Here is a 55,991-nt window from a genome sequence, read left to right on the forward strand (position 1 = left end):
AGCAGCGGCAACCAACCGATGTCGGACAGGTTCATCCCGGGCAGGTCGAGGACCGCGGACACCGTCACGTGCGCTCGCGGAGCGCTCACCCACGGCCGCGCGTGCCGGCCCCGGCCACCGGTCTGGGACTCGGCGATCAGGACGCTGCGCGCGTACTCCTGGTCCTGCGGCCTGGCGAGCAGGTCGGCGTTGGTGGAGCCGGTCTCCGCCACCACGTCGAGGCGGGACCAGAAGGCATCGGGATCACCGCCCGCGTCACGAACCAGCGCGCGGCGGAGCGCGGCGACATCGAGCGGGGGGCGGTTGAGATCGGTCCACATTCGTCCAGCCTAGGATGCGGTTGGAAAGTGACTCGCGAGTAGCTTAGGTTGAATAATTCAGCGCAAGCCGACCTCGCTCGACGCACCCCCGGGAGACCTGGTTAAGCTCACTTCCCATGACCAGTGTGCAGGAGCCAGCCGCGGCGGAGGCGGCGAATACCCCGGATATCCACACGACGGCGGGAAAGCTCGCTGACCTGCGGAACCGCCAGGCGCAGGCAATGCAGCCGATGGGCGAAGCGGCCATCGAGAAGGTCCACGCCAAGGGCAAGCTGACCGCCCGCGAGCGCATCCACGCGCTCCTGGACGAGGGCTCGTTCGTCGAGCTCGACGCCCTGGCCCGGCACCGCAGCACCAACTTCGGCCTCGCCGACAACCGCCCCGTCGGCGACGGCGTCGTCACCGGCTACGGCACGATCGACGGCCGCGACGTGTGCGTCTTCTCGCAGGACGCCACCGTGTTCGGCGGCAGCCTCGGCGAGATCTACGGCGAGAAGATCGTCAAGGTCATGGACCTGGCGCTCAAGACCGGCCGCCCGCTGATCGGCATCAACGAGGGCGCCGGCGCCCGTATCCAGGAGGGCGTCGTCTCGCTCGGCCTGTACGGCGAGATCTTCCACCGCAACGTCCAGGCCTCGGGTGTCATCCCGCAGATCTCCCTGATCATGGGCCCGGCCGCCGGCGGCCACGTCTACTCCCCCGCGCTGACCGACTTCGTGGTCATGGTCGACGAGGCCAGCCAGATGTTCGTCACCGGCCCCGACGTCATCAAGACCGTCACCGGTGAGGACGTCACCATGGAGGATCTGGGCGGCGCCCGGACCCACATGGCCAAGTCGGGTGTCGCGCACTACGTCGCCTCCGGCGAGCAGGACGCGCTCGACTACGTCAAGGACCTGCTGTCCTACCTGCCGAGCAACAACCAGGCCGCGGCTCCGCGCCTGGCTCCGTCCGATCCGATCTTCGGCTCGATCGAGGACTCGCTCACCGACGAGGACCGCGAGCTCGACACGCTGATCCCGGACTCGGCCAACCAGCCGTACGACATGCACGAGGTCATCCGTCGCATCCTCGACGACGACGAGTTCCTCGAGGTGCAGGCCGGCCGCGCCATGAATGTCATCGTCGGCTTCGGTCGCGTCGACGGCCGCAGCGTCGGCATCGTCGCGAACCAGCCCACGCAGTTCGCCGGCTGCCTCGACATCGACGCGTCCGAGAAGGCCGCTCGCTTCGTCCGCACCTGCGACGCGTTCAACGTCCCGATCATCACGCTGGTCGACGTCCCGGGCTTCCTCCCGGGCACCGAGCAGGAGTACAACGGCATCATCCGTCGCGGTGCGAAGCTGCTGTACGCGTACGGCGAGGCCACGGTCGGCAAGATCACCGTCATCACCCGCAAGGCGTACGGCGGCGCGTACGACGTCATGGGCTCCAAGCACATGGGCGCGGACGTCAACCTGGCGTGGCCGACCGCGCAGATCGCGGTCATGGGTGCCTCCGGCGCCGTCGGCTTCGTGTACCGCAAGCAGCTGCTCGAGGCCGCCAAGAACGGTGAAGACGTCGACGCGCTGCGTCTGCAGCTGCAGCAGGAGTACGAGGACACCCTGGTGAACCCGTACGTTGCGGCCGAGCGTGGTTACATCGACGCCGTCATCCCTCCGTCGCACACCCGCGGACAGATCGTCTCCGCTCTGCGTCTGCTCGAGCGCAAGATGGTTTCGCTTCCGCCCAAGAAGCATGGGAACATCCCCCTATGACAGCCACAACCCGGGAAGATCTGCTCACCGACGCGGAACTGCTGGATGCGTCGGTCGACGGCGCGGCACTTGAGGGTGCCGAGCTGGCAGAAGCTGTCGCCAGTCTGGAGTCGCCCGACGCCCCCGCGGCTTCGGGCCCCCAGGCACCGGTGATCTCGATCGTCAAGGGCAACCCGTCGGACGAGGAGATCGCGGCGCTCGTCACGGTCCTGTCGGCCGCGGCGGCCGGTGGCTCCGAGGAGGTGGGTGACACTCGCCCGCCCGAGACGTGGGGCGCACCCACCCGCATGCACCGCGGGCACGCGCCGTTCTCGCCGTACTCGTTCAGCAACCCGGTCGCGGCGCGCCCGTTCTGATCGAACGGTTCGCGCAATGCTGATCGCGTGGTTCCCACAGTGACCCGAATGGTTCTCGCCTCGGCGTCCCCGGCACGGCTGGCCGTGCTGCGGGGCGCCGGGGTCGAACCCACCGTCCGGGTCTCCGGCGTCGACGAGGACGCCGTCATCGACCGTCTGGGCCCGTCCGCGGACCCCGAAGTGGTCGTCACCGCGCTCGCGGAGGCCAAGGCCCGCGACGTGGTCCCCTCGCTCGTCGCCGAGGGATTCAGCGACGCCGTGGTGATCGGCTGCGACTCGATGCTGCTGATCGACGGCGAATTGCAGGGCAAGCCGCACACCGTCGATGTCGCGCGCCGCCGCTGGCAGTCGATGGCCGGCCGCAGCGCCACCCTTCTCACCGGTCACAGCGTGCTGCGGATCGAGGACGGCACCGTCGTGGCCACCGTGTCCGACCACAGCGGCACCGTCGTGCACTTCGGCACCCCGTCTGCGGAGGACCTCGAGGCGTATCTCGCGACGGGCGAACCGCTGAAGGTCGCCGGCGCCTTCACCCTCGACAGTCTCGGTGGCTGGTTCGTCGAACGACTCGAGGGCAACCCGTCCAGTGTCATCGGCATCGGCCTGCCGCTGGTGCGGCGTCTACTCGGCCAGGTCGGTGTCTCGGTAGCGCAGTTGTGGGCCGCCAACGCGCTCGTGCGCTAGTTCCTCGCGCGGTGGTTCTCGACGCCGTCCCAGGACCGTTCCAGCGCCTCCGCCATCGCCCGGGCCTTCGTTTTGGCGCGTTCGGCGTCCGGGCCCGCGAAGTGTTCGTCCACCGTCTCGCACCACAGGTGCAGCCATCGCGCGAGTTTCTCGCCCGCGAGCCCGTGCTGTCGGTTCAGCGCCCGGTGCACCAGCGTGAATTCGCCCTGGTAGCGCGCGGTGCGGAACAGGATCTGCTCCCAGAAGTCGCCGACGACGGGCAGGTGCTGTTCCAGCCCGACCACCGCGAGTATCTCGAACGCGGGCGCCAGCACCGGGTCGGCGAGGGCCCGTTCGTAGAACGTCCGCACCGTCCGATCGATGTCGGCGCGGCCGGTGAGGTCGCTGCGGCGGTCGGCGGGGCTCGTCACGGTGCCCGACGGTACTCGCCGGACTACCCATCGGTAGATGCCGGCGATCTCGGCGACTCTGCCGGTTCGACGACCACATAGAATCGGAGGTGGACAACCCTCCGCCCTCACCTGCCTCAGGAGCCCACCCGTGCCCGTCGCACCCGACCCCAATCCCGCGTTCGCTGCCTACACCCATCCGGAGCGACTCGTCTCGACCGAATGGCTGTCAGTCAACCTGGGCGCCCCCGGTGTGAAGGTGGTGGAGTCGGACGAGGACGTGCTGCTCTACGACATCGGCCACATCCCCGGCGCGGTGAAGATCGACTGGCACCTGGATCTCAACGACTCGGTCAACCGGGACTACATCGACGGCAAGGCCTTCGCGGACCTGATGAGCCGCAAGGGCATCGAGCGCGACGACACCGTCGTGATCTACGGCGACAAGAGCAACTGGTGGGCCGCGTACGCCCTGTGGGTGTTCACGCTGTTCGGTCACCAGGACGTCCGCCTGCTCGACGGCGGCCGCGACGCATGGCTGTCGGAGAACCGCGACACCACGCTCGACGTGCCCTCGCCGGCGCCGACGCAGTACCCGGTGGTGGTGCGCGACGACAGCACGATCCGCGCGTTCCGGGACGACGTGCTGACGCATCTCGGCAACGGACCACTGGTCGATGTGCGGTCGCCGCAGGAGTACACCGGTGAGCGCACCCACATGCCCGACTATCCGGAGGAGGGCGCGCTGCGCGGCGGCCACATCCCGACCGCGGTGTCGATCCCGTGGGCGCGGGCCGCTGCCCCGGACGGCCGGTTCCGCAGCCTTCCCGAGCTCGAGGAGATCTACTCCGACTTTTCGCGGGACGACGACGTGATCGCGTACTGCCGGATCGGTGAGCGGTCGAGCCACACGTGGTTCGTACTGACCCACCTGCTCGGCTACCCGAACGTCCGCAATTACGACGGATCGTGGACGGAGTGGGGCAACGTCGTGCGGGTGCCGATCGTCAAGGGCGATCAGCCGGGAACCGTGCCCGGTTCTACCGAGGAAGCGGCGTCGTGAGCCTGCCGGAGAGCCTCGCCGAGATCGTCGACGACTTCGCCGCCGTCGACGGTCAGGACAAGTTGCAGCTGCTACTCGAGTTCAGCCGCGAGCTGGCGCCGCTGCCCCCTGAGCTCGAGCAGGGTGCGATGGAGCCGGTCCCCGAGTGCCAGTCGCCGCTGTTCCTGTCCGTCGACAGCAGCGACCGGGACAAGGTGCGCCTGCATTTCAGTGCACCCGCCGAGGCGCCGACGACCCGGGGCTTCGCGTCGATCCTCCATCAGGGGCTCGACGGGCACAGTGCCGCAACGATTCTCGAGGTTCCCGACGACTTCTATTCGGCTCTGGGGCTCGCCGACTCGGTCAGCCCGCTGCGGCTGCGCGGTATGAGCGCGATGCTCGCACGCATCAAGCGGCACCTCCGCTGAGCGTGCACCTCCCGAACCGGGACTGATCCGGGGAGCGACCCTCCCCGGCACCTTCACTGTGACAATGTTCACCGCTGCCACCGCGGCGGGACAAGAGACTGGATTCTCCACGATGGAATTCACCGAGCTCGCGGATTACGCGATCTCCCCCGGCATGCTCACCGAGTGGTTACCCGAAGCCACATCAGGCTGGGTCGACGACGGCCGACCGGCGTCGTACATCCACGAGGCGCACCTGCGCCGGACCGCCGACGGCACCCACGACGACGGCCGCGAATCGTGGCTGGGTGCGGCCTTCCGGCTGCCGGGCCAGCTCGACCACGACGCGTTCCGGGCTGCGATCGGCATGTGGATCGAACGCCACGAGTCGCTGCGGAGCCACGCCGCGCTCGGGCACGACGGACGCATCACCCGCCGCACCATCGACCCGTCGGGGATCGAACTCGACGAGGTTCGGCACGAGTACGAGTTCGACGCAGACACCGTGTACGAGCGGGTGCACGATCTGTTCGACGAGCTCACGTCGCCGCACCGCTGGCCGGCGTATCTGTTCGTGACGCTCGAGCACTCCGATCCCGAACCGGAGTGCACCGTCTTCTTCGCGGCCGACCACTCGATCATCGACGGCCTGTCGGTGGTGCTGGTCGCGCACGAGATCACCAGCCTGTACACCGAGGCGATGTCCGGTCCGCCGGCGTTCCTGGTCCCCGCGGGCAGCTACATCGACTTCGGGGCCGAGGAGCGCGCCGCGGCGGCGGTCGTCGATCACCGGCATCCCGCGGTCGAATGCTGGCGCTCGGCCTTCGTTCGCAGCAAGGGCCGGCTGTCCGATTTCCCGCTCGACCTCGGGCCGCGTCCGGTGGAACGGGTGGCGCAGGGCGCCTTCTCCGAGTGGGTGCTCGACGCCGCCGAAGCCGCTGCCTTCAACACCGTGTGTCACCGTGCCGGCCAGAACTTCTTCGCCGGTGTGCTGGCGTGCCTGGCGCAGGCGAGCGCGGAGCTGACGGGCAACACGGTGTTCCGGACGGTGACGCCGGTCCACACGCGCAACGATCCGCACTGGGCGACGTCACTGGGGTGGTTCGTCGGCCTGTCCCCCATCGAGTTCGACATCGCGGGGGCAGCCGACTTCGCGGAGTCCGCGGCCCGCGCGGCCGAGGCGGTGGCGTCGACGAAGTCGGCGGCGAAGGTGCCCTTCGCCCGGGTCGAGGAGGTGCTGGCAACCCCGATCCGGCCCCGGTTCGTCGTGTCGTTCATGGACGTCCGGTTCGTGCCGATGGCGCAGCAGTGGCCCGAGATCCAGGCCCGCGCCCTCCGCAGCCGCCACTACACGCACGACGTCTACATCTGGGTGAACCGAACGCCGCACGGCGTCAACATCTCCGCGCGGTTTCCGGGGACCCCGACCGCGACGGAGAACGTCCTGCGCTTCCTGGCGAGCACCCGGCGGGCACTGTCCGACATCGTTCCGGTCACAGCGGCCGTCGGTGCCTGAGCATCGGCCGCGTCGTCACCGTTCGTCCGCACCTCTACTGGTCAGTAGGGTTGCGGCGCCGAATCGAGCACTTAATGTGTAAGCGCTATCCGGTTACATCGTCTATCGGATTGATGCATACACTCCGATGAGATGCCAACAGATACCCGCCGGTGACCCCACAGGCGAACCACGGGGACAGACCATGCGAAACACAGGAGGCTCAGTGCCCACTCATGCCAGCGCGCAGATCACGAAGGTGCTCGTCGCCAACCGCGGCGAGATCGCTGTGCGGGTCATCCGAGCCGCGAAGGACGCCGGCTACGGCAGCGTCGCTGTCTACGCCGAGCCGGATGCGGATGCACAGTTCGTGAAGCTGGCGGACGAGGCGTTCGCCCTCGGCGGCCAGACCTCGGCCGAGTCCTACCTGGTGTTCGACAAGATCCTCGACGCCGCCAAGAAGTCCGGCGCCGACGCGATCCACCCCGGCTACGGCTTCCTGTCCGAGAACGCCGACTTCGCGCAGGCCGTCATCGACGCGGGCCTGATCTGGATCGGCCCCTCGCCGCAGTCCATCCGCGACCTGGGCGACAAGGTCACCGCCCGCCACATCGCCGAGCGCGCGAACGCTCCGATGGCCGCCGGCACCAAGGACCCGGTCAAGAACGCCGACGAGGTCGTCGAGTTCGCCAAGCAGTACGGCGTCCCGGTCGCGATCAAGGCGGCCTTCGGTGGTGGCGGTCGCGGCATGAAGGTCGCGCAGACCATCGAGGAGATCCCCGAACTGTTCGAGTCGGCCACCCGTGAGGCCATCGCCGCCTTCGGTCGCGGCGAGTGCTTCGTCGAGCAGTACCTCGACAAGGCCCGCCACGTCGAGGCCCAGGTCATCGCCGACCAGCACGGCAACGTCGTCGTCGCCGGCACCCGCGACTGCTCGCTGCAGCGCCGCTTCCAGAAGCTCGTCGAGGAGGCCCCCGCGCCGTTCCTGACCGACGACCAGCGGGCCCGCATCCACGCGTCGGCGAAGGCCATCTGCAAGGAGGCCGGCTACTACGGCGCCGGCACGGTCGAGTACCTGGTCCAGGGCGACACGGTCTCGTTCCTCGAGGTCAACACCCGCCTGCAGGTCGAGCACCCGGTCACCGAGGAGACCGCCGGCATCGACCTGGTGCGCCAGCAGTTCCTCATCGCCAACGGCGAAGAGCTCAGCATCAAGGAAGACCCGACCCCGCGCGGCCACTCCTTCGAGTTCCGCATCAACGGCGAGGACGCCGGCCGTGGCTTCATGCCCGCCCCCGGCCCCATCAGCGTCTACAAGGAGCCGACGGGCCCCGGTGTGCGCGTCGACTCGGGTGTCGTCCAGGGCGACGTCATCGGCGGCCAGTTCGACTCGATGCTCGCCAAGCTGATCGTCACCGGCGAGAACCGTGAGCAGGCCCTGCAGCGTGCCGCGCGTGCGCTCGCCGAGTTCGAGGTCGACGGCCTCGCCACGGTCATCCCGTTCCACCGCCACATCGTCGAGAACCCGGCGTTCATCGGCAACGGCGAGGGCTTCGACGTCTACACCAAGTGGATCGAGACCGAGTGGGACAACACCATCGAGCCGTTCACCGGTTCGGGTGCTGCCGCGGACGACGAGGAGAACCTGCCCCGTCAGTCGGTCGTCGTCGAGGTCGGTGGCCGTCGCGTCGAGGTCTCGCTGCCCGGTTCGTTCTCGGTCGGCACGAGCGGCGCTCCGGCCGGTGCCATCCGCAAGAAGCCGAAGGCGCGCAAGCGCGGCGGTGCCGGTGCGGGTGCCGCGTCGGGTGACGCCGTGACCGCCCCGATGCAGGGCACCGTCGTCAAGGTCGCCGTCGAGGAGGGCCAGGAGGTCGCCGAGGGCGATCTGATCGTCGTTCTCGAGGCCATGAAGATGGAGAACCCGGTCACCGCTCACAAGGCCGGTGTCGTCACGGGTCTGTCGGTCGAGGCCGGCGCCGCCATCACCCAGGGCACGGTTCTCGCCGAGCTGAAGTGACCTCTCTGTAGGTAACCCACCGCTTCACACTGTGCGCGCCTCGCGATTCGCGAGGCGCGCACAGTGCTGTTCGGGCAGTAGTCTTTACCGCATGTCCGACCTTCCGGAGATTCGCATCGGCACCGCCGAACGCGAGCAGGCCCTCGAGGCACTGACGCAGCACTTCTCCGACGGACGGCTCACGGTCACCGAGTTCGACGAGCGCAGCGGACAGATCACGTCGGCCACCACCCGCGGACAGCTGGACAAGGTGTTCGAGGATCTGCCGGCGCTCACGCCGTCCACGCCGGCACCGGTCGCTCCCGAGGCCCGGGACGCCGACCGTGAGAAGACGTGGCGCAACACTGTCATGGCGGTGATCCCGTTCGTGGCGCTGGCACTGTTCTTCCTGGTGCCGATCGACAACAGTTGGCTGTTCTTCCTCCTGATCCCCGCGACCGCGGCGATCCTGTTCGGTGGCAAGGACGGCAGGAGAGGACGCGGCGGCTGCTGATGGAACCGATCGAGATCAACGCCGGCTCCTGGTATCTGCGCGCGCTTCGCGCCGACGAGCGCGTCGACGACCGACCTGCGCTGCGCGACGGCGGCATCGACGACCCGGAGTACGTCACCGACCGTGCCCGCCAGTGGGCGGCCGGGGAGCACTGTTCGTGGGCGGTGTGCGAGCCGACGACGGGCGAACTGCTCGCCGAGGTCGGCCTGACCCCGACCGGCTCAGCCGGGGTCCTGAGCGGCTGGGCACGGCCGGGGCACGACGAGGCCCTCGCCACCGCCAGCGACGCCGTCCGACGCTTCGCGGAGGGCGCCCTCGGGCTCGCCCTCGCCGAGCGCTGAGAGCGGCCGCCGTGTTCGACAGATTCGACAAGCGCTTCGTGCCGCTCGCGATCGCCACGGTGATCGTGCTCGTGATGCTGTTCTCCCCCGGTTCGACCGTCCCGAGCGGGCCCGAGAACAGCGACAAGGTCACTCACGCGCTGATGTTCGCCGCACTGGCGCTCACGTCGCGCTATGCCCGCATAGGCGCAGCGTGGACCGCCGCGTGGCTGCTGGCGTTCGCGGCGCTCTCCGAGGTCCTTCAGGGCGCGTTGCCCATCCAGCGCAGCTGTTCGGTGTGGGACGCGGCCGCCGATGCCGTCGGCATCGTGGTCGGGTTGGTGCTGGCGCGGGTGCTCGCGCGGCGGTTGCGGATACCGGCCTGAGCACCCGCGCGGGGCGTCAGCCCTGCAGCAGGTGGTCGCGGATCGCCTGCTGGCCTTCGGCGCCGATGCCGAGCCCGTCGGCGAAGTAGCCCTCGATCGAGCCGAACGACGCGCGCATCTCGGCGAGGGCCGCGTGCAGGTACTCGGGCCGGACGCCGAGGACCTGCTTCAGCAGCTCCGGGTCCCCGCCGGCCGCGGTGAACTTGTCGAACACCGACTCGAACGCCGGCAGCAGTTGAGTGTTGGTGAGCAGGTATTCGTCGAAGACGTCGTCCTCGTCCACCCCGAGGAGGAGCAGCAGGGAGGCCGTCGCCCAGCCGGTGCGATCCTTGCCGGTCGTGCAGTGCACGAGCGCGGGCAGGGTGTCGCGCGCAGCCAGATCGGTGAACAGGGTGCGATACGACGCGATCGCGCTGGGCAGGGTCACGAAGTCCCGGTAGCTGCCGAGGAAGTACTCGATCGCACGGTTGTCGCCGAGCATGCTCACCGCGACCGACGGATCCGACATGACCGACTGCATCTGGGCGGGCACCGATCGCAGGGCCTTGTCGGCGAGGACGTCCAGCGGCACCTCCCGCGCCGACGGCGGCACCCGGTCGGGTGCCGCTTCCCGCTCCGAGTGGGTGCGCAGGTCGAAAACCGTCACCAGCCCGAGGTCCGCAAGCCGCGGCGCGTCGTCGACGGTGATCTTGCTCAGGTCCGTCGAGCGGTAGTAGCGGCCGAATCGGATCGAGGCCCCGTCACGCGTGCGGTAGCCGCCGATGTCGCGCAGGTTCGGGACGGACAGGATCGGGATGCTCGCACCCGGGATTGACGTCATGCGCCCGAATCTAGACGAGCCCGCCGGCCGAGGCTCTTCCGAGTCTCGGCCGGCGGGCGCGCGTCGTTCGAACGGGTGCGGTCAGCCGAGCTTCTTCGACCGCAGCTCGTGACCCTTGGACGTCTTGCAGCGCCCGGTCTCGAGGTCCCACTGCCAGCCGTGCAGGTTGCACGTCAGGTTGGTGCCCTCGACGACGCCGAACTTCGACAGGTCGGCCTTGAGGTGCGGGCAGCGGCGCTGGATCTCGTAGCCGCCGACCTCGATCGACGCGCTGTCGTCGTGGGCCTCGGCGAACCAGCCGTCGGCGTACGCGATGCGCTCGTCGGTGAGGCACTTGAAGAACGTGTAGAGGAACTCGTTGTAGCCGCCGACGCGCCACGCCTCGAAGCGGGTGGACAGGAAGATGGTGTTGACCCAGTCCGGTTCGTCGTCGCGCAGCACGGTGCGGACCAGTTCGGGCGCGATGCGGAAGCCGTACCGGTACTTGCCGTCGCCCTCCTTCGGTTCGCGGACCGTGCGGTTCGGGAAGTCGAGGACCACGGTCTCCTCCCCCATCACGAGGCCCACCGGGTAGCCGATGCCGTCGCAGATCACGTCGGACTGCGCCATGATCGGCTCGAACTTGGCCTTGAGCGGGCCGAGCAGCGGCTCCCCCTCTGCGGGCGCCCACGTGGCCTTCTCGGCCGCGATGACCGGAGCCATCCGCTGCGCCATGTCCTCGATGTAGGCGGCCTTGTCGGAGAAGATCTTCTCGACGTCGGCGTCCGGGAGGGGGTGCGCCAGCGTCGCCTTCTCGCCGTGGACGTCGACGGTCGAACCGGGGATCATCAGCAGGCCGCCGTCGTTGCCGTGGATGCGCATCTGCTCGAGGAACACGATCTGGTCGGGGAAGATGTTGCCCTCGTCGCCGTGGTCGTCGTTCAGGTCGCGCAGCGCGTCGTCGAGGAACACCGGCGGGCCGGCGGACGGCACGACCCACGTAGCGCCGACCTGCTCGATGTAGCTGCGGCAGCGGTCCATGCCGCGCTGACGCTTCTGCTTGCCGAAGTTGCGCTTGGTACCGGCCGGGATGTCGTAGACCATCGGGTACCAGATGGCGCCCGAGTACTGCAGCAGGTGGATGTCGATCTTGCCGAACGCCTCGAGCATCGGGTCCATGTCGACGGGGCGGGCGTCGTTCATGTTGAAGCACACGGTCTCGCCGTCGGAGACGACCAGGCCGGAGTCGCCGATCGGGCCGTCGGCCGGGGCACGCAGAGCGATGATCATGACGTCCAGGTCGCCCGCCTGGAGCGGAGCCTGCGGAGCGACCTCGATGCCACCGGGCCCGATCCGGTGCTTGACGGAGTCCTGGGTCTCGAAGAACTTGGTGAATCCCAGCTTGCGGAGTTCGCGCTCGAGGTCCGGCACCGGGTAGTCCGGGAGCAGGACGGTCGCGTCCTTGTTGACGTGCTTGGTGAGCGTCTCCGGGTCGAAGTGGTCCTTGTGCAGGTGCGAGACGTACAGGTAGTCGACGTTGCCGAGCACGTCCCAGTCGAGACCGGTGTTGTCCGGGAACGGGAACCACGACGCGAAGTACGCGGGGTTCACCCACGGGTCGCAGAGAATCGACCCCGCTTCGGTCTGGATGTGGAATCCGGCGTGTCCGACGCTGGTGATCTGCACTCGTCTGCCTCCTCGATAGACCGCGACAATCGTAACGAGACGAGACCCCGGCCCCACCCGCCGCACCGACGATGTGGGCCGAAACACCTGGTATGCGGGACTTGGTGCCCTAAGCGTCGACCTGGGCGAGTACCCGGTCGAGCGCGTCGACGGCCGCGTCGAGCTCTGCGATGGTCACGGTGAGCGGCGGCCGGAACCGGATCCCGCGGTCGCCGGTCGCGAGGAACAGCACGTGCTCGCGCTCGCGCAGGTCGGTCACCGCTCGGTCCCGGTACTCGGCTGTCGGCAGTGTGAGCGCGCACATCAGCCCGCGTCCGCGGGGCTCGGTGACGGCGTCGTGCCGGGCGGCGAGGTCCTCGAGCCGGCCGAGGAGGTGCGCGCCGCGCAGCCGGGCCCGGTCGATCAGCCGGTCCTCCTCGATGACCTCGAGGACGCGCCGCGCCCGGACCATGTCGGTGAGGTTGCCGCCCCACGTCGAGTTGATGCGGGAGCTGACCTCGAAGACGTTGTCGTGGACCTGGTCGACGCGGCCGCCGGCCATCACCCCGCACACCTGGGTCTTCTTGCCGAACGCGATGACGTCGGGGGTGACACCCAGCTGCTGGTACGCCCACGCGCTGCCGGTGAGTCCGCAGCCGGTCTGGACCTCGTCGAAGATCAGCAGCGCGTCGTTCCGGACGCACAGTTCGTGCATGCGGTGGAAGAACTCGGGCCGGAAGTGGTGGTCGCCGCCCTCCCCCTGGATCGGCTCGGCGACGAAGCACGCGATGTCGTGCGGGTGCTCGGCGAACGCGCGGCGCGCCTGGGCGAGCGCGCGGTCCTCCGCCGCGGCGACGTCGCGGCCGTCGGCGAGATAGGGCGCGTCGATCCGCGGCCACGCGAACTTGGGGAACCGCGCGATCTTGGTCGGGTCGGTGTTGGTGAGCGACAGCGTGTACCCGCTGCGCCCGTGGAACGCCTCGGTCAGGTGCAGCACCCGGGTGCCGAGCGCCGGGTCGCGCCCGGCCGCCTCGTTGCGCCGGCTCTTCCAGTCGAATGCGACCTTCAGGGCGTTCTCGACGGCGAGCGCGCCACCGTCGACGAAGAACAGGTGCGGCAGCGCAGGGTCGCCGAGAACACGCGCGAACGTGTCGACGAACCGGGCCATCGGCACCGTGTAGACGTCGGAGTTGCTGGGCTTGTTGATCGCGGTGGCGGCGAGTTCGTGGCGGAACGGGCCGTCGTCGGCGAGCGCCGGATGGTTCATGCCGAGCGCCGACGACGCGAAGAAGCCGAACATGTCGAGATAGGTGGTGCCGTCGCGCAGGTCGACGACATGGACACCGCTGGAGCTCTCGAGGTCGAGGACGAGGTCGTACCCGTCTGCGAGCATGTGCGCTCGCAGGACGTCGTGAACGCGCCCGGCCGGGAAGTCCGAGTCACCGGCCGCGGCGCGGACCGCGGTGCTCATACCCAAAGGCTACGTCAGCGTTCCGGACCACGTGGGGGCATCGAGGCTCGTACGATCGAGGGGCGATGGCCGAAATCCACGAGCTACGGTCGAGATTCGCTGCGGCGCTGTCTCGTATGTACGGCCGTGAAGTTCCGGCCTACTCGACGCTGGTGGAGGTCACCGGACAGGTCAATGCGGACTTCCTGGCGGCGCACCCGGACTCGGCGGAGCGGCTCGGCAGTATCGCGCGCGTGACCGCGGAGCGGCACGGCGCGATCCGGGTGGGGACGGCGTCCGAGCTGCACGACGTCGCCGTCCTCTTCGCCGGTTTCGGCATGTACCCGGTGGGCTTCTACGACCTGCGCGACGCGTCGCCACCAGTACCGGTGGTGTCCACGGCGTTTCGCCCGGTCGATCCCGGCGAGCTGGCCCGCAACCCGTTCCGGGTGTTCACCTCGATGCTCACGACCGCCGATCGCCGCTTCTTCGACGCCGATCTGCAGCACCGGCTCGAGTCCTTCCTGGAGCGGCGCCGACTGTTTCCCGACGTGCTGCTCGCCCTGGCCCGGCGGTCGGCGGACGACGGCGGCCTCGACGAGCCGCAGGCCGAGCGGTTCGTCTCGCTCGCGACAGCGGTGTTCGAGCTGTCCGGGGAGCCGGTCGACCGCGCGTGGTACCGCGAACTCGAGGCGGTCTCGGCGGTGGCCGCGGACATCGGTGGGGTGTCGAGCACGCACATCAACCACCTGACGCCGCGGGTGCTCGACATCGACGACCTGTACGCGCGGATGTCGGCGCGCGGGATCACGATGATCGACCGGATCCAGGGACCGCCGCGCTGGGCGGGGCCGGCGGTGCTGCTGCGGCAGACCTCGTTCCGGGCGCTGGCCGAGCCGCGCAGTTTCGTCGAACCGGACGGCTCGATCACCGACGGTGAGTTGCGAGTGCGGTTCGGGGAGGTGGAGGCGCGCGGGATCGCGCTCACCCCCGCCGGGCGCGCACTGTACGACGAGCTGCTGGAGGCGGATCCGTCGAACGCGAACGGGCTGTGGGACAAGCGGTTCCCCTCGTCCGAGGACGAAATGGAGAAGCTCGGCGCGGCGTACTTCACGTATCACGGCGGGGTGCGCGAGCCGATCGTCTACGAGGATTTCCTGCCGAAGTCCGCGGCGGGGATCTTCCGGTCGAACCTCGACGCGGACACCACCGCGCAGGCAGGCGCGGTCGGGACGGCGTACGACATCGGCTCGCTCGCCGGCGTGATCGGCCGCGAGGTCCACGACCCGTACGAGCTGTACCGGCGGCAGCAGGAGCAGTCAGGAAGGACACCGTCATGACACTTCCCGGCACCGGAACGATGGCGGCTCACGCGATCGCCGCGCTCAGTAGTTGCGGCGCAACACTTCCCGAGATCGTCGGCGATGCCGGCCCCGTCCCACTGACGGCGCGGACCCCGATCGACGGCTCGGTGCTCGCGTTCCTGCACCCCAGCACGTCCGCCGACATCGACGCGGCGATCGGCTGCGCACACGACGTGTTCGCGACGTGGCGCACGGTGCCGGCACCGCGGCGCGGCGCGGTGGTACGCCGCCTCGGGGAACTGCTCGCCGAACACAAGACGGACCTGGCCGACCTGGTGACGCTCGAGGCCGGGAAGATCCGCTCCGAGGCGCTCGGCGAGGTGCAGGAGATGATCGACGTCTGCGAATTCGCCGTGGGCCTCTCGCGCCAGTTGTACGGCCGCACGATGGCGTCGGAGCGGCCGGGTCACCGGCTGTCGGAGACGTGGCATCCGCTCGGGGTGGTCGCGGTGATCTCGGCGTTCAACTTCCCGGTGGCGGTGTGGGCGTGGAACACCGCGCTCGCGCTGGTGTGCGGCGATCCGGTGGTGTGGAAGCCGTCGGAGACCACCCCGCTCACCGCGATGGCGTGCGACGCGCTGCTGCGCCGGGCCGCCACCGAGTCCGGTGCCCCCGACGGACTGCACCACGTGGTGCTCGGGAGCGCGGTCGTGGGTGAGCAACTCGTGGGCGATCCGCGGATCGCGTTGGTGAGCGCCACCGGTTCGGTGCGGATGGGCCGGGCGGTGGCGCCGCGCGTGGCCGCCCGCTTCGGGCGGTGCCTGCTCGAGTTGGGCGGCAACAACGCCGCGGTGGTGACCCCGTCGGCTGATCTGGATCTCACGGTCCGCGCGGTCGTCTTCGCGGCGGCGGGTACCGCGGGCCAGCGGTGCACGACGCTGCGGCGGTTGATCGTCCACCGCTCGATCGTCGACGACGTGACGAACCGGATCGCCGACGCCTACCGGCAACTGAAGGTGGGCAACCCGTTCGACGACGGCGTCCTGGTGGGCCCGCTGATCGCCGGGGTCGCCTACCACGCGATGCATGCCGCCCTCGACACCGCGCGCTCCGACGGCGGGGTGGTGGTGACCGGCGGCGAACGGGTCGGCTCCGGGGCGTCGTTCTACGTGACCCCGGCGATCGTCCGGATGCCGTCGCAGACCGCGATCGTCCGGGCCGAGACGTTCGCGCCGATCCTGTACGTGCTCGCATACGACACGCTCGAGGAGGCGATCGCCCTGCACAACGGTGTCCCGCAGGGATTGTCGTCGGCGATCTTCACCACCGACCAGCGCGAGGCCGAGCGGTTCCTCGCGGCCGACGGCTCCGACTGCGGCATCGCGAACGTCAACATCGGGACGTCGGGCGCGGAGATCGGCGGTGCGTTCGGCGGCGAGAAGGAGACCGGTGGTGGACGCGAATCCGGTTCGGACGCCTGGAAGGCGTACATGCGCCGCGCTACCAACACCGTCAATTACTCGGACGAACTCCCCCTCGCGCAGGGCGTGGAATTCGGCCCGTCCTGAGACCGGGACGGCCGACCCTTCTCGAGTGGGGTGATCGCGGCCGGATCAGTGCCCCTCCGGTCGAAACTCGCTGTAGCGGCGCAACTCCCGCCGCGCGATGGCCCGCTTGTGCACCTCGTCGGGGCCGTCCGCCAGACGCATGGCCCGCAGGTGCGCGTACGTCATCGCCAGCGGGAAGTCGTCGGTGACCCCGGCGCCGCCGTGCACCTGAATGGCGCGGTCGACGATCTCGAGCGCGATGGCCGGCGCGGCCACCTTGATGGCGGCGATCTCGGTCTGGGCCTGCTTGTTTCCGACAGTGTCCATCAGATGGGCAGTTTTGAGGGTGAGCAGTCGGATCATCTCGATGTCGATGCGCGCCTCGGCGATCCAGTCCTGGATGTTGGCATTGTCGGCGATCGGCTTGCCGAACGTGACACGGGACTGGGCGCGCTTGCACAACAGTTCCAAGGAGCGTTCGGCCATGCCGATGGCCCGCATGCTGTGGTGGATGCGGCCGGGACCGAGACGGGCTTGGCTGATCGCAAAGCCCTCCCCTTCCCCCTTCAGGACGTCCGCGACCGGGACGCGCACGTTGTCGAACACGATCTCGGCGTGGCCCTCGCGGTCGTGGTAACCGAAAACGGGCAGGTTCCGCACCACGGTGACACCGGGCGCATCGATCGGCACCACCATCATCGACTGCTGCCGATGCTTCGGCGCGCCGGGGTCCGTCTTACCCATCACGATCAGAACTTTGCATTTCTTGTGCAATGCATTGGAGGCGAACCACTTTCGACCGTCGAGGCGGTATTCGTCGCCGTCGCGACGCATGGACAGCTCCACGTTGGTGGCGTCGGAGCTGGCCACGCCGGGTTCGGTCATCGCGAACGCCGATCGAATGGTCCCGTCGAGCAGCGGCTCGAGGTACTTCCGCCGGTGCTCGTCGGTACCGAAGAGCTCGAGCACCTCCATGTTGCCGGTGTCGGGGGCGTTGCAGTTGCAGGCCTCGGGAGCGAGGTGGCTGCGGCCCATGATCTCGGCCAGCGGCGCGTACTCGAGATTCGTCAGCCCCGCCCCGGTACCGGGATGGGGGTGGAACAGATTCCACAGTCCCCGCCTGCGCGCCTCCGCCTTGAGGTCTTCCATGACCGGCGGGTGGAAGTGCGGGTCTCCGGATTCGCGCATCTGGCGCTCGTACACCGGTTCGGCCGGGTACACGTGGGCGTCCATGAACTCGAGCAGCTCGGCCTGCAACGTCCGGGCGCGCTCGGAGAGATCGAACAGGGACATGGGAACTCCTGACGGGTGGGTTCGGGAGAGACGGGGCGCGGGGTCAGCGCAGCTTCGACCGGTATGCGGCCATCTGGTCGATGCCGGCTTCGACGAGGGGGCCGACGACGTCGCCGACGGCCGAGAATCCGTCGCCGACCGTGTGCCGGTTGATGTAGCGGTAGTGGATCCCTTCGAGGATCACGGCGAGCTTGAAGTACGCCAGTCCGAGATGGAAGCCGAACCCGTCGCGCGGTTCGGTGCCGCCGGAGCGGACGTAGACGTCCAGAATCTCGTCACGGGTGAGGAATCCGGGCGCATTGGAGGCGTCGGCGACGATGTCCGACTCGCAGATCTCGGCGAGCCGGTGGTAGACCAGCAGCAGTGCCAGGTCGGTGATCGGGTCGCCGAGCGTGGACATCTCCCAGTCGATCACCGCGCGGATTTCGTCGTTGTCGTCGACGAGCAGGTTGTCGAGGCGATAGTCACCGTGGACGACGCCCGGGTCCACCTGCGGCGGGACGGTGTCGGTCAGCATGCGGATCAACTCGTCGACGCCAGCGAGGTCGCGTGACCGTGACGCGTCGAGCTGGGCGGCCCATCGGCGCACCTGGCGACCGAGGAATCCGCTCGGGCGGCCGAAATCCTCGAGGCCGACCGCCGCGAACTCCACTCGGTGGAGCGCGGCGAGCGTTTCGACCATCCCGGTGCTGATGAGGCGCGTGCGTTCCGGTCCGACCTGCGCAAGCTGGGTGGCCGACCGGTACGGGGTGCCGGCGATGTCGTCCATCACGTAGAAGGGCGCACCGAGCACCGTGTCCTCGCCGCATTCGGCGACGATCATCGGGACGGGAATGTCGGTCCCGGCCAGGGCCCGCATGGCGGTCACTTCCCGCCCCATGTCGTGCGCGGTCGACAGCACGTGCCCCAGCGGCGGACGGCGAAGGATCCACGTCGAGCGCGCGTCACGGACCCGGTAGGTCAGGTTCGAGCGTCCTCCGGCGATGATGTCGGCACGCAGCGGCCCGTCGACCGTGGTCTGGTCCGCGAACCAGGCACGGAACCTGTGCAGGTCGAGGCCGGGAAGGCTTGTCGGTCCGACCGGGTCGGTCATCTCGTTGTCGGTGTTCATCGGCTCACGCGCCGGTCCGGGGAGCCTGATAGAGAGCGTCGAGGTCGCCGAAATGGGCTTGCTCGACGACCCTGCGCTTCATTTTCAAACTCGGTGTGAGGTGACCGGATTCGGTGGTCCACTGCTCGCCGAGCAGAGCCCAGGCCTTGACCTGTTCGGGTCGCGAAAGCTGCGCGTTGACGGCGGCGACATGCGCCGCGATCGCGTCACGAACCAGCGGGTGATTGCCGACGTCGACCGAATCCTCGGGTGAACTCGGGTCCTTCTCCGAGATCAGCGCGTGTGCGGCATCGGGATCGAGAGTCAACAGGGCGACGACGTAGGGCCGATTGCTGCCGTACGCGAGGGCCTGGGAAACCAGAGGTGAAGAGCTGAGGGCGGATTCGATTGCCACCGGGCTGATGTTCTTCCCACCGCTGGTGATGATCAATTCCTTCTTGCGGTCCACGACGCGGACGTAGCCGTCGGGATCGATGGAGCCGATGTCCCCGGTGGGCAGGAACCCCTCGGCATCGACCACCAGGTCGATCGCGCCATCGGGACGCAGGCAACCGGGGGTGACGTTCGGACCGCGGACCAGGAGTTCGCCGTCGTCGGCGACCCGGATGTCCATGCAGGGCAGCACCTTGCCGACGGTGCCGACGCGGGAGCCACTGAATTTGGCGGCAGTAACCAGCCCGGAGACTTCCGACATGCCCCATACGTCGGCGAGCGGCACGCCCATTGCTCGGAGGGTCTCGGCCAGATGGGCCGCGAGAGGGGCGCCGGCGCTGGGAGCCCAGACGACACGGTCCAGTCCTGCCTGCGCGAGGACGGTCTCCGCGTCGGCGTCCGCCGCCCGAGCCGACAACAGTGCGGCGATCTTCTCCCACAGGCGTGGCACCCCGAACAGAACAGTCGGCCGCGCCGCCCGGATCGTGGCGGGCAGACAGCTGGGGTCGGGGTTGAAGTACACCGTTCCGTGCAGGAAGAGCGCGAGGTAGTAGCTGATGGCTCGGTCCGCGATGTGAGCGAACGGGAGATGACACAGCGTGATGTACGGGTGAGCGAGTCCGGCCGCTTCAACGAGGGCAGCGGCGTGGGAGATCACATTGTCGTGCGTCAGCACCACCGCCTTGGGAGCCGAGGTGGTGCCCGAGGTGAAGATGACGGTCGCCGGCGTATCCCCGGCCACCTGGCCGGTGCGCTCGGCGAGCGCGTGCGGATTCCCGGACAGGAGCGCGCGCCCCTGCTCGAGGACTTCGCGGTAGGACGTCACCGTGGCAGGACCGACGGCACTGTCGAGGAGGGACTCGTCGAGGAGGATCAGACGTTCGATCCGGCCGCCCTTCAGCGCCGGCGACCACTGCTCGAGCTGGGTAGCTCCCTCGATGACGACGGTGCGCACGCCGGCGTGTTCGGCCTGATCGGCCACCTGAGCCGCGGCCAGAGTGTGATAGAAGCTGGTCGGGACGGCATTCGCGTGGAGGGTCGCGAGGTCGGCCAGCCAGTGCTCGGGGCGGTTGGCCATCATCAGCGCGACACGCTCGCCCGGCTCGACTCCCAGCGCAACGAGCCCGGCTGCGAGCCGGGTGACCTCCGCGCGGACGTCGTCGGCTCCGAGCGTCGACCAGCCGTCGGGGCCGGGCGCCGGCGCGTCCCAGGCCCGGCTCGCGGGGAGGGCCAGATCGGCGTCTCGCCAGACCAGGCGAGGACCGGCCTCGTCAGAGCCGTTGCGGGGAGATAACAGGTCGAGGAGTGTGCGCATGCTTGAACTCGCTCTCGAATACTAGGGGATCCTAGGCGGGGTGCGGTGGGGAGTGCAGAAGCGCTCGCGAGAGTCGGGTCACGGTCGTCACGACCTCGGAACGCGAGGGTGGTTCATCGAGACTGAGCGCCGCGGCGAGGACCGAGCGCAGCGCACCGATGATCGCTGCGCCGGCCAGATCGGCATTGATGTCGGTGGGGAGTTCGCCGGTGTGCTGGCCGTGCCGGATGTTGCGGGCCGCCATGTCGGCGTGCCGGCGCTGTCGTTCGGCGTCGACGCGGGTCGCGGCCGCCTCCTGCAGGAGACCTGCCGCGACCCGCCGGCCGAGGGGGTGCTCGTAGAGGAACGCCACCTCCAACTCGATGCGCAGCGTCTCCCGTTCGATCCACGTGGCCTCGGGCGCCAGTGGTGCGAGGAAGACGGCGTTGTCGTAGTCGTCGTAGAACTCGGCGACGACAGTCTCGACCAGGCCCGCCTTGCTGCCGAAGTAGCGGTGGATGACGCTCTGCGCGACCCCGGCCGCGGCGGCGACGTCGGCGATCTCCAGAGTGCCGTTCCTGCGGAGTTCGTCCTGCGCGGCCGCGATCAGCCGCTTCCTGGTCGCACGACCCTTGGCAGTGATCGGACGGGGCGAGGGCCCGGCCTGGTTGCTCGAGGAGGAGTTTGTTGCAGCGTTCATAGACGAGAACGTTAGGGAATGATCACGTGCTCCGGGTTGGGCTGCCGCTCGGCAGGACCCTGACTGTAGTCGCCGAACAGCCCGTCGCGCTCGGTGACCACGGCACGAACGCCGTCCGTCTGCGCCAGATCGATGAACCGCTTCGCATCCGGGGTGTTGCGCATCAGGCCGTCCAGAATCGGGCCGAGCGTCTGGGTGGAGGCCAGGCCCATGTTGTCGTAGGCCTGGTTCACGATCAGCTTCATCGCCGACAGCTGCGAGAGCGGGATGTTGGACAGTTGCTCGGCGAGCGTCGCCACGGTGGACTCGAGTTCGGCGAAGGGAACCGCCTTGTTGATCAGGCCGGCCTCGGCGGCCTCGGCGCCGCTGAGCGGCTTGCCGGTCAACGCGTACTCCTTGGCCTTGGTCAGGCCGAGGCGGTAGAGCCACATGCCCGAGAGGTAGCAGCCCCACATCCGGCTGTACGGCGTGCCGATCATCGCGTCGTCGCTGGCCACGATCAGGTCGGCGGACAGCGCGAAGTCGCTACCGCCGCCCACGCACCAGCCGTGCACCTGGGCGATCACGGGCTTGGACGTCCGCCACACGGAGAGGAACTTCTGCGTCGGCGCCACCTGCGGCGCGGTCGAGAACGCGAAGTCCTTGCCCGGATCCCACTGACCGTCGGTGTTCATGTGCGAGTCCCAGTGGTGGAAGCCGCCGCCGAAGTTGTATCCGCCGCAGAAGGAACGCCCGGCACCACGGAGGACGATGACCGACACGTTCTCGTCCAGGGTGGCGATGGCCACCGCCTTCTCCACCTCGTCCGGCATCGGCGGAACGATTGTGTTCAGTTGCTCGGGCCGGTTGAGGGTGATGGTCGCGATCTTGCCCTCGGTCTTGTAGAGGATCGTTTCGAATTCCGGTGCTTGCGTCATGCCTACACGGAATCATGTGGCGGCCCTCACGTCAAGAAGTGACTTCACTTCTCTTTTTGACAGCCGACGCGGCCGGTTCGACCCGCCGCGGAGCGGAGGTCAGTCCCCTTCGGCCCGCCGCAGCCGCGCGTCGTAGTCGGCCCGTGCAGTGGCGTCGACCCTGGTGAGCGCGCGTTCGCCGCCGACGACGCGCCGGATCAGGGACACCAATCGTTCCGGCGCGACGGCGAGTCCGAGGTCGAGGCCGGCGAGGTAGCCGGGCACCGGGGTCTCGGCTCGGCGGGTGCGGACGGTGCGCACGACGGCGGCGGCGATGTCCTCAGGGTCGACGGTGGGCAGGCCCTTTCCGAGCGGGATGCCCGACGTGAGCGTTGTGCGGACCGCGCTGGGCAGCACCGTGGACACGCTCACGCCGCGCTCGGCGAACTCGAGCCGGGCGGCGGCCGAAAGTCCCACGGCCGCATACTTGCTCGCGTTGTAGACGGCGAGCCCGGGGATCGCGATCTTGCCGGCCAGCGACGCGACGTTCACGACGTGCCCTCGTCCGCGTTCGATCATGCCCGGCACCACGGCGCGCATGCCGTGGATCGGACCCCACACGTTGACGTCGAGGGTCATCTCCCCAGTCGCGTCCGCCTCGTCGAGGAAGCCGCCGACCGGCATGACGCCGGCGTTGTTGACGAGGATGTCGATCGGCCCGACCTCGGCCAGGCACGCGTCCCACGACGTCCGCGAGCGCACGTCGAGCACATGGGCGGTGCCCACGCTCGCGGCGGCGTCGGTGACCGCGACGCGGTCGATGTCCGCCAGGGCCACGGTCGCCCCGCGCGCGGCGAACGCCGTCGCGGTGGCTCGGCCGATGCCGCGCCCGGCGCCGGTCACCAGCACACGTGCGCCGGGGATCGAGATCTCGGGATACCGGCTCACGACGACACCTCCTGCCCCGTCGATGTCAGGTAGGCCGCGGCGTCGAAGCGCCGCAGCCGCTGTCGCATGTGGCCGGTCGACCACGGCCAGTTGAAACTGTTGCGGCCGTTGACGTCCAGGAAGTAGCTCTGGCAGCCGCCGGCGTTGTAGACGGTGGTGCCGAGTGCCTGCTGCACCTCGGCGTTGAACGCGGCCTGCACCTCCGGCCGGGTCTCCATCCGCGTCCACCCGGCGGTGCGCGCCGCCCCGATCGCCGCGGCCAGGTAGTCGAGTTGCGCCTCGAGGATCATGAACGCCGACGTGTGCCCGGTGCCGAGCGCCGGACCGAGCAGCACGAACGCGTTCGGGAATCCGGTGACGGTGGTGCCGAGGTACGCCTGCGGGCTACCCTTCCAGTGGTCGTCGAGGCTGCGGCCCTGCCCGTCGAACACCCGGCCCCCGATGGGCATGTCGAGGATGTGGAACCCGGTGCCGAAGATGACGGCGTCCACCTCGCGTTCGGCCCCGTCGGCGCCGACGACGACGTTGCCGCGCACCGAGTGCACCGCGTTGTCGTGCACCTCGACGTTGGGGCGCCCCAGCGCGGGGTAGTACGTGTTGGACATCAGCAGCCGCTTGCAGCCGAGTGTGTAGTCCGGCGTGAGCGCCCGGCGCAGTTCCGGATCGCGCACCTGGGCCCGCAACTGGATGCGGCCGATCTGCTGGATCACCCGCAGGATCCACGGGTTGCGGAAGCCGACACCGAGCGTCTCCATGACCCCGTACTCGATGCGCCGCAACGCCTTCAGCGCCCCGGGCACCGCGCTCATCACGGCCCGCGCCGCACCGGGCAGCGGGGTGTCGGGCTTGGGCAGCACCCACTGCGCGGTCCGCTGATACAGGTGCAGCTGCCCCACGTGCGGAGCGATCTCGGGCACGAACTGCACCGCCGAGGCACCGGTCCCGACGACCGCGACCCGCTTGCCGGTGAGGTCGTAGTCGTGGTTCCAGCGCGACGAGTGGAACACCTCGCCGGTGAACCCGTCGAGCCCGGGGATGTCGGGGATCAACGGTTGGTTCCACGGCCCCGCCGCCGCGATCACCGCGTCCGCGGTGAACGTTCCGTTCGAGGTGTCCAGCGTCCACCGCCGGGTCGCCTCGTCCCACTGCGCGCGGAGCATCTCGGTGCCGAACTCGACGCGTTCGTGCACGCGGTGTTCGGCGGCGGTCCGTTCGATGTACTCGCGGATCTCGTTCTGGCCCGCGAACAGTCGGCTCCAGCCGCCGTTGGGTGCGAACGAGTACGAATACAGTGCGGACGGGACGTCGCACGCGCATCCGGGATACGTGTTGTCGCGCCAGGTCCCCCCGAGGGCGTCGCCCTTCTCGAGGATCACGACGTCGTCGATCCCCATCCGCAGCAGCCGGATCACGGCCCCGATGCCGGAGATACCGGCGCCGACGACGATCACCTCGTGGTGGCGGGTCATGCGCGGTCTCCTGTCGTGAGGGCGCGGTCCACGGCGGTCCGGGTGCTGCGCAGCGAGTGTTCGAGGGTGGCGAGGCGGCGACGGTCGTCCATGAAGTTCGGGCCCATCACCGCGAGATCCTCCGCGGTCGCGTCGATCCGGATCACCCGCGTGCCCGACGCCTCGAGCGCGGCGATCTCCGCATCGAGGCCGGCACTCATCCAGTTCCGCAGGATCAACCGTTCGAGGATCGCGGGTCCGCGACCGGGGATGCGGCCACGAGAGGCCATGGGCGCCAGCACGATCACCTCGTCGAGCCCGCGTCCGGCCAGCAGATCGGCGGACGCGGTGGACGCCGCGCCGCCGTCGACGAAGCGCCTGCCGCCGATCCGCACCGGCGGCATCCAGCCGGGAATCGCCCACGACGACCGCAGCGCCTGCGACAACGTCGCGTTCGGCGCCCCCTGCGCGCCGAACGCCACCCGCTCACCGGTGGCGTAGTCCATGGCGACCAACCAGGTCTCGGGATGCGGCACCCAACCGCGGGCGTCGGCGACACCGCTCGCGAGGCGGTCCAGCCAGCCCGCATCACCGCCGCCCTCGGGGAGCAGCCCGCTGAGGGCGGTGACGGTCGGCAGCCCGCGCCGCAGCAGCGCGGGCGAACCGAGCCGCGGCCGCGGCACCGGCGGGATGCGCCCCGGCGCGCCGGCCAGATGTCCGGACAGCGCGGGATGCGTCGACTCCCCCAGTTGCATCGCCAGGATCTCGTCGACGCCGATGGCGCCCCCGAGCATCGTGACCAGTTCCGCACCGGCGGACGTGCCGACGAGGACGTCCGCGCCGCGCGGGTCCCAGCCGAGCACGTCGCGCACCGCCACCAACGCCGCCACGGTCCACGCCGCCCCGAGCGTTCCCCCGCACCCGATCACCACGCCGCGCCTGAGATGTCTGTCACTCGACGTCATAGTCAGGGAGCTTACAGAATTCAGATACCGTCGGTACCCCAAACTTCGGAGAGAATGACCGAATGCCACGTTTGACCAGATCGGAGAGCCAGGCCCGGACCCGGGCCGAGTTGCTCGCGACGGCCCGCGACCTCTTCCTCGCCGACGGATACGCCGCGACGTCACTCGAGAAGGTCGCCGAGACCGCGGGGTACTCGAAGGGCGCGGTGTACTCGAACTTCCGCGGCAAGAAGGAGCTGTGCCTCGAAGTGCTGGACCTGATCCATTCGTCGAAGTTCGAGGAGATCGCGAACCTGCTGACACACGAGACCCCGAATCTCGACGCGGTGCTGGGGCGCTTCCAGGACTGGGCGGAGCGAACCCTCGGCGATGTGGGATGGACGATGCTCGAATTCGAGTTCATCGCCACGTCGCGTCACGATCCCGAGGTCCGGGCGGCACTGGCGTCCACCCTGGCCATGGCACACGGAATGGTGGTGACGCTGCTGGATTCACTCACGACCACCACCGGGGTCCGACTGCCGATCCCGCTCGACGACGCGGCACGCACCGTCCTCAGTCTCGGTGTGGGTCTGGGGATCCAGCGCGCGATCGACCCCACCGTCTCGGCCCGGATCGTCACCGACAACCTGCGCGCGCTCCTCGGCCGGAGCCTGCCTCTCCCCGACTCCGAGGCAGGTTCCCGCTGATTCGCCGCACGAGGCCGATCAGTTGAGGGTGGCGATGAAATCGAAGATGGCGGGCTGAACCGCCGGGTTGTTGTTCGTGATTCCAGTCGCCGCTCCGATCGCACCACCGATCATCGCGCCCGGGATGCAGCCGACGAACAGGAACAACACGCATCCGACGACCGCACCGACCCCGGCGCCGATCTGCGCGTTGATGGCACCACCGTTGAACCAGCCCTGTTCGATCTGCCGAACCATGTTGTCGTAGGCGTCCTGGCGGGCGTCCACGTTGTTCAGTGCAGCGACTCCCTGCGCCGGGATCTCCGGGGTGAGGGTGAGCCGGTTCCCGTCGATCGACGGTGCGAGCGGCACGTTGGTGCCCGCCACCGGATAGGTCAACGGGATGGTGCCGACCGTGGCGCCCGCGGGATCGACGATGTCGACCGCGTTGCCGGCGACACGGAAGGTGCCCGCATCCAGGACGGTGTCGAGCGATGTTCCGTTCGCACCGATCTGGGTCTGGTAGTGGATCGCGCCGGCCGGTGGTGGAGCGCCGGGTTCGGCGTACGCGGTCCCACTGGCGACGCCGAGCGCCGCGATTGCCAGTACAGATACGGCCGCAGTCTTGTGGAGTTTCACGGGGAGCTCCCTCCTTACAGGAAGACGGCCCCGACCTGGTCAAAGACCGTCCGGAACATCCACTAGACTAGTTAGTGGAGGCCGGTCTGTACGGCCTAACCGAGATTCGATACCGAATCTCGAGGTTCCGAGACGACGTGTCCCGTCGCCCACCGCGCAGCGCCCGGCGATGTCCGATTCGACCGCATAGCGATGTTGCGGGGACCGCGAATCCGCGGCCCGCCACCCGGCTCACGTCGTAGCCGCGCGCCGTGAACATTGGATGAATCCTCACGCGATCCGGCCGGCGGTATTGAACAATTGTCCAAATTAGGGTGCGATCTTGTGCGGTGCCCGGGCCGCTCCGGCTCACGGCACCCGCGGGCGTCTCGCTCGTGACGCGATCACCACGAGGACGGGTTGGGGCACAGCATGGGTCGGACACGACGCAGACTTCTCTCGAGCGCGGTCGCCGCCGCGCTGACGGGGGCACTGGTCTGCGGGAGCGCAATCGCGTACGCCGCGCCGGACGAGCCCGCCCGAGCCCAGGAAACCACCTGCGTGGGATCGAACCAGGCGACCATGGGCGCGATCTTCGACGCCGTGCTGCAGGCCTCGAAACCGATTCTGCCGCAACCCTTCCTCGACAACTACGCGGACATCCGCGCGGAAGGACACCAGCGGCTGAACTCCACGGGCATCAGCACGCTCGCGGTCTCCAACCCAGCGGCGACGCAGTCGACCGATCCCGACGCGGGCATCAACCAGTACGGCGACCCGATCACCCGATACATCGTCACCCAGCTGATGAACGTCAAGAACGGCGAGGAGTCGGCGGTCATCCGCGCCGAGAACCTGACCCTCGGACAGGCCGTCGAGACCGCCTACTTCCTGATCTACACGACCGCTCTGGTGCCGGCGAACATCATCGCCGGAATGATCCCCTCGATGGTCAGCCTCGGCCCGGTCAGCGCGGGGATGCTCATCAGCCTGCCGCTGAAGCTGGGCGCGAAGGGATTCGCGCTCCTCTACGACGCCACCCAGAGCCAACTCGAGCGAAGCTGCCTGGTGTGGGCGGATCGGCGTGCGATCGACGCGGCGGGCCGACCGGATCGGGAGGTCGATCTCGGCTTCGAGACCCCGGTGTTCGTGGAGGACCTCGCCGCGAGCCTCTCCATCGCCGGCGCGGACTGCCCGCCCGTCACCGAGATGACCCTCGCGCACGTGCTGTCCCGGACGGTCGACTACCTGCGTTCGACGAGCCCCGGTCCCGACAGCACTCAGCAGATAGAGGACCAGCAGGCACGGCTGGCCTGGATCCTCGACCACGCGATGGTCCCATCGGGACTGATTCCGGCCGATCCGGACGACTTTTCGACGATCGAGACGCTGTTGTCGACCGCCCTCGGGCTGGTGCCCACCGTCGGCGGTGCGGCGACGGACGTGCTGCTGGGCCTGGTGCACGACGGTTTCGCCGGCGAGAACCTTGCGGAGGTTCAGCCGCTCGGCACGGTGCACGTCGGTGATGCGCTCACGGCCGCGTACTTCGCGTACTCGTTGACCACCCAGGTCATGGAGATCGGATACGACACCGCCACCGACGCGCTGTCCCCGGTCGCGACGGCCGCCGCGGGCGGCGTGGTCAACCCGTTCGACTGGATCCCGTCGCCGTTCCCGCTCGTCAACGCGCCGAACACGTACGGGCTGTCGACCTACCACCATGTCCTGAGTTCGGTGTGCGTCACCGACAACGCCCCGACGGAGGGCTGATCCGAGCACGCGAGTCTCTCGCCTGATCGCGTCGGTTCCAGCGTGGGGCGACCGACCCACAGAGGAAACCGATCGTTTGATCTGGAAGCTACTACGAGGGCGGGCGTGACGCCGGGCAGCGGTGTGTGTCGGTGAGTCCAGGCAAGATGGACCGCATGGACGCCGTCCTCGACCGCTTCTCCGCGCCCACCCGGGAGTGGTTCGACGGTGCCTTCGACGCGCCCACCGCCGCACAACTCGGGGCGTGGGAGTCGATTGCGAGCGGTTCCCACACCCTCGTCGTCGCGCCCACCGGTTCCGGCAAGACGCTCTCGGCGTTCCTGTGGGCGCTCGACCGGCTGGCGACCGCGAAGGGCGACGACGGCGAGAAGCGCACCACCCGCGTCCTCTACATCTCGCCGCTCAAGGCCCTCGGCGTCGACGTCGAGCGGAACCTACGGGCCCCGCTGGTCGGTATCACCCAGACCGCGAAGCGCCTCGGGTTCGAGCCGCCGGAGATCCGCGTGGGTGTCCGCTCCGGCGACACCCCCACCGGTGAGCGCCGCAAGCTGATCAAGACACCGCCCGATATCCTCATCACCACCCCGGAGTCGCTGTTCCTGATGCTCACGTCGGCGGCGCGCGAGACGCTGGCCGGGGTGGAGACGGTGATCGTCGACGAGGTCCATGCGGTCGCCGGCACCAAGCGCGGCGCGCATCTGGCTCTGTCTCTCGAGCGTCTCGACATGCTGCGTGAGCGGCCGGTCCAGCGGATCGGGCTGTCGGCGACCGTGCGGCCCCACGAGGAGGTGGGCCGCTTCCTCGCCGGCGCGGCGCCGATCCGCATCGTCGCACCCCCGGCGGCCAAGACGTTCGATCTCACGGTGCGGGTTCCGGTCGAGGACATGACCGAACTCGGCATCGCCGAGCCTGATCCGGACTCGGCCTCCCCCACCCCGCAGGCCGGTTCGATCTGGCCGCACGTCGAGGAACAGATCGTCGACCTGATTCTCGAGCACCGCTCGTCGATCGTGTTCGCGAACTCGCGCCGGCTCGCCGAGAAGCTGACCGCGCGCCTCAACGAGATCTACGCCGAACGCCTCGGCGGCGCCGTCGAGAAGCAGGGCAAACCGCCTGCACAGATCGGGGCACCCACCGAGGTCAACTACGGCGCCGATCCACTGCTCGCGCGCGCCCACCACGGTTCCGTCAGCAAGGACCAGCGCGCGATCATCGAGGACGATCTCAAGTCGGGGCGCTTGCGCTGTGTCGTCGCGACCAGCAGCCTCGAACTCGGAATCGACATGGGTGCAGTCGATCTCGTCGTCCAGGTGGAGGCGCCACCGTCGGTCGCGAGCGGGCTGCAGCGCGTCGGCCGCGCCGGACACCAGGTGGGTGAGATCTCCCGTGGTGTGCTGTTCCCCAAGCACCGCACCGACCTCATCCACTGCGCGGTCACCGTCGAACGCATGACGACCGGCAGGATCGAAGCCCTCGAGATCCCCGCCAATCCGCTCGACATCCTGGCGCAGCAGACCGTCGCCGCCACCGCGCTCGAGCCGCTCGACGTCGAGCACTGGTACGACGTGGTCCGGCGCAGCGGATCGTTCGCGACACTGCCGCGCTCGGCGTACGAGTCGACGCTTGACCTGCTCGCCGGTCGCTACCCGTCCGACGAGTTCGCCGAACTGCGCCCGCGACTGGTGTGGGACCGCGACGCCGGCACCCTCACCGGTCGGCCCGGGTCGCAGCGCCTCGCGGTGACGTCGGGCGGCGCCATCCCGGACCGCGGCCTGTTCGCCGTGTACATGGTGGGCGAGCGTCAGTCGCGAGTGGGCGAACTCGACGAGGAGATGGTCTACGAGTCCCGCGTCGGCGACGTGTTCGCGCTCGGCGCCACCAGTTGGCGGATCGAGGAGATCACCTTCGACCGCGTGCTCGTCAGCCCCGCCTACGGTCTGCCCGGACGGTTGCCGTTCTGGCACGGCGACGGACTCGGCCGCCCGGCCGAACTCGGTGAGGCCCTGGGCGGGTTCCTGCGGGAGCTGTCGACCAGCAGCCCCGACGAGGTGACCGCGCGGTGCGTCGCCGCCGGACTCGACACCAACGCCACCACCAACCTCGCGGCGCTCGTCGAGGACCAGCAGCAGGCCACCGGGCGCGTGCCCACCGACCGCACGCTGGTCGTGGAACGCTTCCGCGACGAACTCGGCGACTGGCGACTGGTGCTGCACTCCCCCTACGGCCTCCGCGTGCACGCACCGTGGGCGCTCGCGGTCGGTGCGCGCCTACGCGAGCGCTACGGCGTCGACGCCGCGCCCACGGCCTCGGACGACGGGATCATCGTCCGCCTCCCCGACACCGAGGACACCCCGCCCGGTGCCGACCTGTTCGCGTTCGAGCGCGACGAGATCGAGGACATCGTCACCGACGAGGTCGGCGGCTCCGCACTGTTCGCCTCCCGCTTCCGTGAATGTGCCGCGCGCGCACTGCTGTTGCCACGCCGCACCCCCGGCAAGCGGGCGCCGCTGTGGCAGCAGCGGCAGCGGTCGGCGCAACTGCTCGACGTGGCACGGAAGTTCCCGACGTTCCCGATCCTGCTCGAGACCGTCCGCGAATGCCTGCAGGACGTCTACGACCTGCCCGCGCTCCGCGACCTGTTCGGCCGGATCGGCCGCCGGCAGATCCGGATCGCCGAGGTCGAGACCGCGACGCCGTCACCGTTCGCGAGCGCGCTGCTGTTCGACTACGTGGGCGCGTTCATGTACGAGGGCGACAGCCCGCTCGCCGAACGTCGTGCTGCCGCACTGTCGCTCGACTCGACGCTGCTGGCCGAACTGCTCGGCCGCGTCGAGTTGCGCGAACTGCTCGACGCCGACGTCATCGCGAAGGCCGAACGCGAACTGCAGCGCTTGGAATCGGACCGCAACGCCCGAGACATGGAAGGCATGGCCGATCTGCTGCGCCTGCTCGGTCCGCTCACCACCGAGGAGGCCACGGCCCGCGCGACGGCCGACCCGGTTCCGTGGCTCGAGCAACTCGTCGAACACCGCCGCGCCCTGCGTGTTTCGTTCGCCGGACGGCACTGGTGGACCCCCGTCGAGGATGCCGCGCGTCTGCGCGACGGTCTGGGCGTGCCGCTGCCGATCGGCACCCCGGCCGCCTTCATCGAGCCCGTCGACGACCCGCTCGGCGACCTGCTCGGCCGCTACGCCCGCACCCACGGGCCGTTCACGCTGGCCGAGGCGGCCGAACGGTTCGGGATCGGGTCGGCCGTCGCGCGCGACGTCCTGGTCCGGCTCGCGGGCGAGAAGCGCGTCGTCGAGGGCGAGTTCCGTCCCGGTGCGTCCGGCAGCGAATGGTGCGACGCGGAGGTGCTGCGCCGCCTGCGTCGCCGGTCCCTCGCCGCCGCCCGCGAGGACGTCGAACCGGTCAGCACCGCGACCCTCGGCCGGTTCCTGCCCAGTTGGCAGCACGTCGACGGCTCACTGCGCGGGCTCGACGGCGTCGTCACCGTGGTGGAACAGCTTGCGGGCGTTCCGGTTCCCGCGTCGGCGCTCGAGTCGTTGATCCTCGGCTCCCGGGTGCGGGACTACTCCCCCGCGATGCTCGACGAACTCACCTCCACCGGTGAGGTGCTGTGGTCGGGCGCCGGACAGATCTCCGGCAAGGACGGCTGGGTGAGCCTGCACCTGGCCGAGTCGTCGCCGCTGACCCTCGCACCGCCCACCGATATCGACCTCACCGATCTGCACCGCAGCATTCTCGACGTCCTCTCCGGTGGCGGCGCGTACTTCTTCCGGCAGCTGTCGGACACGGTGGGCGCAACCGACGACGCGGCGTTGACGTCGGCGCTGTGGGATCTGGTGTGGGCCGGGTACGTCGGCAACGACACCCTGGCCCCGCTGCGGGCACTGCTGTCGGACACCTCCCGCACCACGCCCAGCCACCGCACCCCGCGCCGGGCCCCACGCGCCCACGTGTACCGGCGACTGTCGCGTCCGGCCATGCCCACCCGGTCGGGGCCGCCCACCGCGGGCGGCCGCTGGTCGCTGCTGCCCGAACCCGAACCCGACCCCACGCTGCGTGCCCACGCGACGGCCGACCTGTTGCTCGAGCGGTACGGCATCGTCACCCGCGGATCGGTGGTCGCCGAGAACGTGCCGGGCGGATTCGCGTCGATGTACAAGGTGCTGAGCGGATTCGAGGACGGTGGCCGCTGCCGCCGGGGCCACTTCGTCGACAGCCTGGGCGGCGCGCAGTTCTCCACGTCCGACGTCGTCGACCGACTGCGGTCCTACAGCGATTCCATCGAGGGCCGGCACACGCACACCCCAGCCGTCACGCTCGCGGCATCCGATCCGGCCAACCCGTACGGCGCGGCCCTGCCGTGGCCGCCGTCGATGGCCGACGAGGAGGCCCCCAAACACCGTCCCGGCCGCAAGGCCGGTGGGGTGGTCGTCCTCGTCGACGGCGAGCTGGCGTTGTTCGTCGAGCGCGGCGGGCGCACCCTGCTCACCTTCACCGGCGACATCGGTGCCCTGCGGACGGCCGCCGAATCGCTCGCCGCCACCGTCAAACGCGGCGGCATCGACAAGGTAGTGGTCGAGAAGGTGAACGGACTGACCATCCACGGCAACGATTTCGGCCAACTCCTCGCGGAGGTGGGCTTCTCCGCCACCCCGCGCGGCTACCGCCTGCGAGCGTGAGTCGTGCCCGAGGGAGACACCGTCTGGCAGACCGCGCGGCGACTCGACGCCGCCCTGACCGGTCGCACACTCACCGAGTGCGACATCCGGGTGCCGCGGTACGCGACCGTCGACCTGTCCGGCGAGCAGGTCGACGCGGTCATCGCCCGCGGCAAGCACCTGCTCACCCGCGTGGGCGAGCACACGATCCACACCCACCTGAAGATGGAGGGCGTGTGGCACGTGTACCCGCGCGGCGCCCGGTGGAAGCGGCCGGTCCATCAGGCCCGCATCATCCTGGGAACCGAAGAGGCTGTCGCCGTGGGTTTCTCGCTCGGCATCACCGAGGTGATCGACCGCGCGCACGAGGACGACGTGGTCGGGCACCTCGGACCGGACCTCCTCGGTCCCGACTGGGACGCCGCGACCGCCGTGACGAACCTGGCCGCGGCCGGTGACCGTCCGATCGGCGAGGCCCTGCTCGACCAGCGCATCATGGCCGGCATCGGGAACGTGTACCGCAACGAGATCTGTTTCCTGCGCGGCGTCGACCCCCGCACCCCCACCGATCACGTGCCGGACCTACCCAAGCTGGTCGACCTGGCGCACCGGCTGCTGCAGGCCAATCGCAGTCGCGCGGTACGCGTCACCACCGGGGACCGGCGGCCGGGCCGCCGGGACTGGGTGTACGGGCGCGGCGGCAAGCCCTGCCTGCGCTGCGGGACCCTGATCGTCGCGGCCGAGTTCGGCGCGGAACCCGGCCGAGAGCGGTCCGTCTTCTACTGTCCCAACTGTCAGCCGTCGCGCTGACCGGCCGCCTCGAGCAACCCGACGCAGTGCGCGACGAACCGCTCGCGGGACGCGGCGACAGTGCCGTCGAGGTAGCCGATGAACAGGCTCGTCAGCGCACCGACCAGGCCGACCGCGGTCATCTGCCGCTCGTCCGGATCGGCGATCCCCGACAGTTGCTCGTGCACCAGGAGCACGAACGCGGGGACGAGTTCGAGCCCCTGCCCGCCCAACGCCGGCTCGGTGAGCGGGGCCAACAACAGCACCCGGCCACGGGCGGGGTCGTCGACCATCAACTCCACGAACGCCGACACCGCTGCGGCCGCGCGGTCGCTCGGTGACGGCACCGCGGCGACCGCAGCGACGAGGGCGTCGCGCGCCTGCCGACCCACCTCGTCGTAGACGGCCCGCACGAATTCGTCCCGGTCGGCGAAGCTTTCGTAGAAGTACCGCTCGGTGAGCGCGGCCGCCCGGCACACCGCCCGCACGCCGACCACGGCACCGCCCTCGGCGCCGAGGAGGTCCACGCCGGCGGCCAGCAACGCGTCGCGCCGCGCGGCACGGCGTTGCTCCATCCCCGTGCCCGCCCACGTGCGCCGCTGCGTACCCAATCTGCCTCCAGACCTTGACCTCGCTCCGCAGCCGATCCTAATCTGACAACAGGTGTAGTCAGATTGTTCGTGGAAGGCGGCAGTTCGTGACGCATACCGATACCCCGACACCCGTCCCCCTCGGGCCGGACTCCCTCACCTGGCGCTACTTCGGCGACTGGCGCGGCATGCTGCAGGGCCTGTGGGCCGGGTCGATGCAGAACATGCACCCAGGTCTGGGCGCGGGCGTCGAGCAGCACTCACGGTTCTTCGAGGAGCGGTGGGAGCGCCTCTTCCGTTCGCTCTACCCGATCGGTGGTGTCGTGTTCGACGGCGACCGGGCCCGGCAGACGGCCGAGGAGGTCCGGGACTACCACCGCAACATCAAGGGCGTCGACGCACAGGGGCGCCGCTACCACGCGCTCGACCCGGAGACCTTCTACTGGGCGCACGCGACGTTCTTCATGGGCACGATCCTCACCGCAGAGCACTTCATGGGCGGCATCACCGAGGCGCAGAAGCGGCAACTGTTCACCGAGCACATCCAGTGGTACCGGCTGTACGGGGTGAGCATGCGCCCGGTGCCGCAGACGTGGGAGGCCTTCCAGGACTACTGGGATCACATGTGCCGCAACGTCCTCGAGGACAACAAGGCCGCCCGCGACGTGCTCGACCTCTCCGGGATCGGGCGTCCCCCGTTCCTGACGTGGCTGCCCGAACCGCTGTGGCGCATCGCCAACGTCCCGGTGTCCAAGGGGTTCGTCTGGCTGACCGTCGGCCTGTACGACCAGCCGGTGCGGGACCTGTTGGGCTACCGGTGGGGTCCGCTCGACGAGTGGCTGCACCGGCGGGTGGGACGCCTGGTCAACGCGGTCTTCCGCCTCGTTCCCGAACGGCGCCGCAAGCATCCGCGGGCCCGCGGCGGACTCGATCGCGTCAGCGGCCGCACCCCGGCCGATGCGCCGCTGGTGCACACGCCGCCCCGCAACCTTCCGCCACTCGCGCACCGCGACGATCCGAGCCACTACTCTCCGCCGGTCGGTTGATTGTGCGACGCTCTGGTGCATGGAACCGGATCTACGTTCGCTGCTGCACCGACCGCTGTTGAGCCGTTCGGTTCCACTCGACCGGGACAACGCCGCCAGCCGCATCAGCGCGTACGTGTACGGCAACATCCTGATCCTCGCCGCACTGATCCCTGAGACCGTCTCCCGCAGCGATTCCCGCACCATCGCGGTCGTCGCCGGAACCGCGCTGTCGACGTTCATCGCGCACGCATTCGCGGAAGGTGTCGGCAAATCGGTCCGCTCGGGCCGTCAGCTCACACCCACCGAGCGCGTCGCCGAACTCCGTGACTCGGTGCCGGTCCTGAGCTCCGCGCTCGTCCCGATCGTCGTGCTCGCCACCGCGGTGTTCGGCTGGCTCGAGCCGTTCACCGCCCAGGTGATCGCCGAGGTCGCGATCCTGATCCGGATCGCGTCGATGGTCTTCGTCATCACCCGCCTGCGCGGCGAACGCCCGTCCGGCAACACGCTGATCGCCGCGGTGGCCCTCGCGGTCGTCGCCACGGCGGTCGTGATCGTCAAGGTCGTGCTGACTCACTGAGCCCTGCGGACTCTCCCGACGGCGGCCGATTCACTCCGCACCGCATCTCCCGGCTATCTCCAACTCCAAGTTGGAGTTGGAGATAACCGGGAGGGTGGCGCTAACCAGCGCTGTGAATCCGATCCGCCAGGTTCTCGACCGGATACCAGGTGTGCCGGCGACCCGTCTTGCGCCGGACGAGCCAACCGCGCCTCTCGAGATCCAGCAGGTCCTGACGGGCGGCTTCGCTGCTCACATGATGACTGGTTGCATGGGACGACGCCGTGAACTCACTGTTCGGATCGCGAAACGCCCGCTCCAACAACGCAATCTGGCGGGGATTCAAGTCGGCGACGCCGGCCAGGAACTGGCGGGTCGTCCGCAGTTCGGATGTCTTCCGAGCCAGGTAGGCATCCAGATCGTCCAGCGCCCTGACCAAGACCCGCAGGTGGTACAGGAAGAAGTAGGTCACATCACCGGAGTCCTGCTCGGTGTAGATGAAGGACCTGGCGTACTTCCCGGGCGCCTTCTTCAGAATCGTGGAAACCGACAGATACTCGGTCAGCCAGTACCCCTGTTTGAGCATCGACCAGTAGAACAATGCCCTGGCGGTACGCCCATTGCCGTCGGCAAAGTAGTGGTCGTACCCCATCATGAAGTGAATGGTGAGCGCACGAAGCACCGGATGAATCCAGGAATCCCCGCTTTCACCGTTCGCGAAATCACACAGGGCGCGCATACGGTCCGGCAACTGCGCGACCGGCGGCGGACGGTGCAGGACCTGATCGTCGTCGCCACCGATGACCACACGCTCTCGCGGGTCCGGATCGGACTGCACCTTGCCCGCATCGGACGGATCGGCGAGCGTTTCCTCCGTGACAGCCTCGTGCAGCTCGAGAATGAGCTCCGGACTCAGCTTTTCGTCACGCAATTCCTGAACCTGCTGCATCGCCAGGAAGTTGTTCGCGATCATCTTCTCGCTGTGAGTCCTCGGCGCTCGCCCCGTTCGCAGCATCTGCTTCGCAATCGGACGAGTGGTCGAAGCCCCCTCGAGTTGGCTCGAGGTGATCGCCTCCTCGATCAACGAGTTGATGAGGTAACGATCGCGGGTCGCGGGGTTCGTCACCGCGGCCGGTGTCGCCACCGCGCCGGACGCACGACTCGAAATCTCATCGCAGAGCCTGAGTATCTCGTCGGGCAGCGCAAAACTGAACGCGCGGCCGTGCACATCGACCAGCGGCAATCTGCGCGCGTTCGTATCACGAACACTGCGCAGCGCGACCCACCACTGCTCTGCGGACATGCCCGCCGGCGGGGTGCGGTAGCGAATCTTGTCCCACGGTTCGTAATCGTCGTCCAGCGCGCTCGCCCGCAGAATCAGGTCCACGACCGTGCGCGGATCCATCGAGTCTCGCAGCGCAGCGAGATCGGGAGGCGGCGCAGGGACCTTCATGCACACCAAGTTTACTCCAACTTCTGGTTGGAGTTGGAGTTGAAGTCAGATTTCGACCGGCTCCAGAATCTCCGCCCGCGCCTCGGGTGCCGCGGCCCGCAGCGCGTCGGCGGAGGAGTCGTCGGGCTGAGCCTGCGACATGATCTCGGCCTCGACGCGCGCTCGGTACGTCTCCACCTCGCGGTCGATCGTGGCCTCGTCCCACCCCAGGACCGGTGCCACGAGCTTCGCCACCTGTTCGGCGCAGTTGACGCCCCGGTGCGAGTACTCGATCGAGATTCGGGTGCGCCGGGCGAGGATGTCCTCGAGGTGCAGCGCACCCTCCGCCGCGGCCGCGTACACGGCCTCCACCTGCAGGTAATCGGGGGCGTCGGTGATCGGTTCGCGCAGTTCCGGCGACTCGGCGGCCAGCTCCAGGACCTCCTCGATCAGGGAGCCGTAGCGGTCCAGCAGATGCTTGATCCGGTACGGGTGCAGCCCGTACAGCTGTCCGAGGTGCACCGCCTGGTTGACGAGCGCGAAGTACCCGTCGGCACCGGCGAGCGGGACCTTCTCGGTGATCGACGGTGCCACCCGCGCGGGAATGTCCTCCGACGCCAGGTCGACGGCGTCCTTCCCCATCACCCGGTACGTCGTGTACTTCCCGCCGGCGATCGCGACCAGGCCGGGCGCCACGCGGGCGACCGCGTGCTCGCGGGACAGCTTGGACGTCTCGTCGCTCTCCCCCGCCAGCAGCGGGCGCAGACCCGCGTACACGCCGTCGATGTCGTCGGACGTGAGCGGGGTGACCAGCACCTTGTTGACGTGACCGAGGATGTAGTCGATGTCGGCCTTGGTCGCCGCGGGATGCGCGAGGTCGAGGTTCCAGTCGGTGTCGGTCGTGCCGATGATCCAGTGGTTGCCCCACGGGATGACGAACAGGACGGACTTCTCGGTGCGGAGAATGATCGCCGAGTCGCTCACGATGCGGTCACGCGGAACGACGATGTGGACGCCCTTCGACGCCCGCACCCGGAATCGGCCGCGCTGCCGTGACAGCGCCTGGATCTCGTCGGTCCACACGCCCGTCGCGTTGATGACGACGTGTCCCTGGACCTCCGTCGTCGCCCCGGTCTCCGAATCCCGCACGCGCACACCCGAGACGCGGTCGGCCTCCCGGAGGAACCCGACGACCTGTGTGGAGGTGCGAACCACCGCGCCGTAGTGCGCGGCGGTGCGCGCCACAGTCATCGTGTGACGCGCGTCGTCGACGACGGTGTCGAAGTAGCTGATTCCGCCGATCAACGCATTCCGCTTGAGCCCGGGCACCATCCGCAGCGCACCCGCTCGGGTCAGATGCTTCTGCGCCGGAACGGACTTCGCACCACCCATGCGGTCGTACAGCATGAATCCCGCTGCCATGTACGGGCGCTCCCACACCCGATGAGTCAACGGGAACAGAAACTTCAGCGGTTTGACCAGGTGCGGTGCAAGCGTGGACATCGACAGTTCGCGCTCGTGCAGCGCCTCCGCGACCAGCCCGAATTCGAGTTGCTCGAGGTAGCGCAGGCCACCGTGGAACATCTTCGACGACCGGGACGACGTGCCGGATGCGAAGTCACGCGCCTCGACGAGCGCCACCTTCAACCCACGGGTCGCGGCGTCGAGCGCCGCCCCGACACCGACGACACCGCCGCCGATCACCACCACGTCGAACTGCTCGGACCCCAACTGCTCCCAAGCCTGCTCCCGCTGCTGCGGGCCCAGAAATTGCACACCAGGCTGCTTGTCCAACTCGGTCTCCCGTGCTTGTCGGCGAATCTGCTCACAGGCTAGTAGCTTCGTGCGCATGCTGCCGGAGAGACGAGGATGCCCGTGACCCAGTACATCGCCGCCATCGACCAGGGCACCACCTCGAGCCGATGCATGATCTTCGACCACGACGGTCGGGTCGTCGGCGTTGCGCAGAAGGAACACGACCAGATCTTCCCGAAGCCGGGCTGGGTCGAGCACGACCCGATGCAGCTGTGGAACCACACCCGCGAGATGGTCGGGAGCGTTCTCGCCAAGACGGATCTCACGGCGCGCGACATCGCCGCGATCGGCATCACCAACCAGCGCGAGACGACGGTCGTGTGGGACCGCGAGACCGGCAAACCCGTCTACAACGCCATCGTGTGGCAGGACACCCGCACCGACCGTCTGTGCACCGAGATCGGTGGCGACGAGGGACCCGAACGGTTCCGCGCCACCACCGGTCTGCCGCTGTCGACGTACTTCTCGGGTCCCAAGGTCCGGTGGATCCTCGACAACGTCGAGGGAGCGCGCGAGCGTGCGGAGGCGGGCGGGCTGTGTTTCGGCACCATCGACTCGTGGATCCTCTGGAATCTCACCGGCGGCCTGCACATCACCGACGTCACGAACGCGTCCCGCACGCTGTTGATGAACATCGGCACACTCGAATGGGATCGCGACACCTGTGAGGCGATCGGCGTCCCGATGTCGATGCTCCCCGAGATTCGCAGTTCGTCGGAGGTCTACGGCGAACTGGCGCTGCCCGGGATCTCGGCCGGGATTCCCGTCGCCGGCATCCTGGGCGACCAGCAGGCCGCGACGTTCGGGCAGGCGTGCCTGTCCGAGGGCGAGGCGAAGAACACCTACGGAACCGGAAACTTCCTGCTGCTCAACACCGGAACGACTGCGGTGCACAGCGAACACGGACTGCTCACCACGGTCTGCTACAAGCTGGGCGACAAGCCCGCCGTGTACGCGCTCGAGGGTTCGGTGGCGGTCACCGGATCGCTGGTCCAGTGGTTGCGCGACAACCTCGGGATCATCCAGTCGGCCAAGGACATCGAACCGCTGGCGAACACGGTCGACGACAACGGCGGCGCGTACTTCGTTCCCGCGTTCTCGGGACTGTTCGCGCCGCGGTGGCGCCCCGATGCGCGCGGCGTCATCGCCGGACTGACCCGGTTCGTGAACAAGGGCCACCTCGCGCGGGCCGCCCTCGAGGCCACCGCCTACCAGACCCGAGAGGTCATCGAGGCGATGCGCGCCGATTCCGGCGTCGAGCTGAGTTCCCTCAAGGTGGACGGCGGCATGGTCGTCAACGAGACGCTCATGCAGTTCCAGTCGGACATCCTCGACGTCCGGGTCACCCGGCCCGTCGTGAACGAGACCACGGCACTCGGCGCCGCCTACGCCGCGGGTCTGGCCGTCGGATTCTGGAAGAGCGAGAACGATATCCGGGACAACTGGGCGGAGGACAAGACCTGGCATCCGCGGATGGATGCTTCCGAGCGCGAGCGTCTCTACGCCGGCTGGAACCGCGCCGTCGAACGAACCTACGGGTGGATCGAGGACGACGACGCCTCGACCTAGCCAGGCGCGCCGGCACGTCACCGCCCGACGTCGGCGATCGACCGGTGCGTCCGTGCGGACGGTGTTGTGGCAGTCAGGGTTCGCGCGTGCCCGGCGCGGACTCCGTTTGCAATGACGACGATCTCGGCGACCTCGTGGACGAGGACGACGGCGGCGAGGCCGAGGACCCCGAACAGTGCGAGGGGCATCAGAGCGGTGATGATCGCCAGCGACAGGGCGACGTTCTCCAGCATGATCGCCCGCGACCGCCGCGCGTGGTGCAGTGCCTGCGGAAGATGGCGCAGGTCCTCACCCATCAGGGCGACGTCGGCGGTTTCGATGGCGACGTCGGTGCCCATCGCGCCCATCGCGATACCGAGGTCGGCGGTGGCCAGCGCGGGGGCGTCGTTGACACCGTCACCGACCATCGCGGTGGGGCGTGCGGCGCGCAGGGTTTCGACGATGCGGGCCTTGTCCTCGGGTCGCAGGTCGGCGTGCACTTCGTCGATGCCGACGTCGCCGGCCAGGGCGTGCGCGGTGCGGTCGTTGTCGCCGGTGAGCATCACGACGGTGTAGCCGTCCCTGCGCAGCTCGGCGACGACCTCGCGGGCTTCCGGTCTGAGCTCGTCGCGGACGGCGACCGCCCCGATCACCGTTCCGGCGCGTTCGACGAGGACCGCGGTGGCGCCCGCGTGTTGCATCCGTCGGATGTCCGTGGCGAGCGGGCCCGGTTCGATCCAGCCGGGCCGACCGAGCCGAAACGGCGTGCCGTCGATGCGGCCGGTCAGTCCGGCACCGGTTACCGCGTGCACATCGTCGGCGGGTGCGTAGCCGTCGGTGGCGGCGAGAATCGCACGGGCGAGGGGGTGTTCGCTGCGCGCCTCCAGTCCCGCGGCGGCCGCTACAACGTCGCGGCGAGTGGCCCCGTTCGCGGCGACGACCTCGATGACCGCCGGCTGGTTGCGGGTGAGCGTGCCGGTCTTGTCCACGGCGACCGTGCGGATCCGGCCGAGTGCTTCGAGGGCCGCACCGCCCTTGACCAGGACGCCGAGTTTGGAGGCTGCGCCGACGGCGGCTACGACGGTGACCGGGATCGCGATCGCCAGGGCGCACGGTGACGCGGCGACGAGAACCACGAGGGCTCGCTCGATCCACACCCGCGGATCCCCGACGAGGCTGCCGACAACAGCGATGAGGGCGGCGACGACCATCACCGCGGGAACGAGTGGCTCGGCGACCTTGTCGGCCAGTCGCTGGGCTTCGCCCTTGCGGGACTGTTCGGCTTCGACGATCCGCACGATCTTGGCGAGCGAGTTGTCCTGTGCGCCGGCGGTGACCTCGACCTCGAGGACCCCGGTTCCGTTGATCGACCCGGCGAACACGTCGTCACCGGGACCGGCCTCGACGGGGACCGATTCGCCGGTGATCGTGGAGACGTCCAGGGCGGTGCGTCCGCTGCGGACGGTGCCGTCGGTCGCGATCCGCTCGCCGGGCCTGACGATCATCACCTCGCCGATCTCGAGGTCCGCGGCCGAGACGGTCTCCTCGCGGCCACCGCGAAGCACGGTGGCGGTGTCGGGGACCAGCGACAGCAGCGCGCGCAGGCCGCGTCGCGTGCGGGTGAACGCGTACTCCTCGAGCCCCTCGCTGATCGAGAACAGGACCGCGAGCATGGCCGCCTCGCCGACCTCACCGAGCAGGACGGCGCCGACGGCGGCGATCGTCATCAGCGTGCCGACACCGATCCTGCCCCTGGCCAGGCGTTTGACCGTGGACGGGACGAAGGTGGATCCGGCGACGGCGAGCGCGAGCGCCTCGACGCCCACACCGAGCGCATCCGGTCCGCCGGTGACGCGAACGATCAGGGCCGCGAGAAGCAGAACACCCGCAGCGAGCGCCGCCCGAATCTCCTTGATCTCCCAGAGCTTTTCGGGCCCGTCGTCCTCCGCCCCCTCGGGGCGGGGTTCGTCATGGCCGCAACCGCACGCGTCGCTCACGGGCGCTCACCCCGCGTCGGTGCCGTAGTTCGGACACAAGGCCACCGCATTCCCGGTTGCAGCCAGCAGCGTCTCCGCCGCGGTGAGCAGGTCCATCAGTTCGGGCCGAGCCAGCGAGTAGAACACCTGTCGCCCTTGCGGGCGCCCCTGGACGAGGTTGCAGTCCCGAAGGCACGCCACGTGCGCCGACACCGTCGACTGCGCCATTCCCAGCTCTTCGACCAGATCCGCTACCCGAGCCTCGCCCCGAGAGAGCCGACGCACGATCCCCAACCGGGTGCCGTCCGAGAGGCTGTGGAACAACGCGACCGCGGCATCGAGATCCGACGCCGGCCCGCTGGACGTCACGTCGTCCGTGCAACCGTCGCAATCAATCGCCATGCGGCGATGTTATCGCTTTCAGGCGATGATTGCCGGTCAGCGGGGCGCCAGTCTGGTACATGCCCGGCGCAGCATCGACTGCACGACGACCGGGTGCACGACGCTGACGGGCGCGAAGTAGACGCGCCCGCGCCAGCCCTTCAGCCGCACCACCGTCGTGACGCGAACGAGTCGAGTTTCGGGGTCCACAGCAACGCCGGCTCGGAAGTCGAGGTGGCGGTCGTCGACGGAGATCAGCGCCTCGCCGTCCTCCACGCGCGAGACCGCGAAGATGTCGCGGCCGCCGCGGGGCACGCCGATCAGCGGAACCAGCAACTGCCGCAGCGCGAAGGCCAGGCGGATCCACGCCGGGCTCGAGTCGCCGGCGAACACCGTCTCGGCCCACACGCGCGGATCGTCGGTGGCACCGGGCGGTACCGGCGCCGCGACGACGTCGACGAAGTCCGGGCGGGGAATGTCTTCCAGGGCAAGGGACCAGAACGCTGGACGTGGCATGCCGTAATCCTCCCGCGCCGCCCCGCCGGATACCAGAAGCCTGTCAGTGGCGTCGGGCTCGATGACGCGCGTCGGTGGACGTCCCCGGCTACCGCGGGTGCGCGTCGTACGCCGCCCGCAAACGGTGGACGCCCTCCGCCAGCACCGCCCCGTCGTAGGTCGCGAAGCACAGTCGCGCGGCGTGCGGGTGTGTGTGCGCGACGCCGAACGCGCCGCCCGGAACGTACGCGACGTCGTGCGCGACTGCGGTCTCGAGCAGCGCGGCGGTGTCGACGTCGTCGGTGAACTCGATCCAACAGAACATGCCGCCGTGCACCGCGGCCTGCGAGATACGTTCCCCGAAAGCGGATTCGAGCGCGTCGACCAGTGCACCCGCCCGCGCCGCGTACGCACCGCGGACGCTGGTCAGGTGCGCATCCAGCCAGGTGGTGTCGCCCAGCAACTCGGTCGCGATCTGCTGCGTGAGCGAGGACCCGCACAGGTCGGCGCCCTGCTTGAGGAGTTCGACGGCCTCGCACACCCGCCGGTCGCCGTGCAGCCAGCCGATGCGCAGCGCCGGAGCGAGCGTCTTGGATCCGCTCGAAAGCCGCAGGACGCGATCCGAGTGCGCCGCCACGGGCGCGGGTGCGGGCGCGTCGAACCACAATTCGCCGTACGGATCGTCCTCGATGATCCAGAAGCCGTACCGGTCCGCGAGATTCGCGAGGTGTCCCCGACGCGACGCGGAGAGCACGACGCCGCGCGGATTGTGAAAGTTGCTGACTGTGTGGACGAGCTTGGGCCGCAATCCGTCTCGCAGCGCCTGTTCGAGGGCGTCGGTGTCCATACCGTCGGCGTCGAGCGCGACGGGCACCAGCGCCGCCTGCGCGGCCCGGAAGACCTGCAGGGCGCCGGTGTAGCCCGGCTCCTCCACGACGACGGTGTCGCCCGGGTCGAGAAGCACCTGTGCGAGGAGGCTGAGCGCCTGCTGCGAACCGTGGGTGACGACCACCTCGGCCGGGTCGATCCGCCGCCCCACCTTCGCGCTCTCGCGGGCAGCGACGGCCTCACGCAGCGGCGCCCAACCGGACGTCTCGCCGTACTGGACCGAGCGCGGATCGCCGAGTGCCCGCTGCGCCGCCTGCGCGATGCGTTCCCGTGGAACGAGTTCCGTGGCCGGCAGTCCACCCGCGAGGCTGATGACGTCGGGGCGGGCGGTGAGGGTGAGCAGATCGCGGATGGCCGAGCTACGTAGGTCGGCCATCCGCGACGACAGCTGGAGAGACGGGGCGAGCGACGACGACTCGAGTGACATGGAGGCGACTCCCGTGGCGGAGGTACTGCCGTCGCGCACGACGGCGAAGGACGAAGGCAGAAACACCCAGGTCGTCCCGGATCCACGGGGCGGAGAGCGAAGTTGGTCGGCCGATGGTTCTCGACCGACCTATCGCATCATGCCACAGCAGTCGCCACAATGTGAAATCGTTGTCTCACATTTCGAGATCAGTCGAGGTCGTCGTGACGCATCAGCTGACGCGACGCCTCGGTGATCGACCCCGACAGCGACGGGTACACCGAGAAGGTCTGGGCCAGGTCGTTGACGGTGAGGTTGTTCTGCACCGCGATCGCGATCGGCAGGATCAGCTCCGACGCCGTGGCCGCGACCACGACACCGCCGATGACCACGCCGGTCGCCGGGCGGCAGAAGATCTTCACGAAACCGCGGCGCAGACCCGACATCTTGGCGCGCGGGTTGGTGTTGAGCGGCAGCATGACCGTGCGGGCCGGCACCTCGCCATTGTCGATCGCGGCCTGGCTCACGCCGACGTTGGCGATCTCCGGACGCGTGAACACCGCCGACGCGACGGTCTTGAGCTTGATCGGGCTGACGCCCTCGCCGAGCGCGTGGTACATCGCGATCCGGCCCTGCATCGCGGCGACCGAGGCCAGCGGCAGCAGACCCGTGCAGTCGCCGGCGGCGTAGATGCCCGAGACCGCGGTCCGCGACACGCGGTCGACGCGCAGGTACCCACCCTTGTCGAGTTCGATGCCGACCTTCTCCAGGCCGAGGCCCTCGGTGTTGGGCGTGGAACCGACCGCCATCAGCGCGTGGCTGCCGTGCACCGTGCGCCCGTCCGCGAGCTTGACGACGACCCCGCCGTCCTCGGTGCGCTCGACCGCGTCGGCGCGCGCGTGCTTGACGAGCGTCACACCGCGCTCGGCCAGCACGTCCTCGAGGACGAGGGCCGCGTCGGCGTCCTCGTGGGGCATCACACGGTCGCGGCTGGACACGAGCGTCACCTTGACGCCCATCTCGGTGTACGCGGACACGAACTCGGCGCCGGTGACGCCCGAGCCGACGACCACCAGGTGCGTCGGCAGTTCCTCGAGGTCGTACAGGTGACGCCACGTCAGGATCCGCTCGCCGTCCGGGACGGCGCCCGGCAGCACGCGCGGGCTGGCACCGGTGGCGATGAGGACGACGTCGGCCTCGAGCGTCTTCTCCTCACCCGTGGTGAGGGTGGCGCGCACCTGGTGGGAAGCCATGCCGATCTGCGGGTCGATCAGCTCGGCCTTGCCGGACAGGAGCTGGACGCCGACGCTCTGCAGGCGCGCACGGATGTCGGACGACTGGACCTGGGCGAGGTTCTTGACGCGGGAGTTGATCTGCGGCAGCGAGATGGTTGCGCTCGACGGATCGAGAGAGATGCCCAGATCTGTGGCCCGGCGCATGTCGGTGCGGATACCGGTGGACGCGATGAACGTCTTCGAGGGAACACAGTCGAACAGGACACATGCGCCGCCGACACCGTCGGAATCGACCAATGACACCGTGGCCCCGTGCTGGGCAGCAACCAGGGCTGCCTCGTAGCCGGCGGGTCCACCACCGATGATCACGATCCGGGTCATTCGTCCTCCAAGCTCGCCGCGCCGACCGGGATCTCCGGCAGGCCCGAGTACAACGCTATTCCAGTGACCGGGAACACGCTGGCAGTGACCCCTACCAGCGGACGATCACGCGCCGAACGCGCATGTCGCTGCGCCGGGCGGTCCGCTCGTTACCCGAGCACGCACAACACCGATTAGGCTTTTCGCGTGCCGATCTACGCCGCGTACGGGTCCAACATGCACCCGGAACAGATGCTCGAACGCTGCCCGCACTCGCCGATGGCGGGCACCGGCTGGCTCCCCGGCTGGCGGCTGACGTTCAGCGGCGACGACATCGGCTGGGAGGGCGCGCTCGCCACCGTCGTCGAGGATCAGGACGATTCGGACGCCAAGGTGTTCGTCGTGCTCTACGACGTCCCGGCCGAGGACGAGGAGCGCCTCGACCGCTGGGAGGGCTCCGAACTGGGCCTGCACCGCAAGATCCGCCTCCGCGTCGACACAGGGGACGGCCCGGTCCTGGCCTGGCTGTACGTGCTCGACGCGTACGAGGGTGGGCTACCGTCCGCCCGCTACCTCGGCGTCATCGCCGAGGCCGCCGAGATCGCCGGGGCACCCGCCGACTACGTGCGCGGCCTGCGCACCCGCAACAGCCGAAACGTCGGCCCCGGCACGCCCTAGCTGCCGGTCAGGACTGCAGCACCAGGTTCGTCAGCACCCGCACCCCGGTGACGAGCGCCCGCTCGTCCAGATCGAACGTCGGCTGGTGGATGTCCAGCTGCGGTCCGTGCCCGGACCACACGCCCAGCCGCGCCATCGCGCCCGGCGCCTCCTCGAGGTACCACGAGAAGTCCTCGCCACCACCCGACTGCGGGGTGTCCGCGAGCGCATCGGGGCCGATCGCCCGGACCGCGTCCTCGAGCATCCGCGCCGACACCTCGTCGTTGACGACGGGCGGCACGCCGCGGCGGTAGTTCAGTTCGTAGCGCACCCCCGTGGGCGCGAGCAGACCGTGCACGATCTCACGGACGGTCGGCTCGAGCAGCGCCCACGTGTCGTGGTCGCCGGTGCGGACGGTGCCGGTCAGGATGCCGCTGCGGGGGATCGCGTTGGGCGCCTGCCCCGCGCTCACCGCACCCCACACCATCACGGTGCCGCTGCGCGGGTCGATGCGCCGGCTCAGCATCCCGGGCAGCCCGGTGATGACCGTTCCGATCGCGTACACCAGATCCGTCGTCAGGTGCGGCCGGGACGTGTGACCGCCCGGGGAATCGAGCACGAGTTCGACGGTGTCCGCGGCCGAGGTGATGGCCCCGACCCGCACCCCGACGCGGCCGGCCTCGAGCCGTGGATCGCAGTGCAGCGCGAATATCCGCGACACCCCCTGCATCCCGCCGGCGGAGACCACGTCGAGCGCACCGCCCGGCATCACTTCCTCGGCCGGCTGGAAGATGAACCGCACGCCGATCGGCAACTGCGGCAACGAATTCAGTGCGAGGGCTGCCCCGAGCAGGATTGCGGTGTGCGCGTCGTGGCCGCACGCGTGCGCGACACCGGGCACCGTCGACGCGTAGGGCGCGCCGGTCGCCTCCTGCATCGGCAACGCATCCATGTCACCGCGCAGACCGAGCCGCATGCCGCCCGGGCCGATGTCGCACACCACGCCGGTCCCACCCGGCAGCAGCAGCGGCGACATCCCGGCCGCCGACAGGTGACTGGCGACGAACGCGGTGGTCGAGAACTCGTGCCGCGCCAGTTCCGGATTCGCGTGGAAGTGTCGCCGCCACCGGGACAGGTCCATCGCGTGCTCGGCGAGCCACTCCTCGATTCCCTCGTTCACCGACGCTCCACCCCCTCGAGCAACCGCGCCCTCTGCGCGGAATCGACGGCAGCGCGAATCGCGGTGCGGGCCAGCGCCGTCGCACCGTCGACGACGGCGAGGTCCGCGGACTCGGTGACCGCGGCGGCGGCGAACTCCGGCTGGTGGGTCACCGCACCACAGGAATCGAGGCCGACCACCGGGTGGATGCCGGGAACGACGTGCGTCACGTTGCCCATGTCCGTACTGCCCAGCGGCCGCGACGATTCCAGCTCCACCGGCAGCGGTGTGCGGCCGAGATCGACGATCTCTTCGCGGAACACGTCGACGAGCCAGGGATTCGGCCGCAACTCGGTGTAGGTGGGCGACACCGTGCGCACCTCGTGCGTGCAGCCGGTCGCGAGCGCGCCGGCCGCGAAGCAGGCCTCGGCGCGGCCGGCCAGCTCGTCGAGCGACTCGGCGGTGTGCGCGCGCAGGTAGTACAGCATCTCGGTGTGGGCCGGGATGATGTTGGGCGCCGCCCCACCGTCGCTGACGATGCCGTGCAACTGCTGCCCGGGCGCGAGGTGCTGGCGCAGCAGGGCCAGTCCCACCTGCGCGACTGTGACCGCGTCCGCGGCGTTGCGCCCGAATTCCGGTGCCGCCGAGGCGTGCGCCTCCCTGCCCGTGAACGTGATCGCGATGTCCGAGAGCGCGAGCGACGTCGCGCCCACGATGTCGAACGGGCCCGGGTGCACCATCATCGCGACGGCCACGTCGTCGAACACACCCCGCTCGAGCATGAGGACCTTGCCGCCGCCGGTCTCCTCCGCCGGGGTGCCGATGACGCGGACGGTGATGCCGAGCGCGTCGGCGAGCGGGGCGAGCGCGAGTCCCGCGCCGACCGCGGACGCGGCAATGATGTTGTGCCCGCAGGCATGCCCGATCTCGGGGAGCGCGTCGTACTCGGCGAGGATCCCGACGACCAGTTCGCCGCTGCCGAAGCGGGCGTCGAACGCGGTGGGCAGATCCGCGACACCGGCACGCACCTCGAAGCCACGACCGCGCAGGAACTCGACCAACTCGGCGGCACTCCGGTGCTCGTCGAACGCAAGTTCCGCGTGGGCGTGGATGGAGTGCGACAGCGCGACCAGATCCGATCGCGCCGCCGACACGACGTCCGACACCGAAGCCGACGGAGACGCCGCCGGGGATCCTGATCTCACAGTCCCCAGTCTCTCACTCCTGCGGGCCCGGTCCCCGCTATCCGAACTTGAAGTTGCTCTCGTCCGTCTTGGTCTCCAGCGCCTCGAGCGTGTCGCGGTGGATGCCCCGCTTGATGCCCGACAGGTTCGCACCGCGGGTCGAGACCAGCGCCGACGCCCGAGCCACCGCCGCACCGAGCACCAGGTCGCCCTCGACGGCGTCGTCGACGATTCCGACAGCGAGCGCGTCGCCGCCGCCGTAACGGCGACCGGTCGTCATCGCCTCGACCGCCGTCTGCCGCGCCAACCGGGAGGTGAGCAGCGCGGACATGCCCACCGTGAACGGCATGTTCAGGTTGACCTCGGGCAGGCAGTAGTAGCCGCGGTCGCTGCGCATCACGCGGAAGTCGTGGGCGCTCGCCAGCATCGCGCCGGCACCGAACGCGTGCCCCTGCACGGCCGCGATGGTGGCCATCGGGAACGCCAGCAGGCGGGTGTAGATCGTGTGGACCCGGTCCAGGTAGCCCGGCAACTTGTCGAGGTTGCCGAAGATCCAGTCGGTGTCGAGACCGTTGGTGTAGTACTTGCCGGTCGCGGTCGTGACCAGGGCCGCCGGCCCCTCGTGGGCCTCGACCTCGTCGAGCAACGCGTGTGTGGCGTCGATCCAGTCGGGGTGGAACCGATTCTCGTTGTCCGTCTCACCCTCGTTGCCGAGGTACAGGACGAAGACGTCGCCTTGACGATTCAGGTATGGCATGGCCGCGATACTACCCGCGAGTAACATCGCGCGGCGGCACTACTGTGTCCGTCCATGGGCACACTCGAGCAGCAGGCCGCCGAAGTCCTCGCCGACCGCACCGGAATCCCGAAGCACTCCGCTGCTGTCGTCCTCGGCTCGGGCTGGCAGGCCGCCGCCGACGTGCTCGGCGCTCCGGAGGCGCTCGTGCCGATGGCCGACCTGCCCGGGTTCGCGACCCCGTCCGCAGTGGGCCACGCCGGCACCGTGCGATCGGTGCGCGTCGGCGACACCTCGGTGCTCGTGCTGCTCGGTCGCGCCCACGCGTACGAGGGCCACGACCTGGCCCGGGTGGTGCACCCCGTGCGGACCGCGATCGCGGCGGGTGCCGAGACCGTGATCCTCACCAACGCCGCGGGCGGCATCCGCGAGGGCATGACCGTCGGCCAGCCCGTCCTCATCAGCGACCACCTCAACCTCACCGCGCGCTCCCCACTCGTCGGTGCGCAGTTCGTCGACCTGGTCGACGCCTACAGCCCGCGCCTGCGTGGACTCGCCCGGACGATCGACCCGTCCCTGACCGAGGGCGTATACGCGGGCCTGCCGGGTCCGCACTACGAGACCCCCGCCGAGATCCGAATGCTGCGCACGCTCGGCGCCGACCTCGTCGGGATGTCGACCGTGCACGAAACCATCGCGGCCCGGGCACTGGGCGCCGAGGTCCTCGGCGTCTCGCTCGTGACGAACCTCGCCGCCGGCATCACCGGCGAACACCTCGACCATGCCGAGGTCCTCGCCGCGGGACAGGCGTCCGCTGCCCGCATGGGCGAATTGCTGCGCGACCTGCTGGCCCGGCTGTGACGACCCCGCCGCCGCTGCGTTTCGGCACCGCGGGCCTGCGCGGACCGGTCGGCGACGGGCCCGGGTGCATGAACGTCGACGTCGTCGAACGGACCACCGCGGGCCTCGCGGCGTGGCTGCGCGACCAGTGCCTCGGCGGCGGCACGGTGGTCGTCGGCCGCGACGCGCGGAGGGGGTCGGAGGAGTTCGCCCGGGCCGCGGCCGAGGTACTGGCCGGGGAAGGCTTCGACGTCGTGCTGCTGCCGCGGCCGCTGCCCACTCCCCTCGTCGCGTTCGCGGTGCGCCGACTCGGCGCGGTCGCCGGCGTGCAGATCACGGCATCGCACAACCCTCCCGCCGACAACGGATACAAGGTGTACCTGCACGGCGGTGCCCCGCTCGCCGCCCCTGCGGACCGCGAGATCGAGGACGCGATCGGCCGGGTCGGGCAGGTCCGGCGCAGCCCCGTCACACCGGCCGACGACGCGATCGTGTCGGCGTACCTCGACCGTGTCGCGGCGCTGCCGCTCGGTGAGCGCCGCACCGTCCGCATCGCGCTGACTCCCCTGCACGGTGTCGGCGGCGCAGTCGCGGTCGCCGCGCTGCGCGCCGCCGGCTTCACCGACATCCACACCGTCGCCACGCAATTCGATCCCGATCCGAGTTTCCCGACGGTCGCCTTCCCGAACCCCGAGGAACCCGGGGCGACGGACCTGGTGCTGGCCCTCGCCGAGTCCGTCGACGCCGACGTCGCGATCGCCCTCGACCCGGACGCCGATCGGTGCGCGGTCGGGATTCCCGGCCCGAACGGCTGGCGCATGCTCACCGGCGACGAGACCGGCGCGCTGCTCGGGAACCGGATCCTCGCGCACACCCCCGGCACGGCACTGGTCGCGACGACGATCGTGTCGTCGACGCTGCTGGGGAAGATCGCCGCCGCGCGCGGTCACCGCTCGGCCCGCACACTCACCGGATTCAAATGGCTGGTGCGCGCCGACGGTGGCAACGGGAGCCTCGTCTACGCCTACGAGGAGGCCGTCGGGCACTGCGTCGACCCGGACGTCGTGCGGGACAAGGACGGCATCTCCGCGGCCGTGCTGGTCGCCGATCTCGTGGCCGATCTCGCCGCCGACGGCCACACCCTGATGGACGCGCTCGACGATCTCGCGATCGAGTTCGGGGTCCACGCCACCGGCCAGGTGTCGCAGCGCTCGGACGACCTCGGCGAGATCGTCCGCACGATGGACCGACTGCGCGCCGATCCACCGACCGAGATCGCCGGGATCGCCGTCGAGACAACCGACCTCGCCGCGGTTCGCGGCCCGCTGCGCACCGACGCGGTGATCCTCGCCGGCCCCGGACTCCACGTCACCGTCCGACCGTCGGGCACCGAACCGAAGCTCAAGGCCTACTCCGAGGTGGTCGAACCCGTGCTTGCCGGTGACGTCGTGGCAGCCCGGACGAGTGCGCACGCACGCTCCGAACTGGTTCGGCAGTACCTGAAGTCGGCTACGACACGAAAGTCCGATTAGCCGGAATGGCCCGTTGCCACCCCCAGCTCTGATACAAACGCTGGGACAGATAAGAAGCAGCGAGGCGAAAGCGTTCGGCGACATGAAGATTCAGCACGGAAGTTTCCCGACCCGAGCCATAGCGACCGCCGTCACCGGCGTCGCGATGCTGGCCCTGGTCGGCTGCGGCAGCGCCGACAGCGACAGCACCCCGACGACCACCACGTCCGCGAGCGCCGCAGCGGCGACGAGCACGTCCGCGAAGTCCTCGGCGACAACATCTTCCGGGACCTCCGCGAACGCCTCGGCCCCCGCCCAGGGGGCCGAGGCGCAGTCGGCGGCAGCCGCCCCCTCCTTGGCACCCGGGTGGAACGCGAAGGTCTTCGAACACGCGGGCCGCACCGCGATCGCAGCGGTTCCCGGCAGCTCGCTGCACTCCATCGAGGAGAACAGCGACGGCAGTTGGGTGGTCCAGCTCACAGGCGCCGACGGCGGTGCGATCGAGGTCGGCGTTTCCCCCGACGGCGACCGCGTGATCGCAGGGCCGACGGCGACCGGGGGACAAACCCCGGCCGCCGGAGAAGCAAACCTCGATTACACCGCCGCCGCCGGCATCGTCCTCACGGAGGTCCCGGGCGGCCGTATCACCGACCTGAAGCTCGTGGTGGAGAAGGGCGGCACGTACGTGTGGGAGGCCGACGTGGTCGACGCCTCCGAAACGCGGCGCGCGGTGGACGTCGATGCGGTCACCGGCCGCATCCTGCAGAACACGCCGCGCTGACCGAACGGGGCGGCCACCGAACCGGTGGCCGCCCCCATTTTTCGTCGCGGACCTAGCGCGGACCGAACTGACGGTCGCCGGCGTCACCGAGACCCGGGATGATGAAGGCGTTCTCGTCGAGGCCCTCGTCGACCGTCGCGGTGATCAGGCGCACCGGGTGACCGGAGTTCTCGAGCGCCGCGACGCCCTGCGGCGCGGCGACCACGCACACCGCGGTGATGTCGGTGGCGCCGCGGGCGACGAGCAGGTCGATCGTGTAGACCATCGAACCGCCGGTCGCGAGCATCGGGTCGAGCACGTACACCGGGATCCCGGAGAGGTCGGCGGGCAGCGATTCGAGGTACGGCACCGGCTGGTGGGTCTCCTCGTCGCGCCCCATGCCGACGAAACCGACCTGGGACTGCGGGATGAGTGCACTCGCCTGCTCGATCATGCCGAGCCCCGCCCGCAGGACCGGAACCAGCAGCGGCGGCTTCGCCAGCCGGACGCCCTTCGTGACGGCGACGGGCGTCGTGACGTCGAACTTCTCGATCGCGGCATCCCGGGTGGCCTCGTAGATCAGCATCTGGGTGAGCTGCCGCAACGCGGACCGGAACGTGGCATTGTCGCTGCGCTCGTCCCGCATCCTCGTCAGAAGAGCTGCTGCCAGAGGATGGTCGACCACCTGCGTATCCATGACTTCACAGGATAGTTGGGCGCAGCCCGAAGCCGGAAACGGCCCGAACCGACCGGGAACCGAATCGCCGTCCGCTGCGTCAAACCCTGCGACGAGCCAGTTTCGATGGGGGATGCGATGACTGAATTCTCGGCCGAATTCTCAGCCACGACGGCGGGGATCGCGGCTTTCGGCGCCACTGCGGCCACGCTGGCAGAGCAGGTGCAGGCCGCCGGCGCCGCGTCCGCCGCGTCCGGCCCGGCACTGCTCGGCCCGATCTTCGGAGCGATCGGGGGCGACTTCGTCGCGGCCTTCACCGACGCGCAGACCGCACACGCAGCCCAGCTCGATCATCTCGCCTCCGCGTGGGCGTCGATGGGTGACGCCGCGCTGACCACCGCGGCCGCGTACGACACCACCGAGGCCGGTACTACCGCCGCACTCGGCGAGACAGGGACGACAGGAGCGCAACTGTGATCGATCTGCTCGCCCGCCCGGTCGTCGACCTGCTCGGAGCGTTCGGATCCGGGGCGCTGCCCGGCGGTTCGCCCGCGGACGCGATGCGGGCGGCGTCCGACGCGATCGACGCCGTCCACGAACTCGGCCGCGTCGGCATCAGCGACCTCGGCGGTGTGTGGACGGGCGTCGCTGCCGACGCCGCGATCGACAAGGCCCAAACCACCCAGGCCGCGTCGGTGCAACTGTCCGACCGTGGCCGGGAGATCGTGGTCGTCGTCGAGGCCGCGTCGGAGACGGTGCGGACCGGGACCGCCGAACTGCAGGAGATCCTGCACTCGTTCCTATCGCTCGCGTCGTCAGCGCTTCCCCTGCTCGGGACCCCTGCGGGCGTGACGATGCTGATCGGCGCGGCGGTCGAGCACCTCGGCCGCGCCCTCGCCGTCGTCGAGCGGGTGCGCAGCGAACTGGCCGTCCACACCGCGAAGATGGTCGAGCTCACCGCGCCCGATCCTGTTCCGGCCGACGCCCGCACCGTCGCCGCGTCGGCGAGCGCACCCGCGCCCGCGGCCACGACCGCCGCCGCCGTACCGGCTCCGGTCACGCCGCAGACCGACGCCGCGAGTCGCTTCGTGTCCGCGTTCGCCGGCTCGTCGGTAGGGTCGCCGATGTCGTCGATCGACACCGCGTCGTCCGCCCGGACGGCGTCGTTCGACCCCGGGTCGGGCCGCGCCTCGGTCGAGACCGGAAGCGCCGGCGGCTCGAGTTCGTACGACCCGCGCTTCGGCGGCTGCGGAGTCGAGATCCTGCTGCCCGACGGCAGCACCGCCGTCGCACCCAACCAGGAGGCGGCCGACGCCGTCCGCTGCGCGCTCACCCAGCAGGGCGTGCCGTACCAGTGGGGTGGCACCTCCCCGGGCCAGGGACTGGACTGCAGCGGGCTGACCCAGTGGGCCTACGGCGAGGCGGGGGTGGATCTGCCGCGCCTGGCGCAAGAGCAGAGCGTCGGGATACCCGTCGACCAGGAGAACCTGATGCCCGGCGACCTCGCGGTGTGGGACGGCCACGTCGCGATGGTGGTCGGCAACGGCCAGATGATCGAGGCCGGAGATCCGGTGAGCGTCAGCGCGATCCGGACGTCCAACATCGGTATGGAGTTCTACGGCTTCTACCGCCCCACCGAGTGATCGGAGAATCATGACGACCGACCCGTCCCTGCCGACCGCCACCGTGGCGTCGGCTGCCAACCGGGCGCGCACCATCGCAGTCCGC

The 55,991-nt window shown here is 69.5% G+C and carries 53 protein-coding genes (2 of these 53 cut by a window edge); 26 read left to right on the forward strand and 27 right to left on the reverse strand.

Annotated elements, in window-relative coordinates:
- Positions 1 to 320: the beginning of a biotin--[acetyl-CoA-carboxylase] ligase gene (locus ACQ5DX_RS16285; protein ID WP_430333573.1), read on the reverse strand. It extends 514 nt beyond the left edge of the window; the window shows 320 of its 834 coding nt (coding positions 1-320); its start codon is at positions 318 to 320; its stop codon lies beyond the left edge, outside the window.
- Between the two features lie 116 nt (positions 321 to 436).
- Here ACQ5DX_RS16285 and ACQ5DX_RS16290 point away from each other — a divergent pair, with 116 nt between their 5' ends.
- Genes ACQ5DX_RS16290 through ACQ5DX_RS16300 form a run of 3 tightly spaced genes read left to right on the forward strand, consistent with a single transcriptional unit; the run spans position 437 to position 3,117 of the window.
- The gene (locus ACQ5DX_RS16290; RefSeq protein WP_430333574.1) at positions 437 to 2,077 is read left to right on the forward strand and encodes an acyl-CoA carboxylase subunit beta; all 1,641 of its coding nucleotides are present in this window, start codon (positions 437 to 439) and stop codon (positions 2,075 to 2,077) included.
- The gene (locus tag ACQ5DX_RS16295) at positions 2,074 to 2,433 is read left to right on the forward strand and encodes an acyl-CoA carboxylase subunit epsilon (protein ID WP_430333575.1); all 360 of its coding nucleotides are present in this window, start codon (positions 2,074 to 2,076) and stop codon (positions 2,431 to 2,433) included. Before ACQ5DX_RS16290 ends, ACQ5DX_RS16295 begins: the two co-directional genes overlap by 4 nt.
- 39 nt (positions 2,434 to 2,472) lie before the next feature.
- The gene (locus tag ACQ5DX_RS16300) at positions 2,473 to 3,117 is read left to right on the forward strand and encodes a Maf family protein (protein ID WP_430333576.1); all 645 of its coding nucleotides are present in this window, start codon (positions 2,473 to 2,475) and stop codon (positions 3,115 to 3,117) included.
- Here the strand turns inward: ACQ5DX_RS16300 and ACQ5DX_RS16305 are convergent.
- The gene (locus tag ACQ5DX_RS16305; RefSeq protein WP_430333577.1) at positions 3,114 to 3,527 is read right to left on the reverse strand and encodes a group III truncated hemoglobin; all 414 of its coding nucleotides are present in this window, start codon (positions 3,525 to 3,527) and stop codon (positions 3,114 to 3,116) included. The genes ACQ5DX_RS16300 and ACQ5DX_RS16305 overlap by 4 nt on opposite strands.
- Positions 3,528 to 3,657: 130 nt before the next feature.
- On the opposite strand from ACQ5DX_RS16305, the gene ACQ5DX_RS16310 reads away from it, so the two are divergent.
- From ACQ5DX_RS16310 to ACQ5DX_RS16340, 7 genes are all read left to right on the forward strand, one after another.
- Positions 3,658 to 4,569, forward strand: a complete 912-nt coding sequence (locus ACQ5DX_RS16310; protein WP_430333578.1) for a sulfurtransferase — start codon at positions 3,658 to 3,660, stop codon at positions 4,567 to 4,569.
- Complete coding sequence (locus ACQ5DX_RS16315) at positions 4,566 to 4,976, forward strand: SufE family protein (RefSeq protein ID WP_430333579.1); 411 nt, start codon at positions 4,566 to 4,568, stop codon at positions 4,974 to 4,976. Before ACQ5DX_RS16310 ends, ACQ5DX_RS16315 begins: the two co-directional genes overlap by 4 nt.
- Before the next feature lie 112 nt (positions 4,977 to 5,088).
- Positions 5,089 to 6,471, forward strand: coding sequence for a condensation domain-containing protein (locus ACQ5DX_RS16320; protein ID WP_430333580.1), 1,383 nt, complete (start codon positions 5,089 to 5,091; stop codon positions 6,469 to 6,471).
- A gap of 205 nt (positions 6,472 to 6,676) precedes the next feature.
- Positions 6,677 to 8,467 carry an acetyl/propionyl/methylcrotonyl-CoA carboxylase subunit alpha gene (locus ACQ5DX_RS16325; protein WP_430333581.1) on the forward strand — a complete coding sequence of 597 codons (1,791 nt, stop codon included), beginning with the start codon at positions 6,677 to 6,679 and terminating at the stop codon, positions 8,465 to 8,467.
- A 91-nt stretch (positions 8,468 to 8,558) separates the two neighbouring features.
- Positions 8,559 to 8,960 carry a DUF1707 SHOCT-like domain-containing protein gene (locus tag ACQ5DX_RS16330; RefSeq protein ID WP_430333582.1) on the forward strand — a complete coding sequence of 134 codons (402 nt, stop codon included), beginning with the start codon at positions 8,559 to 8,561 and terminating at the stop codon, positions 8,958 to 8,960.
- On the forward strand, positions 8,960 to 9,301 hold the full coding sequence (locus ACQ5DX_RS16335; RefSeq protein WP_430333583.1) for a hypothetical protein: 342 nt from the start codon (positions 8,960 to 8,962) through the stop codon (positions 9,299 to 9,301). The genes ACQ5DX_RS16330 and ACQ5DX_RS16335 overlap by 1 nt, the downstream gene beginning before the upstream one ends.
- A gap of 11 nt (positions 9,302 to 9,312) precedes the next feature.
- Entirely contained in the window at positions 9,313 to 9,666 is a 354-nt protein-coding gene (locus ACQ5DX_RS16340; RefSeq protein WP_430333584.1) for a VanZ family protein, read from the forward strand.
- Positions 9,667 to 9,682: 16 nt separating this feature from the next.
- Here ACQ5DX_RS16340 and ACQ5DX_RS16345 read toward each other — a convergent pair whose 3' ends face one another.
- From ACQ5DX_RS16345 to lat, 3 genes are all read right to left on the reverse strand, one after another.
- Entirely contained in the window at positions 9,683 to 10,486 is an 804-nt protein-coding gene (locus ACQ5DX_RS16345) for a tyrosine-protein phosphatase (RefSeq protein ID WP_430333585.1), read from the reverse strand.
- A gap of 81 nt (positions 10,487 to 10,567) precedes the next feature.
- Positions 10,568 to 12,151: a Rieske 2Fe-2S domain-containing protein gene (locus tag ACQ5DX_RS16350; RefSeq protein WP_430333586.1), complete on the reverse strand. Its 1,584-nt coding sequence runs from the start codon at positions 12,149 to 12,151 to the stop codon at positions 10,568 to 10,570.
- 109 nt (positions 12,152 to 12,260) lie between these two features.
- Positions 12,261 to 13,601: an L-lysine 6-transaminase gene (gene lat / locus ACQ5DX_RS16355; RefSeq protein ID WP_430333587.1), complete on the reverse strand. Its 1,341-nt coding sequence runs from the start codon at positions 13,599 to 13,601 to the stop codon at positions 12,261 to 12,263.
- 65 nt (positions 13,602 to 13,666) lie between these two features.
- On the opposite strand from lat, the gene hglS reads away from it, so the two are divergent.
- Positions 13,667 to 14,920 (forward strand): 2-oxoadipate dioxygenase/decarboxylase, encoded by a 1,254-nt coding sequence (hglS, locus tag ACQ5DX_RS16360; protein WP_430333588.1) that lies wholly within the window; start codon positions 13,667 to 13,669, stop codon positions 14,918 to 14,920.
- Positions 14,917 to 16,452 (forward strand): L-piperidine-6-carboxylate dehydrogenase, encoded by a 1,536-nt coding sequence (amaB, locus tag ACQ5DX_RS16365; RefSeq protein WP_430333589.1) that lies wholly within the window; start codon positions 14,917 to 14,919, stop codon positions 16,450 to 16,452. The genes hglS and amaB overlap by 4 nt, the downstream gene beginning before the upstream one ends.
- A gap of 45 nt (positions 16,453 to 16,497) precedes the next feature.
- Here the strand turns inward: amaB and ACQ5DX_RS16370 are convergent, their stop codons facing one another.
- From ACQ5DX_RS16370 to ACQ5DX_RS16405, 8 genes are all read right to left on the reverse strand, one after another.
- Positions 16,498 to 17,724 (reverse strand): acyl-CoA dehydrogenase family protein, encoded by a 1,227-nt coding sequence (locus tag ACQ5DX_RS16370; protein ID WP_430333590.1) that lies wholly within the window; start codon positions 17,722 to 17,724, stop codon positions 16,498 to 16,500.
- Between the two features lie 43 nt (positions 17,725 to 17,767).
- Entirely contained in the window at positions 17,768 to 18,835 is a 1,068-nt protein-coding gene (locus tag ACQ5DX_RS16375; protein ID WP_430333591.1) for a phosphotransferase family protein, read from the reverse strand.
- A 4-nt stretch (positions 18,836 to 18,839) separates the two neighbouring features.
- The gene (locus ACQ5DX_RS16380) at positions 18,840 to 20,582 is read right to left on the reverse strand and encodes an AMP-dependent synthetase/ligase (protein ID WP_430333592.1); all 1,743 of its coding nucleotides are present in this window, start codon (positions 20,580 to 20,582) and stop codon (positions 18,840 to 18,842) included.
- Between the two features lie 31 nt (positions 20,583 to 20,613).
- Complete coding sequence (locus ACQ5DX_RS16385; RefSeq protein ID WP_430333593.1) at positions 20,614 to 21,261, reverse strand: TetR/AcrR family transcriptional regulator; 648 nt, start codon at positions 21,259 to 21,261, stop codon at positions 20,614 to 20,616.
- Positions 21,262 to 21,272: 11 nt separating this feature from the next.
- Positions 21,273 to 22,178: a crotonase/enoyl-CoA hydratase family protein gene (locus ACQ5DX_RS16390; protein ID WP_430333594.1), complete on the reverse strand. Its 906-nt coding sequence runs from the start codon at positions 22,176 to 22,178 to the stop codon at positions 21,273 to 21,275.
- Positions 22,179 to 22,277: 99 nt separating this feature from the next.
- The gene (locus tag ACQ5DX_RS16395) at positions 22,278 to 23,105 is read right to left on the reverse strand and encodes an SDR family oxidoreductase (RefSeq protein WP_430333595.1); all 828 of its coding nucleotides are present in this window, start codon (positions 23,103 to 23,105) and stop codon (positions 22,278 to 22,280) included.
- On the reverse strand, positions 23,102 to 24,574 hold the full coding sequence (locus ACQ5DX_RS16400; protein WP_430333596.1) for a flavin-containing monooxygenase: 1,473 nt from the start codon (positions 24,572 to 24,574) through the stop codon (positions 23,102 to 23,104). Before ACQ5DX_RS16400 ends, ACQ5DX_RS16395 begins: the two co-directional genes overlap by 4 nt.
- Positions 24,571 to 25,518 carry a patatin-like phospholipase family protein gene (locus tag ACQ5DX_RS16405; protein ID WP_430333597.1) on the reverse strand — a complete coding sequence of 316 codons (948 nt, stop codon included), beginning with the start codon at positions 25,516 to 25,518 and terminating at the stop codon, positions 24,571 to 24,573. The genes ACQ5DX_RS16400 and ACQ5DX_RS16405 overlap by 4 nt, the downstream gene beginning before the upstream one ends.
- A gap of 62 nt (positions 25,519 to 25,580) precedes the next feature.
- Here ACQ5DX_RS16405 and ACQ5DX_RS16410 point away from each other — a divergent pair, with 62 nt between their 5' ends.
- The gene (locus ACQ5DX_RS16410) at positions 25,581 to 26,207 is read left to right on the forward strand and encodes a TetR/AcrR family transcriptional regulator (RefSeq protein ID WP_430333598.1); all 627 of its coding nucleotides are present in this window, start codon (positions 25,581 to 25,583) and stop codon (positions 26,205 to 26,207) included.
- 18 nt (positions 26,208 to 26,225) lie between these two features.
- On the opposite strand, the gene ACQ5DX_RS16415 is transcribed toward ACQ5DX_RS16410, so the two are convergent.
- A complete protein-coding gene (locus tag ACQ5DX_RS16415) occupies positions 26,226 to 26,825 on the reverse strand; it encodes a hypothetical protein (protein ID WP_430333599.1) in 600 nt (199 codons plus the stop codon).
- Positions 26,826 to 27,236: 411 nt separating this feature from the next.
- Between ACQ5DX_RS16415 and ACQ5DX_RS16420 the strand changes: the two genes are divergently transcribed.
- From ACQ5DX_RS16420 to ACQ5DX_RS16430, 3 genes are all read left to right on the forward strand, one after another.
- Complete coding sequence (locus ACQ5DX_RS16420; protein ID WP_430333600.1) at positions 27,237 to 28,574, forward strand: hypothetical protein; 1,338 nt, start codon at positions 27,237 to 27,239, stop codon at positions 28,572 to 28,574.
- 155 nt (positions 28,575 to 28,729) lie between these two features.
- Positions 28,730 to 33,262 (forward strand): ATP-dependent helicase, encoded by a 4,533-nt coding sequence (locus ACQ5DX_RS16425; protein ID WP_430335707.1) that lies wholly within the window; start codon positions 28,730 to 28,732, stop codon positions 33,260 to 33,262.
- Positions 33,263 to 33,265: 3 nt separating this feature from the next.
- The gene (locus ACQ5DX_RS16430; RefSeq protein ID WP_430333601.1) at positions 33,266 to 34,051 is read left to right on the forward strand and encodes an Fpg/Nei family DNA glycosylase; all 786 of its coding nucleotides are present in this window, start codon (positions 33,266 to 33,268) and stop codon (positions 34,049 to 34,051) included.
- Here the strand turns inward: ACQ5DX_RS16430 and ACQ5DX_RS16435 are convergent.
- Positions 34,036 to 34,605 (reverse strand): TetR/AcrR family transcriptional regulator, encoded by a 570-nt coding sequence (locus tag ACQ5DX_RS16435; protein ID WP_430335708.1) that lies wholly within the window; start codon positions 34,603 to 34,605, stop codon positions 34,036 to 34,038. The genes ACQ5DX_RS16430 and ACQ5DX_RS16435 overlap by 16 nt on opposite strands.
- Positions 34,606 to 34,727: 122 nt before the next feature.
- Between ACQ5DX_RS16435 and ACQ5DX_RS16440 the strand changes: the two genes are divergently transcribed.
- The gene (locus ACQ5DX_RS16440; RefSeq protein ID WP_430333602.1) at positions 34,728 to 35,666 is read left to right on the forward strand and encodes an oxygenase MpaB family protein; all 939 of its coding nucleotides are present in this window, start codon (positions 34,728 to 34,730) and stop codon (positions 35,664 to 35,666) included.
- Positions 35,667 to 35,685: 19 nt separating this feature from the next.
- A complete protein-coding gene (locus ACQ5DX_RS16445) occupies positions 35,686 to 36,225 on the forward strand; it encodes a hypothetical protein (protein WP_430333603.1) in 540 nt (179 codons plus the stop codon).
- A gap of 100 nt (positions 36,226 to 36,325) precedes the next feature.
- Here ACQ5DX_RS16445 and ACQ5DX_RS16450 read toward each other — a convergent pair whose 3' ends face one another.
- Together ACQ5DX_RS16450 and ACQ5DX_RS16455 are read right to left on the reverse strand one after the other, a co-directional pair.
- Positions 36,326 to 37,657, reverse strand: a complete 1,332-nt coding sequence (locus ACQ5DX_RS16450) for a Fic family protein (RefSeq protein WP_430333604.1) — start codon at positions 37,655 to 37,657, stop codon at positions 36,326 to 36,328.
- Between the two features lie 45 nt (positions 37,658 to 37,702).
- Positions 37,703 to 39,430, reverse strand: coding sequence for a glycerol-3-phosphate dehydrogenase/oxidase (locus ACQ5DX_RS16455; RefSeq protein WP_430333605.1), 1,728 nt, complete (start codon positions 39,428 to 39,430; stop codon positions 37,703 to 37,705).
- 75 nt (positions 39,431 to 39,505) lie between these two features.
- Between ACQ5DX_RS16455 and glpK the strand changes: the two genes are divergently transcribed.
- Positions 39,506 to 41,020 (forward strand): glycerol kinase GlpK, encoded by a 1,515-nt coding sequence (gene glpK / locus ACQ5DX_RS16460; protein WP_430333606.1) that lies wholly within the window; start codon positions 39,506 to 39,508, stop codon positions 41,018 to 41,020.
- A 17-nt stretch (positions 41,021 to 41,037) separates the two neighbouring features.
- On the opposite strand, the gene ACQ5DX_RS16465 is transcribed toward glpK, so the two are convergent.
- The 5 genes from ACQ5DX_RS16465 to ACQ5DX_RS16485 form a co-directional block, all read right to left on the reverse strand.
- Positions 41,038 to 42,996, reverse strand: coding sequence for a heavy metal translocating P-type ATPase (locus tag ACQ5DX_RS16465; RefSeq protein WP_430333607.1), 1,959 nt, complete (start codon positions 42,994 to 42,996; stop codon positions 41,038 to 41,040).
- A 6-nt stretch (positions 42,997 to 43,002) separates the two neighbouring features.
- Positions 43,003 to 43,377: an ArsR/SmtB family transcription factor gene (locus tag ACQ5DX_RS16470; RefSeq protein WP_430333608.1), complete on the reverse strand. Its 375-nt coding sequence runs from the start codon at positions 43,375 to 43,377 to the stop codon at positions 43,003 to 43,005.
- A gap of 36 nt (positions 43,378 to 43,413) precedes the next feature.
- The gene (locus ACQ5DX_RS16475) at positions 43,414 to 43,872 is read right to left on the reverse strand and encodes a DUF2867 domain-containing protein (protein WP_430333609.1); all 459 of its coding nucleotides are present in this window, start codon (positions 43,870 to 43,872) and stop codon (positions 43,414 to 43,416) included.
- An 88-nt stretch (positions 43,873 to 43,960) separates the two neighbouring features.
- Complete coding sequence (locus ACQ5DX_RS16480) at positions 43,961 to 45,166, reverse strand: PLP-dependent aminotransferase family protein (RefSeq protein ID WP_430333610.1); 1,206 nt, start codon at positions 45,164 to 45,166, stop codon at positions 43,961 to 43,963.
- A 188-nt stretch (positions 45,167 to 45,354) separates the two neighbouring features.
- Positions 45,355 to 46,761, reverse strand: a complete 1,407-nt coding sequence (locus ACQ5DX_RS16485) for an NAD(P)H-quinone dehydrogenase (RefSeq protein WP_430333611.1) — start codon at positions 46,759 to 46,761, stop codon at positions 45,355 to 45,357.
- A gap of 186 nt (positions 46,762 to 46,947) precedes the next feature.
- On the opposite strand from ACQ5DX_RS16485, the gene ACQ5DX_RS16490 reads away from it, so the two are divergent.
- Positions 46,948 to 47,418, forward strand: coding sequence for a gamma-glutamylcyclotransferase (locus ACQ5DX_RS16490; protein WP_430333612.1), 471 nt, complete (start codon positions 46,948 to 46,950; stop codon positions 47,416 to 47,418).
- A 7-nt stretch (positions 47,419 to 47,425) separates the two neighbouring features.
- Here the strand turns inward: ACQ5DX_RS16490 and ACQ5DX_RS16495 are convergent, their stop codons facing one another.
- The 3 genes from ACQ5DX_RS16495 to ACQ5DX_RS16505 all read right to left on the reverse strand — a co-directional run bounded on the left by ACQ5DX_RS16495 (position 47,426) and on the right by ACQ5DX_RS16505 (position 50,497).
- The gene (locus tag ACQ5DX_RS16495; protein WP_430335709.1) at positions 47,426 to 48,538 is read right to left on the reverse strand and encodes an amidohydrolase; all 1,113 of its coding nucleotides are present in this window, start codon (positions 48,536 to 48,538) and stop codon (positions 47,426 to 47,428) included.
- 35 nt (positions 48,539 to 48,573) lie between these two features.
- A complete protein-coding gene (locus ACQ5DX_RS16500) occupies positions 48,574 to 49,710 on the reverse strand; it encodes a M20 family metallopeptidase (protein ID WP_430335710.1) in 1,137 nt (378 codons plus the stop codon).
- 88 nt (positions 49,711 to 49,798) lie between these two features.
- A complete protein-coding gene (locus ACQ5DX_RS16505) occupies positions 49,799 to 50,497 on the reverse strand; it encodes an enoyl-CoA hydratase/isomerase family protein (RefSeq protein ID WP_430333613.1) in 699 nt (232 codons plus the stop codon).
- 54 nt (positions 50,498 to 50,551) lie between these two features.
- Between ACQ5DX_RS16505 and ACQ5DX_RS16510 the strand changes: the two genes are divergently transcribed.
- Together ACQ5DX_RS16510 and ACQ5DX_RS16515 are read left to right on the forward strand one after the other, a co-directional pair.
- On the forward strand, positions 50,552 to 51,337 hold the full coding sequence (locus ACQ5DX_RS16510) for a purine-nucleoside phosphorylase (protein WP_430333614.1): 786 nt from the start codon (positions 50,552 to 50,554) through the stop codon (positions 51,335 to 51,337).
- Between the two features lie 68 nt (positions 51,338 to 51,405).
- On the forward strand, positions 51,406 to 52,848 hold the full coding sequence (locus ACQ5DX_RS16515; RefSeq protein WP_430335711.1) for a phospho-sugar mutase: 1,443 nt from the start codon (positions 51,406 to 51,408) through the stop codon (positions 52,846 to 52,848).
- Positions 52,849 to 52,938: 90 nt separating this feature from the next.
- Here ACQ5DX_RS16515 and ACQ5DX_RS16520 read toward each other — a convergent pair whose 3' ends face one another.
- The gene (locus ACQ5DX_RS16520) at positions 52,939 to 53,307 is read right to left on the reverse strand and encodes a hypothetical protein (protein WP_430333615.1); all 369 of its coding nucleotides are present in this window, start codon (positions 53,305 to 53,307) and stop codon (positions 52,939 to 52,941) included.
- Here ACQ5DX_RS16520 and ACQ5DX_RS16525 point away from each other — a divergent pair.
- Positions 53,294 to 53,608, forward strand: coding sequence for a PepSY domain-containing protein (locus ACQ5DX_RS16525; RefSeq protein WP_430333616.1), 315 nt, complete (start codon positions 53,294 to 53,296; stop codon positions 53,606 to 53,608). The genes ACQ5DX_RS16520 and ACQ5DX_RS16525 overlap by 14 nt on opposite strands.
- 52 nt (positions 53,609 to 53,660) lie before the next feature.
- Here ACQ5DX_RS16525 and upp read toward each other — a convergent pair whose 3' ends face one another.
- Complete coding sequence (gene upp, locus ACQ5DX_RS16530; protein WP_430333617.1) at positions 53,661 to 54,284, reverse strand: uracil phosphoribosyltransferase; 624 nt, start codon at positions 54,282 to 54,284, stop codon at positions 53,661 to 53,663.
- A gap of 117 nt (positions 54,285 to 54,401) precedes the next feature.
- On the opposite strand from upp, the gene ACQ5DX_RS16535 reads away from it, so the two are divergent.
- The 3 genes in view from ACQ5DX_RS16535 to ACQ5DX_RS16545 are tightly spaced (at most 10 nt apart) and all read left to right on the forward strand, a layout consistent with a single transcriptional unit that may run on beyond the window.
- On the forward strand, positions 54,402 to 54,740 hold the full coding sequence (locus ACQ5DX_RS16535) for a type VII secretion target (protein WP_430333618.1): 339 nt from the start codon (positions 54,402 to 54,404) through the stop codon (positions 54,738 to 54,740).
- Positions 54,737 to 55,906 (forward strand): C40 family peptidase, encoded by a 1,170-nt coding sequence (locus tag ACQ5DX_RS16540; protein WP_430333619.1) that lies wholly within the window; start codon positions 54,737 to 54,739, stop codon positions 55,904 to 55,906. The genes ACQ5DX_RS16535 and ACQ5DX_RS16540 overlap by 4 nt, the downstream gene beginning before the upstream one ends.
- A 10-nt stretch (positions 55,907 to 55,916) precedes the next feature.
- A protein-coding gene (locus tag ACQ5DX_RS16545) for a hypothetical protein (protein WP_430333620.1) crosses the window boundary here: on the forward strand, positions 55,917 to 55,991 show its start. 270 nt of this gene lie beyond the right edge of the window; 75 of the gene's 345 nt are visible here — the first part of the coding sequence; it begins with the start codon at positions 55,917 to 55,919; its stop codon lies off the right edge, out of view.

The sequence above is a fragment of the Rhodococcus sp. ACT016 genome (assembly GCF_050477185.1).
GTDB lineage: Bacteria > Actinomycetota > Actinomycetes > Mycobacteriales > Mycobacteriaceae > Prescottella.

What these genes read in the sequence shown, in the direction of transcription:
- ACQ5DX_RS16425 (WP_430335707.1), top strand. Translation starts at nt 28,730, where the DNA reads ATGGACGCCGTCCTCGACCGCTTCTCCGCGCCCACCCGGGAGTGGTTC.
- ACQ5DX_RS16370 (WP_430333590.1), bottom strand. Translation starts at nt 17,724, where the DNA reads ATGTCCCTGTTCGATCTCTCCGAGCGCGCCCGGACGTTGCAGGCCGAG.
- ACQ5DX_RS16510 (WP_430333614.1), top strand. Translation starts at nt 50,552, where the DNA reads ATGGGCACACTCGAGCAGCAGGCCGCCGAAGTCCTCGCCGACCGCACC.
- upp (WP_430333617.1), bottom strand. Translation starts at nt 54,284, where the DNA reads ATGGATACGCAGGTGGTCGACCATCCTCTGGCAGCAGCTCTTCTGACG.
- ACQ5DX_RS16295 (WP_430333575.1), top strand. Translation starts at nt 2,074, where the DNA reads ATGACAGCCACAACCCGGGAAGATCTGCTCACCGACGCGGAACTGCTG.
- ACQ5DX_RS16435 (WP_430335708.1), bottom strand. Translation starts at nt 34,605, where the DNA reads ATGGAGCAACGCCGTGCCGCGCGGCGCGACGCGTTGCTGGCCGCCGGC.
- ACQ5DX_RS16330 (WP_430333582.1), top strand. Translation starts at nt 8,559, where the DNA reads ATGTCCGACCTTCCGGAGATTCGCATCGGCACCGCCGAACGCGAGCAG.
- glpK (WP_430333606.1), top strand. Translation starts at nt 39,506, where the DNA reads ATGCCCGTGACCCAGTACATCGCCGCCATCGACCAGGGCACCACCTCG.
- amaB (WP_430333589.1), top strand. Translation starts at nt 14,917, where the DNA reads ATGACACTTCCCGGCACCGGAACGATGGCGGCTCACGCGATCGCCGCG.
- ACQ5DX_RS16405 (WP_430333597.1), bottom strand. Translation starts at nt 25,518, where the DNA reads ATGACGTCGAGTGACAGACATCTCAGGCGCGGCGTGGTGATCGGGTGC.
- ACQ5DX_RS16420 (WP_430333600.1), top strand. Translation starts at nt 27,237, where the DNA reads ATGGGTCGGACACGACGCAGACTTCTCTCGAGCGCGGTCGCCGCCGCG.
- ACQ5DX_RS16475 (WP_430333609.1), bottom strand. Translation starts at nt 43,872, where the DNA reads ATGCCACGTCCAGCGTTCTGGTCCCTTGCCCTGGAAGACATTCCCCGC.
- ACQ5DX_RS16535 (WP_430333618.1), top strand. Translation starts at nt 54,402, where the DNA reads ATGACTGAATTCTCGGCCGAATTCTCAGCCACGACGGCGGGGATCGCG.
- ACQ5DX_RS16410 (WP_430333598.1), top strand. Translation starts at nt 25,581, where the DNA reads ATGCCACGTTTGACCAGATCGGAGAGCCAGGCCCGGACCCGGGCCGAG.
- ACQ5DX_RS16335 (WP_430333583.1), top strand. Translation starts at nt 8,960, where the DNA reads ATGGAACCGATCGAGATCAACGCCGGCTCCTGGTATCTGCGCGCGCTT.
- ACQ5DX_RS16380 (WP_430333592.1), bottom strand. Translation starts at nt 20,582, where the DNA reads ATGCGCACACTCCTCGACCTGTTATCTCCCCGCAACGGCTCTGACGAG.
- ACQ5DX_RS16385 (WP_430333593.1), bottom strand. Translation starts at nt 21,261, where the DNA reads ATGAACGCTGCAACAAACTCCTCCTCGAGCAACCAGGCCGGGCCCTCG.
- ACQ5DX_RS16390 (WP_430333594.1), bottom strand. Translation starts at nt 22,178, where the DNA reads ATGACGCAAGCACCGGAATTCGAAACGATCCTCTACAAGACCGAGGGC.
- ACQ5DX_RS16450 (WP_430333604.1), bottom strand. Translation starts at nt 37,657, where the DNA reads ATGAAGGTCCCTGCGCCGCCTCCCGATCTCGCTGCGCTGCGAGACTCG.
- hglS (WP_430333588.1), top strand. Translation starts at nt 13,667, where the DNA reads ATGGCCGAAATCCACGAGCTACGGTCGAGATTCGCTGCGGCGCTGTCT.
- ACQ5DX_RS16495 (WP_430335709.1), bottom strand. Translation starts at nt 48,538, where the DNA reads ATGGACCTGTCCCGGTGGCGGCGACACTTCCACGCGAATCCGGAACTG.
- ACQ5DX_RS16470 (WP_430333608.1), bottom strand. Translation starts at nt 43,377, where the DNA reads ATGGCGATTGATTGCGACGGTTGCACGGACGACGTGACGTCCAGCGGG.
- ACQ5DX_RS16515 (WP_430335711.1), top strand. Translation starts at nt 51,406, where the DNA reads ATGAACGTCGACGTCGTCGAACGGACCACCGCGGGCCTCGCGGCGTGG.
- ACQ5DX_RS16320 (WP_430333580.1), top strand. Translation starts at nt 5,089, where the DNA reads ATGGAATTCACCGAGCTCGCGGATTACGCGATCTCCCCCGGCATGCTC.
- ACQ5DX_RS16445 (WP_430333603.1), top strand. Translation starts at nt 35,686, where the DNA reads ATGGAACCGGATCTACGTTCGCTGCTGCACCGACCGCTGTTGAGCCGT.
- ACQ5DX_RS16400 (WP_430333596.1), bottom strand. Translation starts at nt 24,574, where the DNA reads ATGACCCGCCACCACGAGGTGATCGTCGTCGGCGCCGGTATCTCCGGC.
- ACQ5DX_RS16345 (WP_430333585.1), bottom strand. Translation starts at nt 10,486, where the DNA reads ATGACGTCAATCCCGGGTGCGAGCATCCCGATCCTGTCCGTCCCGAAC.
- ACQ5DX_RS16505 (WP_430333613.1), bottom strand. Translation starts at nt 50,497, where the DNA reads ATGCCATACCTGAATCGTCAAGGCGACGTCTTCGTCCTGTACCTCGGC.
- ACQ5DX_RS16290 (WP_430333574.1), top strand. Translation starts at nt 437, where the DNA reads ATGACCAGTGTGCAGGAGCCAGCCGCGGCGGAGGCGGCGAATACCCCG.
- ACQ5DX_RS16375 (WP_430333591.1), bottom strand. Translation starts at nt 18,835, where the DNA reads ATGAACACCGACAACGAGATGACCGACCCGGTCGGACCGACAAGCCTT.
- ACQ5DX_RS16480 (WP_430333610.1), bottom strand. Translation starts at nt 45,166, where the DNA reads ATGTCACTCGAGTCGTCGTCGCTCGCCCCGTCTCTCCAGCTGTCGTCG.
- lat (WP_430333587.1), bottom strand. Translation starts at nt 13,601, where the DNA reads ATGAGCACCGCGGTCCGCGCCGCGGCCGGTGACTCGGACTTCCCGGCC.
- ACQ5DX_RS16485 (WP_430333611.1), bottom strand. Translation starts at nt 46,761, where the DNA reads ATGACCCGGATCGTGATCATCGGTGGTGGACCCGCCGGCTACGAGGCA.